Below are 55,420 nucleotides of genomic sequence, written 5' to 3' on the forward strand. Positions count from 1 at the left end.
ACGAGCGCCGCTCCGGCGGCCGCCCAGGGCCAGGGTCCGGCTGCTGGGGCAGGCCCGGCTGCTGCGGGGGCTCCGTCCGGCGCGTCCGGCCAGGCGGGTGCTTGGCTGGCGGGCGCCGCTCCGGCGGCTGCCCCGGCCCAGGGCGGCGCGGGTGCCCCCGCCGCCTCCGGCGGCCAGGCCGGCGCGTGGCCGGCCGGTACCGGGGCGGCGACCGCCGCTCCCGCCCCCCAGGGTCAGGCCCCTGCCGCCCCCGGCTCGCAGCCCGGCGCCTGGCCGACGGCTGCCGCACCCGGCTCGGCTCCCGCTCCGCAGCCCTCCGCCCCCCAGGCCGGCGCCTGGCCCACGAGCGCCGCGCCCGGCGCACCCTCCGCCCCGGCGGCGGCAGCCGCCCCCGCCGCGCCCACGGGCGGGCCCGTGGGCGCCCCGCAGGGCGACGCCTCCCAGGCGCGTCAGCTCTGGCCCAACATCCTGGAGGCGGTCAAGAACCGCCGCCGCTTCACCTGGATCCTGCTCAGCCAGAACGCCCAGGTCGCCGGCTGCGACGGCATCACGCTCCAGGTCGGCTTCTCCAACGCCGGCGCGCGCGACAGCTTCGCCAACAGCGGCAGCGAGGACGTTCTGCGGCAGGCCCTCGGCGATCTCGGTCTCCAGTGGAAGACCGAGCTCATCGTCGACCCCTCCGGCGGCGCCAACCCGCCCGGCGGCGGCTCCACCGGCTTCGGCGGCGGCTACAGCGGTGGTGGTGGCGGCTACGGCGGCGCCCCCGCCGCCCCCTCGGCCCCCGCCTACGCCCGCCCCCAGGCGGCCCCCACGGCCCAGGCCCCCGCCCCGGCCGCGCCTCCGCAGCAGGCCGCATCCCCCGCCCAGGCCACCCCGGCACCCTCGGCCGCCGCCCCGGCATCCCCCTCCGGCCCCGCACAGCGGTACGGCGCCGCCGCCGAGCCCGAGGCCCCGCCCGTCGCCCCCGAGGACGACATCCCCGCCGAGGACGACCCGGATCTCGACGACACCGCCCTGACCGGCCACGACCTGATCGTGCGCGAGCTCGGAGCGACCGTCATCGAGGAAATCGCCAACGAATAGCCGGCCGACAGCCGGCGAAGCGCCAACCGGCAGCCAACGAACAGCCGACGAACAGCCGACGAAATAGCCAACAGGCGGGCACGAAACCGCAGGTCAGGGGCGCGCGCAGCGCAAATCGCCCGCGCGCGCCCCTTCTCCTTCCTGCGGCGTAGGGCGTACCGCCCGGTGAGCACGTAGGCTCGGGCTACCGAAGCATGAAGCGTTCGGAACGCTTCGGAATGCCTCGGAACGCATTGAGTCGTCGAGAGCCAGGAGCGAAACCTTGTTCCCCGGTGGTCAGCCCAACATGCAGCAGCTGCTCCAGCAGGCCCAGAAGATGCAGCAGGACCTCGCCAAGGCTCAGGAGGAGCTGGCGCGCACCCTCGTCGACGGCACGGCCGGCGGCGGCCTGGTGAAGGCCACCGTCACCGGTGCCGGCGAGCTCCAGAACCTGGTCATCGACCCCAAGGCCGTCGACCCGGAGGACACCGAGACCCTCGCGGACCTCGTTGTGGCCGCCGTGCGTGACGCCAACGAGACCGCCCAGAAGATGCAGCAGCAGAAGCTCGGCCCCCTTGCCCAGGGCCTGGGCGGCGGCGGCATCCCGGGTCTCCCGTTCTGACCCTCACCGCTCGAACCGCTCGAACCGCTAAAACCGCTCAAACCGAAGAAACTGAAGACGAAGGAGAACCCGATCCGTGTATGAAGGCGTGGTCCAGGACCTCATCGACGAGCTGGGCAGGCTGCCCGGCGTCGGTCCCAAGAGCGCGCAGCGGATCGCCTTCCACATCCTTCAGGCCGAGCCCGCCGACGTCCGCCGGCTCGCCCACGCCCTGACCGAGGTGAAGGCCAAGGTCCGCTTCTGCGCGGTCTGCGGCAACGTCGCGCAGGAGGAGCGCTGCCGGGTCTGCCAGGACCCGCGCCGCGACCTCGCGGTCATCTGCGTCGTGGAAGAGCCCAAGGACGTCGTCGCCATCGAGCGGACGCGTGAGTTCCGCGGCCGCTACCACGTGCTCGGCGGGGCGATCAGCCCCATCGAGGGCGTCGGCCCGGACGACCTGCGGATCCGCGAGCTGCTGGCGCGGCTCGCGGACGGCACGGTCACCGAGCTGATCCTGGCCACCGACCCCAACCTCGAGGGCGAGGCCACCGCCACGTACCTCGCGCGCATGGTGAAGCCCATGGGGCTGAAGGTCACCCGGCTGGCCAGCGGTCTGCCCGTGGGTGGGGACCTTGAATACGCCGACGAGGTCACGCTCGGCCGTGCCTTCGAAGGGAGAAGACTTCTCGATGTCTGACGCAACGCTGCACGACGCCAAGCGCGATCCCGGCGACTTCGCCGTCTCGATCTCGGACTCGATCGAGAGTTTCATCGTGGCCGTCACCGAGGTCTCCCGAGGCGACGAGCCCGACAGCGCCGTGCCCTTCCTCCTCCTGGAGATCTCCCAGCTCCTCCTCACCGGCGGCCGCCTCGGCGCCCACGAGGACTTCGTCCCCGACGAGCGCTACGAGCCCGACGTCGGCCCCGAGCCGGACGTCGACGAGCTCCGCGAGCGGTTCGCCACCATGCTCGACCCGGTCGACGTCTACTCCGAGGTCTTCGACCCCTACGTCCCGCGCAGCGCGCCCGTCGCCTCCCGGATCTCGGACGACCTCGCCGACATCATCACCGACCTCCGCCACGGCATGGCCCACTACCGTGACGGCCGCGTCAGCGAGGCCCTGTGGTGGTGGCAGTTCTCCTACCTCTCCAACTGGGGCCCCACCGCCTCCGCCTGCCTGCGCGCCCTCCAGTCGCTCGTCGCGCACGTCCGCCTCGACCAGCCGCTGGCCGAGCTCGACGGCCTCGACACGGACGCCATCGACCCCGAGGAGCAGCTCGCCGAGGAAGCCGGCCGCGTCATGGCCGCCGAGATCGGCGGCCCGATGACCATGCGGGCCCGGAGCGTCCCCCGCGACGTCTGAGGCGACGTCCCGGGCGTCCCGGGCAGGCGCTCGAGGGCGTTACGCCGCCCGGCAGTTGAGCACGGCCCCGCCGAAGCGGTTGTCGGTGCTGCAGGTGTTCAGGCCCGCGCCGCCGTCGACGGTGCCGTGCGGGCCGACGACCAGGGCCGTGCCGCCCGGTCCCCGGATGATGTCGTCGCCGTCACCGCCCACGACGGAGGCGGGGTTGACCTGCCCGATCTCCGGCACCTCGATGACATCGGCGCCCGGACCCCCGTCGATGCTTCCGGCGTTCGTCTCGGTTCCACCGAAGGCGCCGGTGCGAATGGTGTCGTCGCCCTCGCCGCCCCAGATCTGGAGCTGGTGGCCGTACCCGCGGCCCTCCACCCTGTCGACGGTGATCGAGTCGTTGCCCTTGCCGCCGTCCACGGTGCCGTCCGCGCTTTCGATGACGATGGTGTCGTTGCCGTCACCTCCCTTGACGACGGAGCGGTCGAACCGCCCGCTCTTGTCGAGTTCCGTGACACGTATCGTGTCGTGGCCCGCGCCACCGCTGATCGTGCTGTTGACGGCGACAGAGCCGGTCTCGATGACGTCGTTGCCGTCACCGCCGCTGACCGTTCCCAGGATGACGCCGCCGGTCGAGATGGTGTCGTCGCCCGCCCCTCCGTCGACCGTGCCCCTGACGTTCTCGTCGCCGTACTTGTCGCCCTTACCGGTGACGGTGATCTCGTCGTCGCCGTCACCGCCGTTCACGCTGCCGGACAGGACCTGGTGGACGGTGATGATGTCGTCGCCGCCCAGGCCGTTGACCGTGCCGCGGACGATGCCGGTCCCGGCGCCGGTGAGGGGGATCTCGATGATGTCCGCCTTGTCGGTGCCGTTGAGAGTCGTGCCGGCGGGGATCCCCTGCGCGCAGACGATGCGCTCGCCGCCGCCGGACAGCGGGTAGCGGACGCAGCCGGGCGGATCGGCGGGGTCGGCGGTGGCGGCGGGAGCGGCGGGGGCCGCGTGCGCCGCGTGCGCGGGTGACGCCGACAGGGCGGCGGTCACGGCGAGGGCGAGGGTGGCTGAGAGCCTTCTGAGGTTCACGGTCCTCACACCGTCCCGCAGTTGGTGACGGTGCCGCCGGCCCGGTTGTCGGTGCGGCAGAGGTTGTCGCCACGCCCGCCGTCGACGGTCCCGTACTGGCCGACGACGACCGAGGTACCGCCCGGCCCCTGGATGACGTCATCGTCGTCGTCCCCGGAGACCATGGCACTCCTGCCCTGCCCGACGGACGGCACCTCGATGAGGTCGGCCCCGGCACCCCCACGGACGAGACCGGGGAGTTCCCCGTCGTCGACGCCGATCGCCCCGAGGCGGATGACGTCGGCGCCCTCGTCGCCGTCGACGGTGACGGTTCTGATGAGGCGGCCCGTCAGGCGGCCGATCCCGTTCACGATGATCTCGTCCGCACCCGGGCCGCCGTGGAGCGGGCCGCTGAGCGACCCGACCGTGATGGTGTCGTTGCCCGGCCCGCCGTCGAGGCGGCTCGACTTGTCGTACGCGGGTACGACGTAGGCGGCGAGCTGGAGGGTGTCGTTTCCTTCGCCGCCGTCGATCACGGCGCTGTGCACGCCGCCGGTGGTGATTCTGTCGTCCCCGGCCCCACCGTCGATGAGCCCCCGGAACGACACGCCTCCAGTGGTGATGGTGTCGTCGCCCGCGCCGCCGTGGATGGGGCCCTCGACGCTGAACCTGTCCTGGTCGGTCACGGTGATCCGGTCGTCGCCGTCACCGCCGTCGATGGAGCCACGGATCTCGAAGCTGCCGCCGCTCGCGCGGATCCTGTCGACGGTGATGACGTCGTCCCCACCGAGGCCGTTGACAGCGCCGTTCAGATGCGCGTCGCCGCCGCTGACCTCGATGATGTCCGCCTTGTCGGTGCCGTTGAGGGACGTACCGGCGGGGACGCCCTGGACGCACACGATGTGAACTCCGCCGTCCGGTAAGGCGCTCCGGGTGCAGCCGGGCGGGTCGGCGGGCGTGGCGCTCGCGGCCGAGGCCATTCCGGCCCCGGCCCCGGCCACGAACGCGAGGCCCGCGACGAGCGAACCGACGGCTCTGCGTACATGACGTACATGTCTGGAAGGCATTGCGCCAGGCTTGCCGTGCTTCACGGACCTCACAAGCGGGGAATCGGACCTGCCGGATCCATCACGTTGTGCAGCGTCTTCGGGTCCACGAACGGCGCCGCTCGCGTCGGACGCGAGTACCAGAGCAACGGCCACGTGTTCCCCGTCAACGCGGGTACCCCGATGTACGCGATCGTGCGCGTCCCGCTGAACCACTGGACGCCCACGGGCCACGGGTAGTTCTTCGCCGTGCCCGGCGGCAGCAGGAAGTACGTCCAGCGGAACCCCTTCGCCTCGCACACCACCGGCCCGGGGTCGGGCGCGGCGCGTTCGATGAGCTGCAGGGCGAACTCTTCACCCTGCACGCCCTGGGCGCGCACGGCGTCGAAGTGCACGCCGCAGCGCCACAGGTGGTGTCCTGCCAGCGGAACCCACTCTGGACGGAAGGCAATTGTTGAGGTTGGTGGGTGAGTTTCGTCTTTCACGGCGAACACGATGGGTGATCGTGCCTAGCCTGACCAGTGACTGGAGGTGGACCCCCGGTTCGGTACGCGACTGCGGGGGAATGCCGGGAGGGAGAAGCATGTCGGACGGCAGGCAAGCCCGGTCCAAGTCGGCGACGATGCGGATGTTCGGAGCGGTGCTGCAAGCGGTGCGCAGGCGCGCGGGCGTGAGCAGGGAACGACTCGCCGAGGCGGCGAAGTACTCGGTGGACATGATCTGTTCGGTTGAACAGGGACGGCGAAAGCCGTCGTTCCAGCTCATCGACGCGGCGGAGGAGCTGTGCGATGGGGGAGGGCTGCTACGGGAGGCGGCGAAGCACATCGTGCAGAGCAAGTTCCCGGACTGGTTCGAGGAGTACGCGAAGTACGAGGCGGAGTGTGCCCAGCTTGGGGTCTACGAGAACCACGTCATCCCCGGTCTGTTCCAGACCGAGGACTATGCGCGGGCGGTGTTCCGCAGCAGCAGGCCGATCCTCGACGAGGAGCAGATCGAGGAGCGGGTTGCAGCTCGGCTGGAGCGACAGCGGCTGCTGGACCGGAGCCCGATCCCGGTGATCAGCGCGGTGATCGAGCAGGTCGTTCTGGAACGGCCGATCGGCGGCAAGGAAGTCATGGGCGGGCAGCTCCGGCACCTGTTGCAGGTTGCCGAACGACGCAACGTCGACCTCCAGATCATGCCGACGAAGCGTGAGACTCACGCCGGGCTGGATGGGTCAATGCGACTGGTGGAGACGCGGGACGAGCAGCGGCTGGTCTACTTCGAGGGGCCGATGGGCAGCGTGCTGCACTCGGGCTCCAAGGAGGTGTCTGCCCTGAACATGCGCTATGCGATCCTGCGATCGCAGGCGCTCACCCCCGAGGACTCGGTGAGCGTGATTGAGGAGATGCTGGGAGAGCTGTGAACAACGAACCCCGAATATCGGGCCACGAAGATCTGGACTGGTTCAAGTCCAGCTACAGCGGCGGCGATGGCGGCGACTGCGTCGAGGTGGCGACCTGCCCCGACACCGTCCACGTCCGGGACTCGAAGCTTGAGCTCCGAGCTCCGAGACTCGACGTCACCCCCGCCGCATGGGCGGAATTCACGGGTTTCATCGCCCGGGCTTGAGACCCGAGCTCCGAGAGCCGAGACCCGAGCGCTGCTTTAGAGGAATGGGTGGTGGGAGATATCTCCCACCCACCCTCCCAAGTCGCGCATACCACAAGTGTGGTGACTTGACGTGATCCGGTTGCGACGCGGAGTGCGGACGCCCTAGCGTCCCTAACAACAGACGACCCCGGCCGGTGCAGCGAACACCGATCCGGGGCCTGACCTGCTAGATCGAATAAATACCCAAAGGATTCGATCCATGGCTGTTGCCAACTCTAGTGCCGCCCTGCCCACCCCCGCACACCCGATGGCCAATCCGGGCTACGGAAAGCGCGTCGCGCCCGACCAGGCGCCGCGCACGGCGAACGACTTCGCACATCTGCCCAGGCGCGAGGCGTCGATCGCCGCGTTCATCGACCAGCTGCCCGAAGGGGCGGCGATGGACGCGAAGACGCTGGCGAAGGTCCTCCCGGACTACGGCCAGCAGGCGTGCCGCTCGGCGCTGCGGTACCTGCGCGAGGCGGGTCACCTGCTCGTTCGTCCCGTCGTCGAGGCCACGGAGGCGGGAAAGCGCTGGGTGACGCGTACGTTCTTCTCGCGCACCGCGCGCCCCACCTCGTGGTGGGAACGGCTGCTACGAGGCGACGTCCCGTCCGTCGAGCGCCCGGAACCGGAGCCGGATCGGGTGCCGGAAGAACCCCGCCGCTCGCGCGCGTACCGCGCCCTCGCTTCTCTCGGTCGTATCGACCCCAGACTGACGCTTTCCGCTGCCGAGTGCGCGGAACTCGAACCCCTCGCCGCGCGGTGGCTGGCGCTCGACACGACCCCCGAACAGATGACGGCGGCCCTGACGGCCGGCCTGCCGCATCCGATCAACAGACCTGCCGGGCTCATGCGCGAACGACTGGAGCGAAAAATGCCCCCCGTGCCCGCGAGATTCACCCGTCCCCCCACCCCCGACCGCCCCGGCGAGGCCCTGCCCCCCCGACGAAGTCGCCCGCCACGCCAACAGGCTCCGCGCCGCCGCCGGCATCGCCCGTAACGCCGATGGGAAGCGCACATGACAGCGCGAGCGGTCGGCCGGCCCCAGATGCTCGTGGAGGAGTTCGAGGAGCTCGCTCACGCGGCGCCGGAGACCGTGTGGCTTGAGTTCGTGAGCGGAAAGCTGGAGGTCAAGCCGCCGTCGGATGGCAATCGCAGCACGATCGTGATGTGGCTGCTGGAGCAGTGCCTGCGGCAGCGGCCGGAACTTGCGCTCTACCCGTACAGGGGGCTGAAGGCGGAGACGAATCGGGACGGCCGGGTGCGCCCGGACGGTTCTCTCGCGCCCGATGGCCACTTTGTCGGACACGGGGAGTGGTCGGACCCTGAGGGCGTTCTGATGACCGTCGAAGTCACCTCGAACGACCCGTACACGGACTATCGCGACCGTGTGGAGAAGCTCAGGGCGTACGCGGCCACGGGGATCCCGGTGTACCTCCTCGTGGACCGGGGCCGGCGCGCGGTCACCGTGCACACAGAGCCGGAGAAGGGCGAGTACCGCAGCGTCACTACGCGCCCATTCGGGGCGAGGATCGGGATCCCCGACCCCGTCCGCATCGTCCTCGACACCGAGGAGCTGAAGGAATTCGCGGACTGACCTCCGGGGACCGGAAATCTCACCATGTGGGACCCCCGTGGCCGATTCCGACCTCTCGTTAGACTCGGACCCGACCGCATTACGTATAGCTGCGAGGAGCGCACGTGGGCCTTGTCGTGCAGAAGTACGGAGGCTCCTCCGTTGCCGATGCCGAAGGCATCAAGCGGGTCGCCAAGCGAATCGTGGAAGCCAAGAAGAACGGCCACCAGGTGGTCGTCGTGGTTTCCGCGATGGGCGACACGACGGACGAGTTGATCGATCTCGCTGAGCAGGTGTCGCCGATGCCTGCCGGGCGTGAGTTCGACATGCTGCTGACGGCCGGAGAGCGGATCTCCATGGCGCTGCTGGCGATGGCGATCAAAAACCTCGGCCATGAGGCGCAGTCCTTCACGGGCAGCCAGGCCGGTGTGATCACGGACGGGGCCCACAACAAGGCGCGCATCATCGATGTCACGCCGGGCCGGATCCAGCAGTCCGTCGACGCGGGCAACATCGCGATCGTGGCGGGCTTCCAGGGTGTGTCCGCGGACAAGAAGGACATCACGACCCTGGGTCGTGGCGGCAGTGACACGACGGCCGTCGCGCTGGCGGCCGCGCTGGACGCCGAGGTGTGCGAGATCTACACGGATGTCGACGGTGTGTTCACCGCCGACCCGCGGGTGGTGAAGAAGGCCCGCAAGATCGACTGGATCTCGTTCGAGGACATGCTGGAGCTCGCGAGCTCCGGTTCCAAGGTGCTGCTGCACCGCTGCGTCGAGTACGCACGTCGTTACAACATCCCGATCCACGTCCGGTCGTCCTTCTCGGGGCTGCCCGGCACCTGGGTCAGCAACGAACCGCAAGGGGACCAGCCGATGGAGCAGGCGATCATCTCGGGCGTCGCACACGACACCTCCGAGGCGAAGGTCACGGTCGTCGGGGTGCCGGACAAGCCGGGCGAGGCCGCGGCGATCTTCCGCGCGATCGCGGACGCCGACATCAACATCGACATGGTCGTGCAGAACGTCTCCGCCGCGACGACGGGCCTGACGGACATCTCCTTCACCCTCCCGAAGACCGAGGGCCGCAAGGCCGTCGAGGCGCTGGAGAAGACGAAGGCCGGCGTGGGCTTCGACTCGCTGCGCTACGACGACCAGATCGCGAAGATCTCGCTGGTCGGCGCGGGGATGAAGACGAACCCGGGGGTCACGGCGACGTTCTTCGAGGCCCTGTCCAACGCCGGGGTGAACATCGAGCTGATCTCGACGTCGGAGATCCGCATCTCGGTCGTCACGCGCGCCGACGACGTGCAGGACGCCGTGCGCGCCGTGCACACGGCGTTCGGCCTGGACAGCGAGAGCGACGAGGCCGTCGTCTACGGAGGCACCGGCCGATGACGGCCGCCGCCGTTCCCGGTGCCGCCGTGCGCGGCGCCGGGGCCGGCCGGGCCGGTCGGCCCACGCTCGCCGTCGTCGGTGCCACGGGCGCCGTCGGCGGCGTGATGCTGGAGATCCTTTCGCAGCATGCGGACATATGGGGTGAGATCCGGCTGATCGCGTCCCCGCGCTCGGCCGGCCGGAAGCTGGCCGTCCGGGGCGAGGAGACCGAGGTCGTCGCGCTGAGCGAGGAGGCGTTCGAGGGCGTCGCCGTCGCGATGTTCGACGTTCCGGCCGAGGTCTCGGCACGCTGGGCGCCGATCGCGGTGTCCAAGGGCGCGGTCGTGGTGGACAACTCCGCCGCTTTCCGGATGGACCCGGACGTACCCCTGGTCGTACCCGAGGTCAACGCCCACGCCGCCCGGATGCGGCCGCGCGGGATCGTCGCCAACCCCGGCTGCGCCACGCTGGCGATGATCGCCGCGGTGGGCGCGCTGCACTCCGCGTTCGGGCTGGACGAGCTGATCGTCTCCACGTACGAGGCGGCCTCCGGCGCGGGCCGGGCCGGGGCGGAGGCGCTCCGGGCGCAGCTCGCGGCCGTGGCCGGTACGGAACTGGGGACGCACCCCGGCGACCTGCGCCGCGCGGTGGGGGAGGGCACGAGCCCGTTCCCGGCGCCGGTGGCGCTGAACGTGGTGCCGTGGGTGGGGACGGATGGCAGTACCGCTGCGGCTGCCGCCGCCGCTGTCGCTGCCGATGACCGGGCCGGCTGGTCCTCCGCCGAACTGGCGATACGCGACCAGAGCCGCAAGATCCTGGGACTGCCGGGGCTGCGGGTGAGCGCGACCTGCGTCCGCGTACCCGTGATCACGACCCACTCGCTGAGCGTCCACGCGCGCTTCGAGAACGAGGTGACCGTGGAGCGGGCGCACGAGGTGCTGGCCAACGCTCCGGGCGTGGTGCTGTGCGACAGCCCCGCGGAAGGGGAATACCCCACTCCGGCGGACGCCGTCGGCACGGATCCGGCGTGGGTCGGGAGGGTACGGCGGTCACTGGACGACCCGAGGGCGCTCGAGTTCTTCGTCTGCGCGGACAATCTGCGCAAGGGGGCCGCTCTGAACACCGCGCAGATCGCGGAATGCGTGGCGGCCGAGCTTACTGCTCCGTAATACTTGGTGGACGGCTGGGGAATGTGTGAAGGTCCTGTGATCAACTCGTTGGTCCAGACCTCTTGAACTGGGCAGATGCTGTGTTCGAGGATTTCGCTCCCCGCCCGCCGCAACCGCGCCCTGGGCGGGGGTCGTCTTTGTCGCCGTCCTTAGCGACGGCGCCGGGGCACGGGGTATGAACCGGGGCATTGAGGAAGAGCTGGTACGCATGAGGGCACATGGCGCTTCGTCATGCGGCGCGTCGTCCGACGCGTCCCATGGCGCTTCGTCGATCGCCATGCCTGGCGCGTACAACCCTGACGGGGGGAAGCGTGTCCAACAGGCGTGGCAGAGGTCATCAGCATCGCAACGGTACCGAGGCGCGGCAGCGCAGCGGTGCGTCCGCGTTCCGGAGCGCCGGGCGGTATGCCGGTGATCGCTCCCTGGTCGGCCGCCCGTCCCGGGCAGCTTCCGCCGCAGGTCCCCGCACAGTCCTCGACGACGTCCGCGCAGCCCGCCCCCGGCCCCGCCTCGGTCGCGCAGCTCGCACCCATCACGCCGATCTCCTCGGCGCTCTCCCCGCAGGCGTCACCGCAGCCGTCCACACGGCCGACGCCGCGCCCGGGGGACGCTGACGAGGCGATGGCTGAGGGCACCACAGTCGACCATCTCACCGAGACCTACCGGGCCCACTACCGGTCGCTGCTCGGCCTCGCCGCCCTGCTCCTCGACGACACCGCCTCCTGCGAGGACGTGGTGCAGGAAGCGTTCATCCGGGTCCACTCGGCGCGCAACCGCGTCCGCGACCCGGAGAAGACCCTCGCCTACCTGCGGCAGACTGTCGTCAATCTCTCCCGCTCCGCGCTCCGGCGCCGCATCCTCGGGCTGAAGCTGCTGTCCAAGCCGATGCCCGACATGGCGAGCGCCGAGGAAGGCGCGTACGAACAACTGGAGCGGGATCAATTGATCAAAGCGATGCGAGGACTGCAGCGCCGCCAGCGCGAGGTCCTCGTCCTGCGCTACTTCGCCGACATGACCGAGGCCCAGGTCGCCGAGACCCTCGGCCTCTCCCTGGGCTCGGTCAAGGCGTACGGCTCGCGGGGCATCGCGGCACTCCGGATCGCCATGGAGGCACCGGTATGAGCCACCAGCACTTCCCGCACTCCCCGGAAGGGCGTGATAAGCCGGAATCCTCCGGCCCGCGCGCGCACGACATGACACACGACAAGAACCACTCCGGCGACCGGCCCCAGGGGAACGACCCTCTCGGCTCGCTCGACTCCCTCGGCTCGTCTCTCGGTTCGCTCGACGAGCAGGCGCTGCGCCGGCTGCTGCACGGCGCCGTCGAGGACCTCGAGCCCTCGCCCGACGCGCTGGAGCACCTCCACCGTGCCGTACCCGCCCGGCGCACCCGGCGTCGGCAGGCCGTCGTCGGCGCCGCCGCGGCGGTGATCCTCGGCGCGACGGCCCTGCCCGCCCTCATCCACGTCGCCACGACCGCGGGCACCGCGGACGACCACGCCGCCAACGCCGCCAGCAGCCGCCAGCGCACCCACGAACTCACGGGCGGCCAGCGCGGCGCCGACGGCGACGAGGTGGAGCCGGAGCACAGCCACGGCTCCACCCGGCCGGACGAGCGGAAGAAGGACGAGGAGAAGAAGCGGGAGGAGGAGCGGAAGAAGGACGGCGGCAGCGCCACCGGCCCGACCGGCTCCATCGCCGGCACCGCCCCCGCCCCCGGGCCCACCCTCATCGCCGCCTCGCCCACCTGCGACCGCGACCAGCTCGGCAAGGGCACCAGCACCGTCGGCGCCGCCGACAAGAACGGCAAGATCTACGGCACGTTCCGCGTCGTCAACGTCTCCGGCACCGTCTGCTCCGTCGCCGGCTCCGGCGTCGTCGCCGCGCACGCCCAGGGCAGCGCGGACAGCACTCGGGTCACCGTCGTCGACCACACGTCGGGCGACGCCGCGCCCGCGCTGCCCGACCCCTCCGTCCAGCCCAGCCAGGTGATCCTCCAGCCGGGACAGGCGTACGAGATCAAGTTCGCGTGGGTCCCGGCGGCCGACGGCGGCCCCAGTGGCTGCGCCCGGCCGACGGCCCCCACGGCCACCCCGCAGACCACCGCCGCCACCGCGGCCCCCAGCGCGACCAAGACGGAGGAGAAGGTCCAGCCCCAGGACCCGGACCAGCCCAAGCCCCCCGCCACAGTCGTCCTCAGCCACACCCCGGACGTGGGCGAGCCCAAGGCCGCCGACGCCACCCTCCCCGACGCCTGCGCGGGCACGATCTACCGCACGGGGCCGCTGGCGGCCCAGACCCCGCCGTCGGCTTGACCTTGGCCGATTAACCCCGGCGGATCGGCGCCGGGGCGGTGCCCGTACCGTGGTGGTGTGTATCGGTTCCTGCTGACTCCCCGCTGGTGGTGGATCAACGTCTTCGCCGTGCTGGCCATCCCCTTCTGCCTGTTCATGGGGAGCTGGCAGCTCAGCCGCTTCGAGACGCGTGTCGACTCGCACCGCGAGCAGCAGACCCAGGCCGACGACGCCCGGGCGGCCGCCTCCGCGCCCCTGCGCGAACTGCTGCCCGTGAGCACCGAGACCTCCGGACGACAGGCCACCGCCACCGGCCGCTACGACACCGGGCACCAGCTGCTCGTACCCGACCGGGACCTCGACGAGCGCAAGGGCTTCTACGTCCTGACCCTGCTGCGCACCGACGGCGGGAAGGCCCTGCCGGTCGTCCGGGGCTGGCTGCCCGGCGCCGCCGACGCGTCCGCCGATGCCGCCAAGGTGCCCGCCCCGCCGTCCGGCGAGGTCACCGTGACCGGTGCGCTCCAGTCCTCGGAGAGCCCGACGTCCAAGGGCGTCCACTCCTCCGGAGGGCTGCCCCAGGGCCAGGTCGGCGTGATCAGCGCCGCCTCGCTGGTGAACCTGGTGCCGTACGAGGTGTACGACGCGTGGATCACCCTGCGCGAGGCGCCCGCCCCACTGACCGCCGTACCCCCGGCCGCCCCCCCGAACAGTGGCCTGGACCTCAAGGCCTTCCAGAACCTCGGCTACACCGGTGAGTGGTTCGTCTTCGCCGGCTTCGTCGCCTTCATGTGGTTCCGGCTTTTCCGCCGCGAGGCCGAGGCCGCCCGGGACCTGGCGCTGGGCATCACCCCCGAGGACCAGGACGGCCCGAAGCCGGACGGCCCGAACCCGGCTGGCCCGAAGCCGGACGGCCCGAAGCCGGCTGGCTCGAAGCCGGACGGCCCAGATGACGCTCGGCGAAAGCGATCTCCAGCCGAAGCTGCTTGATCCGCTCCTCCGTCACCAGCGAGCCGTGCCCCGCGTCGTAGCGGTAGACCTCGTGCGGGTGGCCGCGCAGCTTCAGCCGCTCGACGTAGTTCTCCACCTGACGTATCGGGCAGCGGGGATCGTTCATCCCGGCGGAGATGTAGACAGGGGCGCGCACGTCGTCGACGTACGTCAGCGGTGACGACGCGGCGTAGCGCTCCGGCACCTCCTCGGGCGTGCCGCCGAGCAGGGTGCGGTCCAGGGCCTTCAGGGCCTCCATCTCGTCGTGGTAGGCCGTCACATAGTCGGCGACCGGCACGGCGGCCAGGCCCAGCGCCCAGGACTCGGGCTGGGTGCCCAGGCCCAGCAGCGTCAGATAGCCGCCCCAGGACCCGCCGGCCAGCACCAGCCGCTCGGGGTCGGCGAGCCCCGAGGCCACGGCCCACTCGCGGACGGCGGCGATGTCCTCCAGCTCGATCAGCCCGACGCGGTGCTTGAGGGCGTCCGTCCAAGCCCGCCCGTAACCCGTGGAGCCCCGGTAGTTGACCCGGACGACCGCGAACCCGTGGTCCACCCAGGCGGCGGTCGCGGCCGCGAAGGCGTCGCTGTCGTGCCAGGTGGGGCCGCCGTGGATGTCGAAGACCGTCGGGAACGGGCCCTCGCCCGCAGGCTGCTGCACCAGCGCGTGGACCCTGCCGCCCGGCCCCTCGACCCAGGCGTCGGTGACCGGCACCGAGTCCGGGGCGTGGGTGATGCCGTGCGCCGCCGCCGGCGGCTCCAGCACCACATGCCCGGCCGTCGACCGCACGACCGGCGGCTTGGCGGCCGAGGACCACAGGAACTCCACCGTCCCGTCCGGGCGCGGCAGCGCCCCGGACACCGTGCCCGGCGGGGTGTCGAGCCGGGTCAGCCCGCCGCTGCCCAGCTCGTACCGCCACAGCTCGCTGCGCGCCTGGTAGCCGTGGACGATGAGCAGCGCGGAGCCGTCGGGGTACCAGCCGGCCTCGAGGTCGCCGGGCAGGTCGATGTCGAGCGGGGTCTCCTCACCCGTGACCGCGTCCCACAGCATGGGCTCCCAGCGGCCGCGCCGCTGGTGGCCGACGAGCAGCCGCGAATCCCCGTCGACGGGCGCGAAGCCCATCACGGACAGGCCCAGTTCCTCGGTGCCGCCACGGGTGTCGTCGAGCTCGCCGACGGCCGTGCCGTCGACGCGCACGACGCGGACGGCGGAGTGCATGGCGTCACCGTGCTCGGTGTGTTCTATGGCGATGAGCGTGCCGTCGTGGGACAGATCACCGACGGCCGCGGACTGCTGGTGCCGGTAAATCTCCACGGCGTCGTGGCCGGGCCTTATGACGTGGACGGACGAGCCCGTCTTGTCCGTGGAACGGCCGATGACGGCCGTCCCGTCCCGCCCGAGCGCCAGCCCGTCCGGGTACGACGGCTCCAGGCCGGGCGCGGCGGGCTCGTCGGGCCCACCGTGGAAGGGCTGGCGGACCCAGACGCCGAACTCGTCCCCGTCGGTGTCGGAGAACCACCAGATCCACTCCCCGTCCGGGGACAGCACTCCGCCCGTCGTCCCATTGGGCCGGTCCGTGACCTGGCGCTGCGTGCCCGTGGCCCGGTCCCAGGCGTACAGCTCGAAGGTCCCCGTGGCGCTGGAGGTGAACAGCGACCGGTCCGGGGCGTCCTCGGCCCACCTCGGCAGCCCCGTACGCGGCGCCCGGAAGCGCTTCTCCCAGTCCGGCATGGCGGCGATGGAGGCGATGGGCATCTCGGCCGCACCGCCTCGCAGGGACCCGTTGCTCTCAGTCATGCCCCCCATTCTGCGCCGCCGAGCCGACAACGCGTCGGAGAGCGTCCGAGCCTGTGGATAACTTGGCCGCCGAGCTGCTGACGACCGCTCTGCGACCCCTGGTTACAGCGCTATTGGGGACGTCACACCCGAATTCAACGCGAGCACCGCTGTCACGACCGACGCGAGCGTGACGGGAGCCGTTCACCTGCGCGGCTCGCATGGGTCGCCGGTGAGCGAAGGAGCGCCTGGGAAGCGGCGCTGGAGATACGGCGGGCGATGTGTCCTACATCACCTGCCCGGCCTTGGATGTGCCGCTGAGGGGTCGCCGGTAGCGGGATCCCGGAGATTCCGCTTTCCAAGATCTACTCCCCGCTCACCCCCCAGGCGCTCCAGCAAACGACTCAGGCCCGGTCTTCTCTGCGAGAAGACCGGGCCTGAGCTGGTTATTCACCTGTCGGGGTGGCGGGATTTGAACCCACGACCTCTTCGTCCCGAACGAAGCGCGCTGCCAAGCTGCGCTACACCCCGATGTGCGACCGGCTCCCGTTTTTTGCGGGCTCCGGAGCAACGAGGACTACTTTAGCCGACTGGAGCCCGTAGGTGAAATCCGGTTCCCGAGGCCGCGCTGGTGGGGGCGGACGCGGTCGAGGAGGACGAGGGCGAGGGCCAGGCCGTAGAAGGCGAGACCGAAGACGACGGCGTTGCCGAGGATGCCGACGTAGCCGTGGAGATCGACGTCCAGGAAGGGGTACGGGTAGCGGCCCTCGGTGCCCGGGTCGAGGAGGGCGCCGCGGATCAGGGCGAAGGGGAGGTAGAGGAAGGGGTAGGCCAGCCACTGGCCGGCGTGGCGGAGGAGGAAGCCGCCGGGGGCCGTGAGGACGAGCCAGTCGAGGGCGGCCGCGAGGGGGGTCGCGGTGTGGAGGAGCTGGTTGGCGATCGATTCCAGGGGCGTGCGCTGGCTGGTCATGGCGAAGCCGCTGGCGTCGTTCGACAGCACGAAGTGGAAGACCAGACCCGTGATGGAGATGTAGAGCAGCGCGCCGCCCGTGATCCGCGGGGAGAGGGCCGGGCGGCCCGTCCAGGCGCGGTGGGCGGACCAGGCGCAGGCGATCGCCAGCAGGATGTTGGACTGGATCGTGAAGTAGCTGAAGAGCCGGCCCAGGTCGCCGGAGTCGATCGTGTCCAGGGCGACGCCGGTGAGTGCCGCCAGGGCGATGAGCGCGCGGAAGGCCGCCGCGACGGGGCGGCGGCCTGCCGGGGCCGCCGCGGACGCCGGGACGGCCTCCGCGGCGGGCCTTGCATCGGCCTCCGTGTCGGGCAGGCCGGTCCGCGCGGTGGTGGGGGAAGTCGGGTCGGTCATCCCCCCACCGTACGTGCGGCCTCCGGAAGGCCCCTGGTCAGTCGCGGGGGACGAGGGTGAGCAGCGTGGCCTCGGGCGGGCAGGCGAAGCGGACCGGGGTGTAGCGGTTGGTGCCGCAGCCGGCGGAGACGTGGAGGTACGACTGGTGGCCGCCCGCGCGGTGGGTGGACAGGCCCTTCACCCGGTCGGGGTCGATGTCGCAGTTGGTGACCAGCGCGCCGTAGAAGGGGATGCACAGCTGGCCGCCGTGGGTGTGCCCGGCGAGGATCAGCGGGTAGCGGTCGGCCGTGAAGGCGTCCAGGACGCGCAGGTAGGGGGCGTGGACGACGCCCATGGAGAAGTCGGCGTCCTCCTGCGGGCCACCGGCCACCCGGTCGTAGCGGTCCCGCTTGATGTGCGGGTCGTCGAGGCCGGTGAGGGCGATCTCCATCCCGTCGATCTTGAGGGAGCCCCGGGTGTTGGTGAGGTTGACCCAGCCCGCCGTGTCGAAGGCGTCGCGCAGCTCCTCCCACGGGTTGTGGATCGCGCCGACGATCGGGGCGTTGCCGTTGAGGCCGTGCCGCCCGCTGGCCCGCTCGAAGAGGTAGCGGGCGGGGTTGCGCAGCTTCGGGCCGTAGTAGTCGTTGGAGCCGAAGACGTACGCGCCGGGGAAGTTCATCAGCGGGCCGAGCGCGTCGAGGGTCTCGGGCACGCCCTGCGGGTCGGAGAGGTTGTCCCCGGTGTTGATCACGAAGTCGGGGCGCAGTCCGGCGAGCGACTGGAGCCAGCGCTGCTTCTTGCGCTGGCCGCCGACCATGTGGATGTCGGACACCTGGAGGACCCGCAGCGGTCGCATGCCCTGCGGGAGGACGGGCACGGTGACCCGTCGCAGCCGGAAGGAACGGACTTCGAAGCCGGCGGCGTAGGCGAGGCCCGCCGCGCCGACCGCCGTGATTCCCAGGGGTACTCCGTATCGCGCACGCATGTCGTCCATCGTCGCAGACGGCCGGGGGTGCGTCGGCCATGGTCCCGGGCGGGCAAGGGAGTTCATGGGAGAGGTCAAGAGGCCAAAAGGGGCCCAACGCCGCGCAGTCGGGCGGACGGCCGGTCGGCCGGTCGGCCCGGCGTCGGCCGCCCCGTTCGCGCCCGGCGGTTAATACGGGGCACGTGAGCGGGCGGGATGCGAAGATTGCGGCATGACCACGCTGAAGTCCAAGCTCCACGACGACCTCACGGCCGCCATCAAGGCGCGCGACGAGCTGACCTCCTCCACCCTCCGTCTCACCCTGTCCGCCGTCGCCTACGAGGAGACCGCCGGCAAGACGGCCCGTGAGCTCTCCGACGACGAGGTGCTGAAGGTCATCGTGCGCGAGGCGAAGAAGCGCCGCGAGGCCGCCGAGGCCTTCGACAAGGGTGGCCGCGCCGACTCCGCCGAGCGTGAGCGCGCCGAGGGCGAGGTGCTCGCCCGGTACCTGCCGCAGCAGCTGTCGGACGAGGAGCTCACCGCGATCGTCGCGGACGCCGTGGCCGAGGCGAAGGCGGCCGGTGCCGAGGGTCCGCAGGCCATGGGCGCCGTGATGAAGATCGTGAAGCCGAAGGTGGGCGACCGCGCCGAGGGCGGCCGTGTCGCCGCCGCGGTGAAGAGCCTGCTCGTCGGCTGATCCAGCCTGCGCGCACAGCCCGCTTACGTAAACGCGTACGTAAAAGGGGGCGCCCCGACCGTCACGGTCGGGGCGCCCCCTTTTCGCTGTCTACCGCCGGCTACTGCTGCTGCCCGCCGGCCGGGTCGGCGATCACGCCCTGGGCCGCCCCGCCGGGTGCCGTCGGCGTGTCCGGCTTGCCGTCGCCGGTGGTGTCACCGGGCTGGCCGCCCGGCTGCCCGCCCGTCTGGGCACCCGGCTCGGTGCCGGGCTTGCCCCCCGCACCGGGCTTGCCGCCGCCGGGCTTGCCCGGCTTGCGGCCGCCGCGGCCGTTGCCGCGCTTGTCGTCACCGCCGGAGCCACCGGTGCCGGCGGTGGAGCCACCCCCGGAGCCCTTGTCGGTGCCCGGCATCGGGACGGTGCCGAAGGTCGGCGCGTCCTTGCCCTCGAGCGCGCCGGTCATGGCGTCACGCCAGATGGGGCCGGGAGTGTCGGCACCGTAGACCTTGTCGTGGTAGACGCCGCCGATGGTGATGTTCTCCATCTCGACGCCCTTGGCGCCGGGGCCGCCGACCCAGACGGCGCCGGCCATGTTCGGGGTGTAGCCGACGAACCAGGCGGCCCGGCGCTCGTCCGTCGTACCCGTCTTGCCCGCGCTGTCCCGGCCGCTGAGGCCGGCTTCCTTACCGGTGCCGTCCTCGACCACTCCCTGAAGGAGGGTGTTGACGGTGTCGGCGGTCTGCTCGGACATCGCGCGCGAGCACTTCGTCTTGGGCACCCGCAGGTTCTTGCCGTCGGGGCCGGTGGCCGACTCGACGATGACGGGGGTGCAGTACGTGCCGTGGTTGGCGAAGGTCGCGTACGCGGAGGCCATGGTGAGGGGGGAGAGGCCCTCGGTGCCGAGCGCGATTGACGGGACCTGCTCGAACTTGCCGCCGCCGGCGGGCTTGATGCCCATCTTGTCCGCCATCTTGATCACCGGGCAGACACCGGTGTCCTCGATCATCTGGATGAAGTAGGTGTTGACCGACTTGGCGGTCGCCTCCTTCATCCCGTACGGGCCGGCCTCGCTGCGGTTCTCGTTCTGGACCATCTCGCCGCCGCTGTTCTTCCACGTCTTGCCGCACGTCTCGACCTCGTCCGGGTACGGCATCCGGAACGGCGAGGAGTACGTCTTGTACGGCGAGATCCCCTGCTCGAGCGCGGCGGCCGCGAGGATCGGCTTGAAGGTCGAGCCCACCTGGAAGCCGTAGTTCGAGCCGCCCATGGCCTTGTCGGCGGAGAGGTTGATCTGCGTCATGTGGTCGCCGAAGCCGTACGGGCGCGACTGGCCCATGCCGAGGATCTTGCCCGTGCCGGGCTGGACGATCGACACGGCGGTGGCCACCGAGTCGCTCTGGTAGACGTGATCGGTGATCGACTTCTGCACGGACTTCTGCGTCTGCGGGTCGAGCGTGGTGCGGATGACCAGGCCGCCCTCGTTCCAGCGCTTGGCCCGGGCCTCCTTCGTCTTGCCGAAGACCGGGTCGTTGAGGAACGTCTCACGGACGTAGTCGCAGAAGAAGCCCGCGCCGTTGACGGCGGTGATGCAACCGCTCTTGGGCCGGCTGACCTTCAGCTCCAGCGGCTTGGCCTGCTCGGCGGCCGCCTGCGCCGGGGTGATGTGCTTCAGCTCGGCCATGCGCTGGAGGACGGTGTTCCGCCGCTTGGTCGCCTCCTTGGGCGCGTAGACCGGGTCGTAGCGGCTGGGCGACTGGACGGTGCCGGCCAGCAGCGCGGACTCGCCCAGGGTGAGGTCCTTGGCGTGCTTGCTGAAGTAGCGCTGGGAGGCGGCCTCGACCCCGTAGGCCTGCTGCCCGAAGAAGGTGATGTTCAGATAGTTGTTGAGGATGCGGTCCTTGCCGAGTTCCTTCTCGACCTGGATGGCGAACTTCAGCTCCTTGACCTTGCGGCCGATCGTCTGCTGGGTGGCCACGGCGACCTTCTCGGGGTCGTCGCCCGCCTCCTCGACGAAGACGTTCTTGACGTACTGCTGGGTGAGGGTCGAGGCACCCTCGGAGACGCCGCCGGACTGGGCGTTCTTGTTGGCCGCGCGGAGCACGCCCTTGAGGTCGATCGCGCCGTGCTGGTAGTAGCGCGCGTCCTCGATGTCGACGATCGCCTGACGCATGTAGGGCGAGATGTCGTTCAGCGGCACCACGGTGCGGTCGCGGGAGTAGACCTTCGCTATCTCGCCGCCCTCGGCGTCGAGGATGGTGGTGCGCTGGCTCAGCGGCGGCGTCTTGAGGTTGGCGGGGATCTCGTCGAACCCCTCGACCGTGCCCTTGGCCACCAGGCCGAAAGCGCCGATGCCCGGTAGGGCCAGACCTGCCAGCACCACGCCCGAAAGCACGCTGACACTGAGGAACTTCGCGGCCTGTCGGGCCCTGGAGGGGCCCTCGTCCGAGCGCTTCATAGCCATGGGGGGAAGCCTACGTTCTCATTCGGCGGACAGACGCAGGTGTGTTCGCCTACGCTGTTTCACGCCAGTCACGGCGATGCTCCCCCGCATCACCTGCACTCTCACTCTTGTGAGTGATGAGAGGTGCCCGTATTGCCGCTCATGTCCCTCATTGTCGGTCGAGGGGTGGGTGGATCACCCCTCTATGGAGGGAATGGTCCGTGATGTCGTCGGCTCACTCCGTTGGGTGATCTGCCGCATACGCATAGTCCGTTCGGGCCATTCAAGATTGGGCCCGAAGGGGGTGTTGCCCCCTGTCCGCCTTCCGTAACGTCCTCAACTGGCAACGGTGAATATGCCGCTGCCGCCGTGGGGGAGCCTCGATTCGGGAGAGGACGGCGCCAGCATGGGCTGGGTAACCGACTGGAGTGCGCAGGCCGCCTGCCGCACGACCGATCCGGATGAACTATTCGTTCAGGGCGCAGCGCAGAACAGGGCGAAGGCGGTCTGCACCGGCTGCCCGGTGCGCACCGAGTGCCTGGCCGACGCGCTGGACAACCGCGTCGAGTTCGGTGTCTGGGGAGGCATGACCGAGCGCGAGCGGCGCGCCCTGCTGCGGCGACGCCCCACGGTCACGTCGTGGCGCAGGCTCCTGGAGACCGCTCGAACGGAGTACGAGCGCGGCGCCGGCATCCTGCCGCTGGGCGAGCCCGAGTACGACGAGTACGCGGCCGTCGGCTAGCGGGCGCACGCACCGCCGTAGGCCGACGGGGCCGGCAGCCCAGCGTCCGGCCTGGACGTCCGACGGGGTGCCCCTACGCCCACCACACGCGGAGCGGTCCGCCGCGGAGCGGTGATGGCCGTACGACGGTGACGGTCCGACGGCGACGGTACGACCGCCCGCGTGCGGACGGCCTTCGACGCGGCGCCGCACGGCCCCGACGTCGCGCCCCCTCAGCCCGACGCGGACGCGCCCTCGTCGGCGCCCCCGGCACCCTCCACGGCAGCATCGCCGGTACCTTCGTCGGTACTTTCCGCGCCGCCGTCCACCTGGCTGTCCGGCCGGCCGTTCCGCCGGCCATCCGTCTGACCGATCGTCTGAACGCTCGCATGGCCGCCCGTCTGGTCCGCGAGGCGGTCGCCGATCGCCCGCAGTCCCGCCAGGTCGTGGACATCGCCGGGCAGCGCGGCGACCTCGGCAACCGGGACCTCGGGATGCAGCGCGGTGAAGCGGTCGCGCGTGCGCCGCTCGCGGGCGAGCACCTGCATGCGCTCGGCGTGCAGCCGCAGCAGCCCGGCGGCGATCCGTGCCGGGGACGCCGCGGACGACGACGCCGCGGACATGGCGGAATCCGTAGGGGAACCCGAATCCGCGGCGGGGTCGGTTTCCCCTGCGGGGCGCGGCACCGATGCCGAGGCCGCCGACGCGGAGGTCGCCGGTGCTGAGGTCACCGGCGCGGAGGCCACCGAGGCGCTCGTTCCTGCGGACGCGGCGGGCTGGGGGAAGCCGCTCTCGGGAGAGGACGTGTCCGTGGGAGTGAGGGTGCCAGGGTCGCCGGCGGTACGTGAGCCAGCCTGCCCGCTGCCACGATCCACAATGCCGTCGCCGTCAAGATTTTCTGCGTATTCCGGAGCCCCTCCCGAGGGCCCTCCCACCGGGTCGCCACCCGCGTCCGCCGATCCGTTCGCGAGCGCCTCCGCCGCGGCGAGGGCGCGCTCCGCGGAGAGCCCCGCCGCCCCGCTGCCGTGCACCCGGTTGAGCACCAGCCCGGCCAGCGGCATCCGCTCCGCCGCCAGCCGCTCGACGAAGTAGGCGGCTTCCCGCAGCGCGTCCCGCTCCGGCGCGGCGACGACCAGGAAGGCCGTACCCGGCGCTTGCAGCAGCCGGTACGTGGCATCAGCACGGGTACGGAATCCGCCGAACATGGTGTCCATCGCGGCGACGAAGGTCTGTACGTCCCGCAGGAGTTGGGCGCCCATCAGTTTGTTCAGGGGGCCGCTCATCACCGACATGCCCACGCCCAGGAACTTCATCCCGGCCCGGCCGCCGATCTTCGCCGGCGCCATCAGCACCTTGATGAACTTGCCGTCCAGGAACGAGCCGAGCCGGCCCGGCGCGTCCAGGAAGTCCAGCGCCGAACGGCTCGGCGGGGTGTCGACGACGATGAGGTCCCACTCGTCCCGGGCGCGGAGCTGGCCGAGCTTCTCCATGGCCATGTACTCCTGCGTGCCCGCGAAGCCGGCCGACAGGGACTGGTAGAAGGGGTTCTCCAGGATCGCCCGCGCGCGGTCCCCGTCGGCGTGCGCCTCGACTATCTCGTCGAAGGTCCGCTTCATGTCGAGCATCATGGCGTGGAGTTCGCCGCCGGCGGAGCCGTCGATCCCGGGCACCCGGCGGGGGACGTTGTCGAGCTCGTCGATCCCCATCGACTGCGCCAGCCGACGGGCCGGGTCGATGGTGAGGACGACGACCCTCCGGCCGCGCTCGGCCGCGCGCAGGCCCAGGGCCGCCGCGGTCGTGGTCTTGCCGACGCCCCCGGAGCCACAGCACACCACGATGCGGGTGCGCGGGTCGTCCAGGATCGGGTCCATTCCGAGCGGCTCCGCCGCCGGTTCCACGCTCACCCGCCCACTCCCTGTCGCTCGCTCGCCTCTCCCCGCGCGAACTGCTTCCTCAGCTCGCGCGCTATGCGGTACAGCCCCGCCAGGTCCACCCCGTCGCCGAGCAGCTCGAGTTCGTACGTGGGCAGGTCCAGCCGTGCCACGTCCGCACGCCCCCGGTGCTCCAGGGCCAGCCGCTCGGTGTGCTCGCGCGCCTGCCGCAGCAGGGGGTCGACGAGCGGTTCGGCGAGCCCCGCGCGCTGTGCGCCACCGGAGCCCGTGCGCTCCAAGGCGTACGCGAGGGCGCGCGCGACCTCCGGGCGGCTGCCGTTGGCGGCGGCCTCCACGGCCGTCTCGTCGAGGATCTCGGGCCGCACCATGTTGATCACCACGCCGCCGACCGGCAGCCCCGCCGCCCGCAGTTCCGCGATGCCGTCCGCGGTCTCCTGGACCGGCATCTCCTCCAGCAGCGTCACGAAGTGCACCGCCGTCTCCGGCGACTTGAGGACCCGCATCACGGCCTGCGCCTGATTGTGGATCGGCCCGATCCGGGCCAGTCCGGCGACCTCGTCGTTGACGTTGAGGAAGCGCGTGACCCGCCCGGTGGGCGGCGCGTCCATGACCACGTAGTCGTAGACGAAGCGGCCCGTGCGGTCCTTGCGGCGCACCGCCTCGCACGCCTTGCCGGTGAGCAGGACGTCCCGCAGACCCGGCGCGATGGTCGTCGCGAAGTCGATCGCGCCGATCTTCTTCAGCGCCCGGCCGGCGCTGCCGAGCTTGTAGAACATCTGGAGGTAGTCGAGGAGCGCCCGTTCGGCGTCGATGGCGAGCGCGTACACCTCGCCCCCGCCCGGCGCGACGGCGATCTTCCGTTCCTCGTAGGGCAGCGCCTCCGCCTCGAAGAGCTGCGCGATGCCCTGTCTGCCTTCGACCTCGACCAGCAGCGCCCGCTTCCCCTCGGCCGCGAGGGCGAGTGCGAGGGCCGCGGCCACCGTGGTCTTGCCGGTACCGCCCTTGCCGCTGACGACATGGAGCCTGCTCATGATGCGGAGCCTAACCAGTCGCCGCGCGGGCTACGCACGAGGCCGTCGGTATCAGGCGTTACGGAGGTCGCCGGTATCAGGCATTACAGTCGGGCCCATGACCAAGAAGTGGGAATACGCCACCGTGCCGCTGCTCGTGCACGCGACCAAGCAGATTCTGGACACCTGGGGCGAGGACGGCTGGGAGCTGGTCCAGGTCGTGCCGGGGCCGAACAACCCCGAGCAGCTCGTGGCCTACCTCAAGCGGGAGAAGGCGTGAGCACGGTCGAGGCCCGGATCGCCGAGCTCGGGCTGACCCTGCCCGACGTCGTGCCGCCGCTGGCCACGTACCAGCCGGCCGTGCGCAGCGGCTCCTACGTCCACACCGCGGGCCAGCTGACGATGGTCGACGGGGCGATCCCCGTCACCGGCAAGGTCGGTGCCGAGGTCAGCCCGGAGCAGGCCAAGGAGCTGGCGGCGCGCTGCGCGCTCAACGGCCTGGCCGCCGTGAAGTCCGTCATCGGCGACCTGGACAAGATCGTCCGCGTGGTCAAGGTGGTCGGCTTCGTGGCGTCCGCGCCGGACTTCACCGGCCAGCCGGGCGTCCTCAACGGCGCCAGCGAGCTGCTGGGCGAGATCCTGGGCGAGAAGGGCGTGCACGCCCGTTCGGCCGTGGGCGTGGCGGTGCTGCCGCTGGACGCCCCCGTCGAGGTCGAGTTCCTCGTCGAGGTCCGGGACTGAGCCGAGGTCCGGGACTGGGGCGAGGTCCGGGTCTGAGCCGGGGTTCGGGGCTGATCGTCCCTCTCGAACATCCGGGCGTGAGCGCATAGCATCCGGCCATGTCGACTTCGAACGGCCAGTGGTACCCGCCGGAGTGGCCGGACCGGATCAGAGCGCTCACCCGGGGCGAGCTCCGGCCCGTGGCGCCGCGCCGTGCCGCCACCGTCCTGTTGCTGCGTGCCGGGGAGGGCGGCCTCGCCGTTCACATGCTGCGCCGACGCGCCTCCATGGCATTCGCCGGAGGCGCGTACGCGTATCCGGGGGGCTCCGTCGACCCGCGCGACGAGCGCGACGTGCCGTGGGCCGGTCCGGCCCGCGAGGAGTGGGCCCGGCGACTGGGGACTGACGCCGCCGGGGCGCAGGCCATCGTCTGCGCCGCCGTCCGCGAGACCTTCGAGGAAGCGGGCGTGCTGCTGGCGGGCCCCACCCCGGACACGGTCGTCGCGGACACCACGGGGGACGACTGGGAGGCCGACCGGGCGGCGCTGGTCACCCGTGAGCTGTCGTTCGCCGCGCTCCTGGAACGGCGCGGCCTGGTCCTGCGCAGCGATCTGCTGGGGGCGTGGGCGCACTGGATCACCCCGGAGTTCGAACCGCGTCGCTACGACACGTGGTTCTTCGTCGCCGCGCTGCCCGAGGGGCAGCGCACCCGCAACGCCTCCACGGAGGCCGACCGCACCGTCTGGACGGCACCCGCCGAGGCTGCGGCCGGCTACGACAGGGGCGAGCTGATGATGATGCCGCCGACCATCTCCACGCTGCGTTCGCTGAGCCCCTATGGCACCGTCGACGAGGTGCTGGCCGCCTCGGGTGACCGGGATCTCACGCCCGTACTGGCGCGGGCGCGGCTCGTCGGGGAAGAGATCGTGCTGAGCTGGCCCGGCCACGACGAGTTCACCAAACACGTCGCCGCCAAACATGACACCGAGCACATCGCCCCTGGACCTTCGGGAGCCGACGCATGACGCACACGACCGATCTGCCCGGACACCCGCGCCCCGGCGCCATCGGCGGCCCCGCGACCGCCCGGGCGACCTGTGTGCTCGCGCCCAACCCGTCCGCGATGACGCTGGACGGCACCAACACCTGGATCCTCGCGGAGCCCGGTTCGGAGCTGGCCGTCGTGGTCGACCCGGGGCCGGCGGACGAGGCCCATCTGCGGAGGGTCGTCGACACCGCCGAGGCCGCGGGGCTGCGCGTCGCGCTGACGCTGCTGACGCACGGCCACGCCGACCACTCCGGCGGCGCGGCCCGGTTCGCGGAGCTGACGGGCACCAAGGTGCGGGCCCTGGACCCGGCGCTGCGGCTGGGCGGCGAGGGGCTCGGTGTGGGCGACGTCGTCACGACGGGCGGGCTGGAGCTGCACGTGATCTCCGCACCCGGCCACACGGCCGACTCCCTCTGCTTCCACCTGCCGGCGGACGACGCGGTCCTCACGGGCGACACGGTGCTGGGCCGGGGCACGACGATCGTCGCGCATCCGGACGGCCGTCTCGGCGACTACCTCGACTCGCTGCGGCGGCTGCGCGCGCTCGCCGTGGACGAGGGCGTGCGGACGGTGCTGCCGGGGCACGGCCCTGTCCTGGACGACGCCCAGGGCGTGGTCGAGTACTACCTCGCGCACCGGGCCAAGCGGCTGGCCCAGGTGGAGACGGCCGTCGAGAACGGCCACCGCACGGCGGAGGAGGTCGTCGCGGCGGTCTACGCGGACGTCGACCGCGCGCTGTGGCCGGCGGCCGAGCTCTCGGTGCGGGCGCAGCTGGACTACCTGGACGAGCACGGGCTGATCTGACGGGCCCGCCCGTAGGCGCCTGGAAACGACTGGGCCGGGCCGTGTGGGGTGCGCATCGCACCCCACACGGCCCGGCCCGTCTGTCGTGGGCTCCGCGTCAGCGGGAGCGCTTGGCGAGGCGCTCCACGTCCAGCAGGATCACGGCGCGGGCCTCCAGGCGGAGCCAGCCGCGGCCCGCGAAGTCCGCGAGGGCCTTGTTGACGGTCTCACGGGAGGCGCCGACCAGCTGGGCGAGCTCCTCCTGGGTGAGGTCGTGCACGACGTGGATGCCCTCTTCGGACTGGACGCCGAAGCGGCGCGACAGGTCGAGCAGGGCCTTGGCGACGCGGCCGGGGACGTCGGAGAAGACGAGGTCCGACATCGAGTCGTTGGTGCGGCGCAGTCGGCGGGCGACGGCGCGCAGCAGGGCGGTGGCGACCTCGGGCCGGGCGTTGAGCCAGGGCTGGAGGTCGCCGTGGCCGAGACCGAGCAGCTTGACCTCGGTGAGCGCGGTCGCGGTGGCGGTGCGCGGGCCCGGGTCGAAGAGGGACAGTTCGCCGATCAGCTCGCCGGGGCCGAGGACCGCCAGCATGTTCTCGCGGCCGTCGGGCGAGGTGCGGTGGAGCTTCACCTTGCCCTCGGTCACCACGTAGAGGCGGTCGCCGGGGTCCCCTTCGTGGAACAGGGCGTCGCCCCTCGCGAGGGTGACCTCGCCCATGGAGGCGCGCAGCTCAGCGGCCTGCTCGTCATCGAGCGCCGCGAAGAGCGGGGCGCGCCGCAGAACGTCGTCCACGAGTTCTCTCCTTGTCGACATGCACAGAGGACCGTGGTCCCCATGATGCCCGTCGGTAAAACTGTGTGATCAAACACAAGTGTGGCGCATCGTCGCCCGGAGCCCTACGGCAGGGGTCCGATTGGGCTGTGGTTTTCCTGCGGTCGGGGCGGATGTCAGTGCTGGGCTTTAGTCTGGCCGGGTGTCCAATACGCCGGTGAGAGCACAGGGCAGGGGGGCCGGAAGGGTGAGCGCGGCCCGTGATTCCGCTGTGGGCGAACGCCCCGCCGCGAAGAAGGCGAAATCCGCAAAAACGAACAAATCTCCGGTGGAGAAGTCGGTGGGGAAGCCGGTGGAGAAACCGGCGGCCGCGAAGGCCGAGTCGCGGACCGCGCTGGTGCGCCGCGCCCGCCGGATCAACCGTGAGCTCGCCGAGGTCTATTCGTACGCCCATCCCGAGCTGGACTTCGAGAATCCGTTCCAGCTCCTGGTCGCCACGGTCCTCTCCGCCCAGACCACCGACCTGAGGGTCAACCAGACCACGCCCGCGCTCTTCGCCGCCTACCCCACACCGGAGGACATGGCGGCCGCCGACCCCGAGACGCTGGAGCAGCTGATCCGGCCGACCGGCTTCTTCCGGGCCAAGGCCAAGTCCCTGATAGGCCTCTCCACCGCCCTTCGCGACCGCTTCGGCGGCGAGGTGCCCGGCCGGCTGGAGGATCTGGTCACGCTGCCCGGCGTCGGCCGCAAGACCGCCAACGTCGTCCTGGGCAACGCCTTCGGAGTGCCCGGCGTCACCGTCGACACCCACTTCGGCCGCCTCGTCCGCCGCTGGAAGTGGACGGACGCGGAGGATCCGGAGAAGGTCGAGGCGGATGTCTGCGCGCTCTTCCCGAAGAGCGAGTGGACGATGCTGTCGCATCGCGTGATCTTCCACGGCCGCCGCGTCTGCCACTCCCGCAAGCCCGCCTGCGGCGCCTGCCCGATCGCCCCGCTCTGCCCGTCGTACGGAGAGGGCGAGACGGACCCGGAGAAGGCGAAGAAGCTGCTCAAGTACGAGATGGGCGGGCGGCCGGGCCAGCGCCTCAAGCCCCCGGCGGACTATCCGGGCCTGCCCGCGAGCCCCCTGGGAGCCGAGTGACCGAGCGCACGCCGCACAACCGCATGGCACGGGACCGCGCCCCGCAGGACCGGGGCGCGGCAGACGAACACCGGGGGAGACGGATGGCGAGCACGTACGGCGCGGGCACGGGGGAGACCGGGATCGCGGGGGCCTCGGCGGTCACCGTCACCGCGCGGGGGCTGCCCGAGTGGCTGGAGCCGGTGGAGCGCGCCGCGCGCACCGTGGAGCCGCGGCAGCTCAGCCGGTTCCTCCCGCCGGAGACGGGCGGGCGGCAGTCCGCCGTGCTCATCCTCTTCGGCGAGGGCGCGCGGGGCCCCGAGCTGCTGCTCCTGGAGCGGGCCGGCGGCTTGCGCTCGCACGCCGGGCAGCTGTCGTTCCCCGGCGGCGCCCTCGACCCCGAGGACGGCGATCCGGACGGTGACGGTCCGGTGCGGGCCGCGCTGCGTGAGGCCGAGGAGGAGACCGGGCTCGACCCGTCCGGGGTGCAGGTCTTCGGCGTGCTGCCCCGGCTCTACATCCCGGTGAGCGGCTTCGTCGTCACGCCCGTCCTGGGCTGGTGGCGCGAGCCCAGCCCCGTCGCGCCGGTCTCCCCGCTGGAGACCGCTCACGTCTTCACCGTCCCCGTCTCCCACCTCACCGACCCCGAGCACCGCGCCATGGCCGTCCACCCCAGCGGCCACCGCGGCCCCGCCTTCCAGGTGGGCACCGCCCTGGTGTGGGGCTTCACGGCCGGAGTGATCGACCGGATCCTCCACTACGCGGGCTGGGAGCGGCCCTGGGACCGCGATCGGGAGGTCCCGCTGGACCGCCACTCCTGACGGGCATGAGACGGTGGCCCCTCCGCCGGCCACGACGACATCCATACGAGGCATCAATGCGAGGCATCCTTCGGTGAACGTGCTGGACATCGTGCTGCTGGTGGCCGCCGTGTGGTTCGCGGTCATCGGCTACCGCCAGGGGTTCGTCGTCGGCGTGCTCTCGGTGATCGGCTTCCTCGGCGGCGGTCTGGCCGCCGTCTACGCGCTGCCCGTGATCTGGGACAGCGCCACCGACGACGCCGAGCCGGGCACGATCGCGGCCGTCGCGGCCGTCGCCATCGTCATCCTCTGCGCCTCCGTGGGCCAGGCCGCCACCACCCACCTCGGCAACAAGCTGCGCCGCCACATCACCTGGTCCCCGGCCCGCGCGCTGGATGCCACCGGCGGCGCCGTCGTCAACGTCGCCGCCATGCTGCTGGTCGCCTGGCTGATCGGCTCCGCCCTCGCCGGTACGACGCTGCCCACGCTGGGCCGGGAGGTCCGCGGCTCCAAGGTGCTGCTGGGCGTCGCCCGGGTGGTGCCCCCGCAGACCAACACCTGGTTCGCGGACTTCAGCACGGTCCTCGCGCAGAACGGCTTCCCGCAGGTCTTCGCGCCGTTCTCCGCCGAGCCCATCACCTCCGTGCCCGCGCCCGACCCCGGGCTCGCGGGCGGCCCCGTCGCCACCGAGGCCCAGCGCAGCATCGTCAAGGTCGTGGGCAACGCGCCCAGCTGCGGCAAGGTCCTGGAGGGCACCGGCTTCGTCTTCGCGCCGCACCGGGTCATGACCAACGCCCATGTGGTGGGCGGGGTCGACGAGCCCACCGTGCAGGTCGGCGGCAAGGGCCGCCTCCACGACGCGCGCGTGGTCCTCTACGACTGGAAGCGCGACATCGCCGTCCTCGACGTGCCCTCGCTGGAGGCCCCCGAGCTGTCCTTCGCCCAGGGCGACGCGGAGACGGGCAAGAGCGCCATCGTCGCGGGCTTCCCGGAGAACGGTTCGTACGACGTGCGCGCCGCCCGCGTCCGCAGCCGGGTTCAGGCCAACGGGCCCGACATCTACCATCGCGGCAGCGTCCGCCGCGACGTCTACTCCCTCTACGCCACCGTCCGGCAGGGCAACTCCGGCGGCCCGCTGCTCACGCCGGACGGCGAGGTCTACGGAGTGGTCTTCGCCAAGTCCCTCGACGACGCCGACACCGGCTACGCGCTGACCGCGGACGAGGTCCACCAGGACGTCGTGGACGGCCGTACGGCGGCAGGCAGGGTCAACACCCAGTCCTGCGCCCTCTGACCCACCCGGGCCGTCACAGCGCGGTACGCGGGCGCGCAAGGGCGCGCTGGGGCGTGCGAGGGCGCGTCGGGCGCGGTGTCGGTGGCGCGCGGAGGCGCTCCGGCAGCGCTTCGGGTGGTCCCTGGGGTGGTTCTCTGCGTACGTGCGGGTGCTCGGGTGACGGGGCCGCTAGCGGCTGCGGGGGTGCCGCAGCCTCGCCGACATCCAGCGCGCACGCCGGCGGATGATGCGTGGAATGCCCATCCTGGGGTCGGGCCCGGCCTGTGGCCCGTGCCTGCCCGGCTCGAGTGCCTCCGTGACCACGAGCGCGGCATCGCCGTCGGCGCCGCGCTCCTGCGTCACATCGGTCACGTCCGTCACGTCACGGTAGTCGTGCGTCCAGCCCATACCGGAAGCTCTGCCCGGGCCCAAAGGTCGGTAATCGCCCTTGGGTCCGGCAATTGGCCTATGCGCGAGGCAAGTGGCCGTTCGGTGGACGGATGTTTTAGCGATCCGGTTCGGAGTCCTTCAGCCAGCCGATGAGCTCGGCCGAGAACGCCGCCGGATCCTCCTCGTGCGGGAAGTGGCCCAGCCCGTCGAAGAGCCGCCAGCGGTAGGGGGCCTCCACATACTCGCCGGAGCCCGCCGCGCTGCGCGTCCGCATCACCGGATCGAGGGACCCGTGCAGATGCAGCGTCGGCACCCGGACGGGCCGCTTCATCCGGCGGTTGAACTGCAGGCCGTCGGGGCGGGCCATGGACCGCACCATCCACCGGTACGGCTCGATCGAGCAGTGCGCCGTGGAGGGGATCGACATCGCCCGGCGGTAGGTCTCGACGGTCTCGTCGTCCGGCAGCCGGGGCCCCGACCACTCCCGGATCAGCCGCCCCACCAGCGCCGCGTCGTCCGCGAGCAGCCTCCGCTCGGGCAGCCAGGGCCGCTGGAAGCCCCAGATGTGGGAGCTCGCCGCGGTCTGCCGGGGATCGGCGAGCATCGCCGACCGCCAGCGGCGCGGGTGCGGCATCGAGGAGACCGCGAGCCGGCGCACCAGCTTGGGCCGCATCACGGCCGCGGTCCAGGCCAGATACCCGCCCAGGTCGTGGCCGACGAGGGCGGCGTCCGGCTCGCCGAGGGAGCGGACCACCCCCGTGATGTCGAGGGCGAGGTTCGCGGGGTCGTAGCCCCGGGGCGTGCGGTCGCTGCCGCCGACACCGCGCAGGTCCATCGCCACCGCACGGAACCCGGCCTCCGCGAGGGCCGGCAGCTGATGCCGCCACGTCCACCAGAACTGCGGAAAGCCGTGCAACAGCAGCACCAGCGGCCCCTCGCCCATCTCGGCGATATGGAACCGGGCCCCGTTCGCCGCGACGTCCCGGTGGGTCCACGGACCCTCCGCCCGGACGACCGCGGCGGGCGAGGCCGCCGTTGCCGGGGCCGCGGGCGTCGCGGGCCGGCCGGGTTCGGGGGACGCGGGCGCTGCGGAGGTATCGGGCACCGTCATACGGTCGAGCGTGTCACAGATGCGTCCGTCTGGCTCGTGTCGGCCAGAGGACGCGGGTGCGGCTTGACAGTGCCCAGCACGGCCGCGGTCTCCTTCGCCGAGGCGATGGTCTTCTCCGGCTTCTTGATCTTCTTGAACTTGGCCACGGCCAGCAGCCCGAGCACCGCCGCGATGACCAGGTACGCGCCACCGGTGATCAGGAACGACCAGGCGAGCCCGAGCCCGAGGTTGTGGATGCCGTAGGCCGCCGCGAAGCTGAGGACCGGCAGCGAGAAGAGCGCCAGGACACCGGCAGCGGCGATGGCGCCGCCGCCGATACCGAGCCGCCGGGCGTCCTGCCGCAGTTCGGCCTTGGCCAGTGCGATCTCGTCGTGCACCAGCGCGGACAGCTCGGTGGTGGCCTGTGCCACCAGCTGTCCGAGGCTGCGGTTCGCGCCGTCGTCGGCTGCGCTCATCGCCTGCTCCCTCATCGTCATCGGCTTCGTCCTCCGCGGGGCTCCGGTCCGGCTGGTCCGGGCCATACAAGGAGCGCACCGCGGATGTAAAGACTCTCAGATCATGCCGGACCGTCGTCGCTGGTGGTGCGCCCTGCCGCGACTTCCGCCAGCTTGCGGTGCGCGGCCGCCTTGGCCTCGTACTTCGCGGCCATGCGCAGGTGGTAGTCGGGATTGTCCTGCTCGTAGATGTCCGGGACGCCGTCCTCGTCCTCGTCGCGGTCCTCTTCCTCGCAGAGCCTCTTGTACTTGTTGTCGCGCAGTTTGAGGAGAGTGCCGGAGAGGACGGCGGCTATCAGCGAACCGACGAGCACGGCCGCCTTGACCTCGCTGGTGAGGACCGCGTCGCCGCTGAAGGCGAGCTCGCCGATCAGCAGGGACACCGTGAAGCCGATCCCGGCCAGGGAGGCCACGGCCAGCACGTCGGGCCACTTGAGGTCCGGATTGAGCTCGGCCCTGGTGAAACGCGCCGCCGCCCAGGTGCCGCCGAAGACGCCGACGGCCTTGCCGACGACCAGGCCGAGGACCACGCCCAGCGTCTCGGGCCGGGAGAAGACGTCGGACAGCGCCCCGCCGGAGACCGCGACGCCCGCCGAGAACAGCGCGAACAGCGGCACGGCCAGCCCCGCCGACAGCGGGCGCACCAGGTGCTCGATGTGCTCGCCGGGGGAGTGCTCCTCGCCGTCGCGGCGGGTGCAGCGCAGCATCAGGCCCATGGCGACGCCGGCGATGGTCGCGTGGACGCCGCTGTTGTACATCAGCGCCCAGTTGACGACCGCGAGCGGGACGTAGATGTACCAGCCGCGTACGCCCTTGCGCAGCAGCACCCAGAAGACGGCCAGGCCCACGACGGCGAAGCCGAGGGCGGCGAAGTTCAGCTTCGACGTGAAGAAGACCGCGATGATGAGGATCGCGAAGAGGTCGTCGACGACGGCGAGGGTGAGCAGGAAGGCGCGCAGGGCGGACGGCAGCGCGGTGCCGATGACCGCGAGCACGGCCAGGGCGAAGGCGATGTCGGTGGCGGTGGGCACGGCCCAGCCGCCCAGGGAGCCACCGCCGGCCGAGGCGGTCAGGGCGTAGACGATCGCGGGCATGGCCATGCCGCACAGCGCCGCGACGACGGGCAGGATCGCCGCTTTGGGGTCGCGCAGTTCGCCCGCGACGAGCTCGCGCTTGAGCTCGATGCCGGCGACGAAGAAGAAGACCGCGAGCAGTCCGTCGGCAGCCCAGTGCTGGACGGACAGGTTCAGCCCGAGGCTGCCGGGGCCGAGGTGGAAGGAGCGGACGGTCTCATAGCTCTCCCGCACCGGGGTGTTCGCCCAGATCAGCGCGGCGACGGCGGCGACGAGCAGCAGGACGCCGCCCACGGTCTCGGTGCGCAGCGCGTCCGCGAGATAGTTCCGTTCGGGCAGGGAGAGCCTGCCGAGGAAGACGGAACGCTGGTTCTTGGACGCGGCCACGGTGGTGGACCTCCTGGGGTCGGTCTGACGGTCTGAAAACACCCGCATACACGTGTGCTGTGTTGCCGACCAGACTTCCCGGCGCGCCCTAGATTCTTGTCGCAATATTGATGCGACAAGTACTTACCTTAGCCGGAAAGAGTGAAGGGCACCCGATGTGCTGTCGGGCGCCCTTCCCCCGCAGGGCTTTGACCTGCGGTTACGCGGAGTTTTTTCGCGCTCAGTCCTCGCTGGGGGTGGCGGGGAGCTTGGCCTGGATGAGGTCCATGACCGAGGAGTCGGTCAGGGTGGTCACATCACCGAGAGTGCGGTTCTCGGCCACGTCGCGGAGCAGGCGGCGCATGATCTTGCCCGAGCGGGTCTTGGGCAGTTCGGCCACGGGCAGGATCCGCTTGGGCTTGGCGATCGGGCCGAGCTGCTTGGCCACGTGGGCGCGCAGTTCCTCGGTGAGGCCCTCGGCCTCGGCGTCCACGCCGCTGCGCAGGATGACGAAGGCGCAGATGGCCTGGGTGGTCTGCGGGTCGGTGGCGCCGACGACGGCGGCCTCGGCGACCTTGGGGTGGGAGACGAGGGCGGATTCCACCTCGGTGGTGGAGATGTTGTGGCCGGAGACGAGCATGACGTCGTCGACGCGGCCGAGGAGCCAGATGTCGCCGTCCTCGTCCTTCTTGGCGCCGTCGCCCGCGAAGTAGCGGCCCTCGAAGCGGGACCAGTAGGTGTCGAGGTAGCGCTGGTCGTCGCCCCAGATGGTGCGGAGCATGGACGGCCAGGGCTCGGTGAGGATGAGGTAGCCGCCGTGGCCGTTGGGCACCTCGTTGCCGTCGTCGTCGACGACGGTGGCGGAGATGCCGGGGAGCGGGACCTGGGCCGAGCCCGGCTTGGTCTCGGTCACGCCGGGCAGCGGGCTGATCATCATGGTGCCGGTCTCGGTCTGCCACCAGGTGTCGACGACGGGGGTGGTGTCGGCGCCGATGTGCTTGCGGTACCAGACCCACGCCTCGGGGTTGATGGGCTCGCCGACCGAGCCCAGGATCCGCAGGCTGGAGAGGTCGAACTTGGCGGGGATGTCGTCGCCCCACTTCATGGCGGCGCGAATGGCGGTGGGGGCGGTGTAGAGGATCGTGACGCCGTACTTCTGGACGATCTCCCACCAGCGGCCCTGGTGCGGGCTGTCGGGGGTGCCCTCGTAGAGCACCTCGGTGGCGCCGTTGCTCAGCGGGCCGTAGACGATGTACGAGTGGCCGGTGACCCAGCCGACGTCGGCGGTGCACCAGAAGACATCGGTCTCGGGCTTGAGGTCGAAGACGGCGTGGTGGGTGTAGGACGCCTGGGTGAGGTAGCCACCGGTGGTGTGGAGGATGCCCTTGGGCTTACCCGTGGTGCCGGAGGTGTAGAGGATGAAGAGCGGGTGCTCCGCGTCGAACGCCTCGGGGGTGTGCTGGTCGGACTGGCGCTCGACCAGCTCGTGCCACCACACGTCGCGGCCCTCGGTCCAGTCGATGCCCTCCTGGCCGGTGCGGCGGACGACGAGGACGCTGCGGACGTTCTCGGTGCCGGGGCGGGTGAGGGCCTCGTCCACCGCGGGCTTGAGCGCGGAGGGCTTGCCGCGCCGGTAGCCGCCGTCGGCGGTGATGACGACGCGGGCGTCGGCGTCGTTGATCCGGGTGGCGAGGGCGTCGGCGGAGAAGCCGCCGAACACCAGCGAGTGCGGGGCGCCGATGCGGGCGCAGGCCAGCATCGAGACGACCGCTTCGGGGATCATCGGCAGGTAGATGGCGACGCGGTCACCCGCCTGGACGCCCAGCTCCAGCAGGGCGTTGGCGGCGCGGGAGACCTCGCGCTGCAGCTCGGCGTAGGTGATCGAGCGGCTGTCGCCGGGCTCTCCCTCGAAGTGCAGCGCGACACGGTCGCCCAGGCCGTTCTCCACATGGCGGTCGACGCAGTTGTACGCCACGTTGAGCTTGCCGTCGGCGAACCACTTGGCGAAGGGCGGATTCGACCAGTCGAGGGTCTCGGTCGGCTCGGTCGCCCAGCTCAGGCGGCGGGCCTGCTCGGCCCAGAAGCCCAGCCGGTCAGCCTTCGCCCGCTCGTACGCCTCGGCGGTCACATTGGCCTCGGCGGCCAGACCGGCGGGCGGTGCGAAGCGGCGCTCCTCCTTCAGAAGGTTGGCCAGGCTTTCGTTGCTCACGACATCTCCCTTTCCCAGGGGGCTCGTTACGTCCCGGCCATAGCTCATCAGGCCGGGACGCACCCTGACAAGGGGTGTGGACAAAAAGTGGTTTAGACCTTATGGAAAGTTGATGTGCCGAGGTCAGAGGGGGTGGTGCGGCCTCCGGGGCGCGCCGGGGGCGGTGGACCGGAGTGCCGGGAGGCGGCGTCGGGCGAGGCTTTGGGCGGAGGCTTTGAGCCGGGCGGGACGGACGCCGGGGCGGGCTCGTTCATACGGCGTCCAGGACGGCGGGCCGTACGGCGGAGAAGGTGCGCGAACGCCGGTCCAGGACATAGGCCTGGGCCTCGCCCACATGGAAGTACATCCCCTGGAGTTGCAGCGATCCTTCGGCCACCCGGCGGGCGACACAGGCGTGAGCCATCAGATGGTCGAGCTGCTGCAGGATGTTGACGAGCGCCAGCCGCTCGACGTCATCCGTGACGGGCCGGTCGGCCAGCGCCACCTCCCCGCGCCCCAGCCGGCCGATCCGCTGCATACGGGCGAGGCTGGGCCGGCCGTGCCGCAGCCAGCGGGTGAGCGGCGTCTGGCCGGAGACGAGGCCGAGGCCGGCTGGGGAGGCGGACAGATCCAGCAGGGCCTGCATCGCACCGCATCCCGAGTGCCCGCAGACGGTGATGCTGCCGACCTTGAGCACCTCCACGGCGTACTCCACGGCGGCACCGACCGAGTCGCAGCTTCCGTCGTCGCCGGGCGGGGGCAGCAGATTGCCGACATTGCGCACGGTGAACAGATCGCCTGGGCCGCTTGAGGTGATCATGCTGGTCACCAGCCGGGAGTCGGCGCAGGTGAGGAACAGCTGGCTGGGGCGCTGTCCTTCACGGGCGAGCCTGGCCAGCTCGTCGCGGACCAGCGGGGCGGTGTCGCGCTGGAAGGTGCTCACCCCGCCGAGGAGTCGCCCGGTCTCGCAGGGCTCGGCCTCCTCATCGGCGCAGGCTTCGGGGTCGTGATGACGCCAGGGGGTCCAGGGGCGGTGGGCGGTGGAACCGGTGGGGTCCGTGACGGGCCTGCCGCCGCCCCGGAGGGTGCGTACGACCCGGGGCAGGGAGAGCAGCGCGGCGATCACCATGCCCACCAGGGCGCCCTGAAGCACTCCCAGCAGCAGCACCGACCCGAGCGTGGCCACGTACATGGGGAACTCCCTGTGTCGCGACAACTGCTTGACCTGGGCGAGATCCGCCGCCCTCAGCCCGGCTGCGATGGCGAGGGTGGCCACGGCGGACAGCGGGACCAGCTCCGGCACCGCCGCCGGCAGCCCCGCGCACAGCAGCACACAGACGGCGCACACCGCCGCTCCCGCGTGGGAGCCGAGCCATGCGGAGCCGGAGGGCTCCGCGTCCCGAGGGCGCAGCCACTCCTGGACGGGCACCGGCAGCAGGGATCGCAGCGACTGCGCGCTCGCGGCGAGCGTGAGCGTCAGGACGGCCGCGAAGACGCCGAGCACCGGGCCGTCCGGCAGGCCGGGCAGCACTCGTGACTCCCAGGGAGCGAAGGAGATCCGGGGGGTGTTCAGGGAGAGGCTCGCGCCCATGGCCAGGGCGAGCGCGGCGAACGGAGCGGGGACGAGCCGCAGCAGCCGCCCCGCCCCGCCGGGCAGCCGGGGCCAGGCCGCCAGCACCACCGCTGTGACGGCAGCGGCCCAGAGCGCGGCGGGCCGCGGGCGCGTCAACTCCGCGACGAGGGCCCGGAGCCCGGCCAGGGCGGAGGACTGAGGGTCGGCGCCCAGTACGACGGGCGCCTGGCCGAGGACGATCGTCGCTCCCACGCCGGCGAGCATCCCGCGCGCGACCGCTGGGCTGAACGCCGACGCCATACGGGCTACCCGTGGGGCGCCGAGGGCGAGTTGCGCCAGCCCGGCGAGCGCGATGACCCCGCAGGTGACCTGCCAGCCCTGGCGCTGGACCAGCTCCGCGCTCACCAGCACCAGACAGGCGGCCGTGCCCCCGGCCCGGGCCGGGGCGGCGCCGAACACCGCTCCGGCGATTCCGGCGACGGCCGCCGCGATCAGGCAGGCATGGAGGGGGACGCTCGCCGCCAGGGCGATCCCCAGGGAGAGGGGAACGGCGGCCAGGGTGACGGCGGCGGAGGCGGGGAGATCCCGGGACCAGGCGGACCGGCTCCGCCCGCTGGGCTCGCGGGGACCGTCCTGGTGGAGCGCCGGGGAGGGTGGGGTCTGCTGGATCTGCTGAGGGGGCATCGTCGGTCCCGTCTTCATCGTCGGGGCGGCGCGGTCGCGCTGGATGCGCGGCCGTGGTCACGGCGGGCAGCGGCGGGAGCGGCTGCGACGAACAGGCGTCCATCAACTCTCGGTAAACGGATCGTAATGCAGAGTAAAGGGCTGGCGAGGGAATGCCCGGACCCTTCCCCTGAATGAGCGAATAAGTATTTTTAAATGCCTGCCTCCTTTGTTCAGTTTTGACCCCATGCGATGGTGGCGTCGCTTGAACGCCTGCCCGCCCCGCCGGACAGGCGAATCGAACGGCGAGGTGGCTCATGGCTGCTGCATGGAGAATCGCGCTCGGCGGCCTGACGGCCCTGGCGCTGGCCTCGGGGGCCGCGACACCCGACGCCCCCGCCGGCGGGCGGCGGGCGCCGGCCCGCCCGCACCCGGCCGGTCGGCCGGTCCGGCTGATCGGCGACGGCTCCACCGCCGAGACCGGCCCTCAGCCCGCCCAGCCCGTCCCGCGCCGCCTCCACCCCGGTGAACGACCGCCGCAGTTCGTCGTCTTCTCGTGGGACGGCGCGGGCGAGGACGAGCAGAAGCTGTTCTCCCACTTCCGTGCCGTCGGCAGGAAGTACCACGCGACCATGACCTACTTCCTCAGCGGCGTCTACATGCTCCCCACCACCAAGAGGAAGCTCTACGATCCGCCCCGGCACCCCGCCGGCGCCTCCGACATCGGTTTCAACGACGTCGAAGGCGTGCGGCACACCGTGGCGCAGATGCGCGCCGCCTGGCTTGAAGGCAACGAGATCGGCACCCACTTCAACGGCCACTTCTGCGGCGCCCACGATGGCGTCGGCACCTGGAGCAGCAAGGAGTGGATGAGCGAGATCCGGCAGGCGGAGTCGTTCGTCGGGCACTGGCGGACCAACGCCGGGCTCAGGTCGGAGCCACCCCTTCCGTTCGACTACGGCAAGGAGTTGGTCGGCGGGCGGGCGCCCTGCCTGGAGGGTCAGCGCAACCTCATCCCGGCGGCCAAGGCCATGGGCTTCCGCTACGACGCGAGCTCCATCGGCGGACGGCAGGTCTGGCCCCGGAAGATCCGCGGCATCTGGGACTTCCCCCTGCAGGACATCCCCGTTCCGGGTCGCGACTTCGAGACGCTGTCGATGGACTACAACTTCCTCGCCAACCAGTCAGGTACGACCGCGGGCGACCCCGACCGGCGGGAGGTGTGGGGCAGGCAGATGCGCGACGGCCTGATGGCCGGCTTCCGGCGGGCGTACCGGGGCAACCGTGCCCCGTTGTTCGTCGGCGACCACTTCGAGTCCTGGAACGGCGGCACGTACATGCGCGCCGTCGAGAGCGTCATCAAAAAGGTCTGCCCGAAGGAGGGCGTGCGCTGTGTCTCCTTCAAACAGCTGGCGGACTGGCTGGACGCCCAGGACCCCCGGCTGCTCGCGGACCTGCGCGAGCTGGAGATCGGCGAGGCGCCGAAGAACGGCTGGGCGCGGTTCCCCGGCGCCGCCGTCAGACGGGCTGCGCGGTAGCCAGCAGCGCCTCGTCCAGCACGAACGCGGGATCGACCTGCGCGGCGAGATCGGCGCCCGTCTTGGCGTTGCCCCAGCTCTCCGCGTTCTTGAGGTGGAAGTGGACCATCTGGCGGGTGTAGCGCCGCCAGTCGCGCCGCTCGTAGGAGGCGTCCGCGGTCTCGCGCAGGACGCGCAGAGCCTGCCGGTTGACCTCTTCCAGCAGCTCGAAGCGGGGCGGTCGGCCCTTCTCCATGGCCCGCACCCAGTCGGAGTGACCGACCGTCGTGAGCAGGTCCTCACCCACCTCGGCACGCAGGAAGTCGAGGTCGTCCTGCCCCTGCACCTTGTTGCCCACGACCTTCAGCGCGACGCCGAAGTCCCGCGCGTACTCCTTGTACTGGCGGTAGACGGACACGCCCTTGCGGGTGGGCTCGGCGACGAGGAAGGTCATGTCGAAACGGGTGAACATCCCGGAGGCGAAGGAGTCGCTGCCCGCCGTCATGTCGACGACCACGTACTCGCCCGGCCCGTCCACGAGGTGGTTCAGGCACAGCTCCACCGCGCCGACCTTCGAGTGGTAGCAGGCGACGCCCAGGTCGGAATCGGTGAAGGGGCCGGTGACCATCAGCCGGACGGACGCGTCGTCGTCCAGCGTCACCCTACGGGCGCACGCCTCGTAGACCGGATTGTCCTCGGTGACGCGCAGCAGCCGCGAGCCGTTGCCCGGCGGGGTCGTCTTGATCATGGTCTCCGCCGAGGCGATGCGCGGGTTGTCGCCGCGCAGATAGTCCTTGATCAAGGGAAGTCGTGCCCCCATCGCGGGCAGCGTGGCGGTATCCACCTCGTCGAGCCCGAGCGCCGCGCCCAGGTGCTGGTTGATGTCCGCGTCCACGGCGATGAGGGGGGCGCGGTCGGCGGCGAGGTGGCGGATGAACAGGGAGGAGAGCGTGGTCTTGCCGCTGCCGCCCTTCCCCACGAAAGCGATCTTCATGTTCACCAAGAGTAGGTGCAAGGGTGCGCTAAGTGAGAACCGTGAGTGAAGAGGACCACTCTTTCGGGGGGTGTAGACCCGAAGTGCGTAGTGTCTTACCCATGAGTACGACAGCCGATCCGCTTGCCGCCCTGGGCTCGCTCCCGGGCGTTGCCGACTCCGTGGACTCTGTACGCAAGGCGGTGGACCGGGTGTACGGGCACCGGGTGATGCGCCGCCGGAGCACTGAGATCACCGCCGAGGCGGCGCTGCGCGCCGCGCGGGGCTCGGCCGCGCTGTCCGGCGCGGACTGGGCCCTCGAAGAGGTGCGCCGCCGGTCCGACTTCGGCGGTGAGGGGGAGCCGCGCACGGTGGGCGCGGCGCTGCGGCTGACCGCCGAGGCGGGTCAACTGCTGAGCGTCTGGCGCCAGTCCCCGCTGCGGGTCCTGGCCCGGCTCCACCTGGTGGCCGCCGGCGGCGACCGGCCCGACGCCTCGGTCGGACGGCCCCGGCTGGCCGGTGAGCCGGTGGTGGAGCCGCTGGTCGAGCTGCCGCTGCCGGGCGCGGACGAGGTCGCGGGGCGGCTGGAGGGGCTGGCGGGCCTGCTGATCGCGGGCAGCGCGGCCCCGGCGCTGGTGACGGCGGCCGTGGTCCATGGTGAACTGCTCGCCCTGCGGCCGTTCGGCTCGCACAACGGCCTGGTCGCGCGGGCGGCCGAGCGCATCGTGCTGGTGGGCAGCGGACTGGACCCCAAGGCGATCTGCCCGGCCGAGGTGGGCCACGCCGAGCAGGGCCGGGAGGCCTATGCGGCCGCGCTCGAGGGCTATGTCTCGGGGACCCCGGAGGGTCTGGCGGCCTGGATCGCGCACTGCGGCCGTGCCGTCGAGCTGGGAGTGCGGGAGAGCACGGCGGTGTGCGAGGCGCTTCAGCGCGGCGCCGCCTGACCGGCGGCCTCCGGGCTGGCCGCGGCCGCCCTCCGGTTCGCCCCATCACCCTTGTGGCGAACATGGGTTGCGGCGGTACCTGTACTGCTCCGGTACCGCCGCTGGCACGTCCGCCGGGTTACCATGCGTGCACGAAATTTGCCCATCAGGCCGGGGACTTCGCCCGCTACCTGGTGCGGCTGGCCCGTAATCGACGGGTCGGCGTCGCGTGGGTGCCCGGCTTTCATGCTCGGTCCGTGGGGCCTTGGTGCGTGAGGGGCGTCCTCCCGGATGTCCCTGGTCTCGCGGGCCGTTAAGTCCTTTCTACTCCTGTCGCCGCAGAAGCGGAAGCGCAAGCCACTGTTCTTTTGCTTTTAGCTTCAAAAGCGGGCAAGGCGGACATGGTCGCGGCGGCGATTGGCGAACCACATCAGCCCCGCCGTGGCCGCCGCCGCGCCGATCGCGGCGGCCATGAACAGCGCCGGACGCGAGGGCATGGGCAGTGCGGAAATGCGCTGCTTCAGGCGCACGGGCCGGTTGAAGGAGAGGATCGGCCAGTCGCGGGACACCGCTTCGCGGCGCAACGCCCGGTCGGGATTGACGGCATGAGGGTGGCCGACCGCCTCCAGCATCGGAATGTCGGTGATCGAATCGCTGTATGCGTAGCAGCGGCTGAGGTCGTATCCCTCCGAGGCGGCCAGCTCGCGCACGGCCTCGGCTTTGGTGGGGCCGTAGGCGTAGTACTCGATTTCCCCCGTGAAGGCGCCGTCCTCGACGACCATCCGGGTGGCGACGACCCGGTCCGCGCCCAGCAGCGCGCCGATCGGCTCGACGACCTCGGCGCCCGAGGTGCTCACGATCACCACATCCCGTCCGGCGGTGTGGTGTTCCTCGATGAGCGAGGCGGCCTCGTCGTAAATGATCGGGTCGATGAGCTCGTGGAGGGTCTCGGCCACGAGCTCGCGGACCTGCTGGACATTCCAGCCCCTGCAGAGGGCGGAGAGATACTGACGCATCCGCTCCATCTGGTCGTGGTCGGCTCCGCCGGCCAGGAAGACGAACTGCGCATAGGCGGTACGCAACACGGCGCGCCTGTTGATCAAGCCGCCTTGGTAGAAGGACTTGCTGAAGGTGAGCGTGCTCGACTTCGCAATGACCGTCTTGTCCAGATCAAAGAACGCGGCTGTCCGAGGCAAGGAGTGGTTTTCCACGCCGCCGAGCATAGGGGCCCTCCATTCGGCGTAAGCTGAGGCGTGTGGGTTTGCCTGAGAAGGCTCTCGGGTACACCATGGAAGTCACGGATCGTTCGCGACCGTGTCTAACCCGGCCCGACTCCTCCCCCCCGAGTCGGCCGTGGGGACGACCCCCGCTCTCCCCCCCGGCGGGGGTCGTCGCATGTCCGGATGCGTTTCGCTCGTCGCCATCGGGCCTCCCTCCTCCTCGCCCGCCCCGTCGGGCGCGTGACCTCCCCCCTTCATACCTGTTACGCAGCGTAATCGCCATGCTGCTCTCCGGAAGTCACCGGTATAGGTGAGCGGGATATTCACAACCGTTGAGTTGTCCACAGTTTTTGACCAAGATCCACACGATTTCCCGGTTCGCTGCACGGTGATTCCCCGCGAGTTCCGCGATGTTCGCGGAGACGAGAGCGTGGAGTGAGAGGGGAGAGACCGTGAACGGATCCAGCACGTCCGATCGGCCCGCTTCCGGGGACGGCAAGCAGCGGCGCCCGCTGATCGTCACGGAGGACGAGGCGCTGCTCGACGATCTGCTGAGGCTGTGCGCCGCGGCGGGCGCCGTGCCCGAGGTCGTCCACGGCCCGGCCGCCCGGGGAGCCGGCTGGGACGCCGCGCCCCTGGTCCTGGTGGGCGACGACAGCGCCGCCGGACTCGGCGCCGCCGCCCGCGGCGAGGGCGTGGTGCTCGTCGGCCGGGATCCCGACGACCTCGGTGTCTGGCGCAGGGCCATCGCGATCGGCGCCCGCCAGGTGGCCCTGCTGCCCGAAGGGGAGGGCTGGCTCGTCGACCGGATCGCCGACGCCGTCGAGGGAGTGGGCCGTCCGGCGCTGACGGTGGGTGTCGTCGGCGGTCGAGGCGGCGCGGGGGCCAGCACCTTGGCCTGCGCCCTGGCCGTGGGGGCGGCTCGCGCCGGGCGGCGCACCATGCTCATCGACGGCGATCCGCTGGGCGGCGGCCTCGACGTCCTGCTGGGCGGGGAGAGGGCCGAGGGGCTGCGTTGGCCCGCCTTCGCCGACTCACGGGGACGAGTGGCCGGACAGGCGCTGGAGGAAGCCCTGCCCGAACTGCACTCCCTGCGCGTCCTGAGCTGGGACCGGGGCGACTGCACAGCCGTCCCGCCCGAGGCGATGCGCGCCGTCCTCGCCGCCGCCCGGCGGCGCGGCGGCGTCGTGGTCGTGGATCTGCCGCGCAGGCTGGACGAGCCCGCCGTCGAAGCCCTCGACCAGCTCGACCTGGGATTGTTGGTGGTCCCCGCCGAACTGCGGGCCGTCGCCGCCGCCCACCGGGTGGCCTCGACACTGGGCATGCTGCTGAGGGATCTGCGGGCCGTCGTGCGCGGCCCGTTCGGTTCCGGCTTGGAGGCGGACGAGATCGCCCGCCTCCTGGGGATCCCCCTCGCGGGTGAACTTCCCCTGGAGCCCGGTCTGTCGGACGCGCTCGACGCCGGCCGCCCGCCGGGCGGCGCCGAGCGGGGGCCGCTGGCCCGCTTCAGCGCGGAATTCTGGGCCAGGGCGCTCCCCGAGGCCGAGGGGGTGCCGGCATGAGCCTCGCGTTGCTGGACGCCGTACGGCTACGGCTGGCGGAGAGCGGGGCAGAGCCGACCCCCGCCCGGGTCGCCGAGGCGCTGCGCCGGGAAGGACGGCTCCTGGGCGACGCCGAAGTCCTCGGCGTGGCGGCCCGATTGCGCTCCGAGCTGGTGGGCACGGGCCCGCTGGAGCCCCTGCTGGCGGCGCCCGACGTCACCGACGTCCTGGTCACCGCCCCCGACCGCGTCTGGGTCGACCGGGGCGCGGGCCTGGAGCGCACCGACGTGACCTTCCCCGACGCGGCGGCGGTCCGCGGACTCGCACAGCGCCTCGCCGCCATCGCCGGACGCCGGCTCGACGACGCCCGGCCCTGGGTGGACGCCCGACTTCCGGACGGCACGCGTCTGCACGCCGTCCTGCCGCCCGTGGCCGTCGGCTCCACGTGCCTCTCGCTGCGCGTCGTCCGGCCGCGCGCCTTCGCCCTGGCGGAGCTTGTGGCAGCGCGGGCGCTGCCGCCTGGCGGGGAGCGGCTGTTGCGCGCCGTCCTCGACGCCCGGCTCTCCTTCGTCATCAGCGGCGGCACGGGCTCGGGCAAGACCACTTTGCTGTCCACCCTGCTGGGGCTGGTCGCGCCCGACGAGCGGATCGTCCTCGCCGAGGACTCCGCCGAACTGCGCCCGGACCATCCGCATGTGGTGCGGCTGGAGACCCGCCCCGCCAACCAGGAGGGCACCGGCCTCGTCACCTTGCGGGATCTGGTGCGCCAGGCGCTGCGGATGCGCCCGGACCGGCTGGTCGTCGGCGAGGTGCGCGGCCCCGAGGTCACCGACCTGCTGGCCGCTCTCAATACGGGACACGAAGGGGGCTGTGGCACGGTCCACGCCAACGCCGCCGCCGACGTGCCCGCCCGGTTGGAGGCGCTGGGCTCGACGGCCGGGCTGGACCGGGCGGCGCTGCACAGCCAGCTCGCGGCCGCCCTGTCGGTGGTGATCCATATGGTCCGCGACCACGGCGGGCGCAGGAGGGTCGCGGAAGTCCATGTGCTCGAACGGGATTCCGCCGGTCTGGTGACGACCGTACCGGCGGCGGTGTGGGGCGAGGACGGCTTCGAGCGGGCGCGAGGCTGGGACCGGCTGGCCGGGCTGTGCGGACGCGCCGGGAGTGCGCCATGAGCGGGTGGCCGTCCGGGGCGCAGGTTTCCTCGGTCTCCTCGATCTCCTCCGGATGTGCCGCGCTGTTGCTCTTCGTCCTGGCGCTCTGCGCCGTCGCCGCGCTGCGGGCACGGCCTGGGCCGGGTGTGCGGCGGGCCCGGCTGCTCCTGGCCGGAGGTGGAACGGTCGGCGGTGGGCCAGCCGGTGGTGGGCAGGGCTCCGCCGCCGTGCCCGGCCGGATCGGTGAGTGGGCCGGACGCTTGCGGCGGGCGGCGCGGGAGAGACGCGAATTGCTCTGCCTGCCTGTGGGCTGCGCGGTGGCGGCGCTGGGGAAGTCGGTGCTGCCGCTGATCGCGGGGGCACTGGCCGTGCCGCTCGTACGGCGGTGGCTCGCGGCGCGGGAGCGGCAGCGCGAGCGGGAGCTCCGGGAGTCCGCCGTGATCGACATGTGCGGGACCGTCGCGGGCGAACTCAGGGCGGGGCGTCAGCCCGGTGCGGCGGTGTCCGGGCTGAGGGACGCGGGGCTGGGCCCGGGATGGCCCGCCGTGCCGGCGGCGGCCAGGTTCGGCGGGGATGTACCGGACGCGCTGCGCAAGGCGGGGCGACGGCCGGGCGCCGAGGGACTCCAGGGGGTGGCCGCCTGCTGGCGGGTCGCGGTCGACGGCGGTGCCGGTCTGGCCGCGGGCCTGGAACGGGTCGCGGCGGCTCTGGGCGCCGAGCGGGACCAGCGGGAGGACCTACGGGCCCAGTTGGCGGGCACCCGGTCCACCGCCGTGATGCTGGCGCTGCTTCCCGTCCTCGCATTGCTGATGGGGGCCGCGCTGGGGGCCGAGCCGCTGCGGGTGCTGCTGCACACCCCGACCGGGCTCGGGTGCCTGGTGCTCGGCGGACTGCTGGAGGGCGCGGGGATCGCGTGGACCCGGCGGATCGTCCGGGTCGCGGAAGGGCCGGGGAAGACGAACGGGGCGAACGGGAGGGAGCGGGAGAGATGAACGGGGGTGTTGTCCACAGCCTGTGGGCGGTGGCGCTCGCCGCGATCGCGACGGTGTGCGTGGCGGCGCTGGGGAGCGGGGCGCGTGGAAGACGCTCGGCGCGCGGCCGGCTGGTCTCCCTGCTCGGTGGCCAAGGCCACGCGGGAGTCGATATGGCGGGAGGCGAGGCGGTGGGAAGCGAGGGCAGGCTGCCGAGGCGGACGCGGCGCGCGGTGCGTGGCCTGGACGGGCGGGCGGCCGCGGTGGTGGGGATCGCCGGGCTCGTTCTCGTCTGGCTGGTCGCGGGCGTCACCGGGTGCGTGGCGGGAGCCGCCGCGGCCTGGGGCGTCTGGCGATGGCGGCGGAAGGCCGAGGGCGCCGAGGGAGAGGTGCGGGCCGAGGAAGTGGGACGGCAGCTGCCCTTGGCTGCCGATCTGCTGGCCGCGTGTCTGGCCGCCGGGGCCGGGCCCAGGGAGGCCGCGGAGGCGGTCGGAGGCTCGCTGGGCGGCCCGGTCGGGGCCCGGCTGGCCCAAGCGGCGGCGGAAGTACGGCTCGGCGGTGATCCGGGCACCGCCTGGGGGCGGCTGGGCAGCCTGCCCGGGGCCGCCCCGCTGGCCGGCTGCCTGGAACGGGCCCAGGCCACCGGAGTCCCGGCGGTGGAGCCCATGGCACGGCTGGCGGCACGGCTGCGCGCGGCCCAAGGGCGGACGGCGGCGATGAGGGCTCGACGCGCGGGAGTCCAGGCGACGGCGCCGCTGGGGCTCTGCTTCCTGCCCGCGTTTCTGACGGTCGGGGTGGTGCCGGTCGTGGTCGGGCTGGCCGAGGGGCTCATGCGCGGGAGCTGAACGAGGCCCGCCGCAGAAGCGGACAAGGAAAGTGACGGTGCGACGGATGAGGCCGCGCACCGCACGCATCACACATCACAACGCGCATCACACGCGCACCACACATCAGCATTACAGGAGATGGGGGAATCGGTCATGGCAGTGGCGGCGATGAAGGTCACGTCGTGGTGGGCGGCGCGCCGGGCCCGGGTGACGGGTGCCGGTGAGGCCGGGATGACGACGGCGGAGTACGCGGTGGGCACGCTCGCGGCGTGTGCGCTGGCGGCTGTTCTGTACAAGGTGGTCACGAGCGGGCCCGTCAGCGCAGCCCTTCAGCAACTGATCGTGAAGGCGCTCCATGCGACGTTCTGACGGGACGTCCGGAGCTCGCTCCGACGGTGGCTATGTGACGGCCGAGGCCGCGGTGGCGTTGCCGGTGCTGGTGCTCTTCGCCCTGGCCCTGCTCTGGGGGCTGATGGCCGCGTCCGCGCAGATCCAGTGCGTGGACGCGGCCCGGGTGGGGGCGCGGGCGGCGGCCCGGCAGGATCCGCCTCCGGCGGCCGTCGCCGCGGCCCGGTCCGCGGCTCCGCCCGGGGCCCGCATCGGGCTGACACGGGAGGGCGATCTCGTCCGGGTGCGGGTCGAGGCCCGGGCTGCCGGGCCGGGGCCGCTGGCGGTACGGCTGAGCGGGGAGGCGGTGGCCCTTGCGGAGGAAACGGTGGGATGACGCGGGTCTGGCCTCGGTGTGGGTGGCGGCCGTCGCGATGGCGTCCTGCGTCATCTTCGCGGCGCTGCTGGCCATGGGACAGGTGGTGATGGCCCGTCACCGGGCTGGCGGGGCGGCGGATCTGGCGGCGCTCGCCGCCGCCGACCACGCCCTCCAGGGGGAGGCCGTGGCGTGCGGCCTCGCCAGGAAGGTCGCCTCGGCTCAGGGCGCGAGGGTGGTGGGCTGCGGGGTGAAGGGCGAGTTCGCGGAGGTGGCGGCGGAGGCGCGGGCCGGGCCGTACGCGCTGAGGGTACGGGCTCGCGCGGGGCCGCCGGAGGCGGCGTATGCCCCGTGAGACATCGCCGACCGTGACCACCTGCGATCGCCCGCAACCGCCCGCAGCCCGGACGCGATGAACGACCCGCTCCGCCGCTCAGTCCGCTCCGCAGTTCACTCCGTGTCCGCCGGATCGTTCGGGCCGTGCAGGCCGGTCGGATCGTTCGAGCCGTGCAGGCCGGTCGGGTCGTGCGGGCCCTGCAAGCCGGTCGGGCTGTCCGGGCCGTCCCGGCCGTCCGAGTCGCCTGGGTCGTCCCGGCCGTCCGGATCGTCCGGGCCGTCCGGGCCGTCCGGGGCGTCGGAGAGGAGGCGGGTGAGGAGGCGGATGGCGGCTTTCTTGTCCAGGGGGTCGTTGCCGTTACCGCATTTGGGGGACTGGATGCAGGAAGGGCAGCCGGTGGCGCACTCGCAGGCGGCGATCGCCTCGCGGGTGGCGCCGAGCCAGCGGGCGGCGGTGTGGAAGGCGCGCTCGGCGAAGCCGGCGCCGCCGGGGTGGCCGTCGTAGACGAAGACGGTCGGCAGGAGGGTGTCGGGGTGGAGGGGGACGGAGACGCCCCCGATGTCCCAGCGGTCGCACGTGGCGAAGAGAGGGAGCATGCCGATGGAAGCGTGTTCGGCGGCGTGGAGGGCGCCGCCGAGGGCCTCGGGGGAGACCCGGGCGTCGTCGAGCTGGTCCTCGGTGACGGTCCACCACACGGCGCGGGTGCGCAGGGTGCGGGGCGGCAGGTCGAGTTTGGTCTCGCCCATGACCTCGCCGGTGATGAGCCTGCGACGGAGGAAGGAGACGACCTGGTTGGTGACCTCGACGGAGCCGAAGCACAGCCGCGCGTCCCCCCAGGGGACCTCGGTGGTGGTCTCCAGGATGGAGACGGTCGTGGTGTCGCGGGCCGTCGTGGAGTAGGGCGGGTCGGCCTGTTCGACCAGGGCGACGGAGTCCTCCATGTCGAGGTGGCGCACGAGATAGCTGCGGCCCTGGTGGAGGTGGACGGCGCCCTCGTGGACGGTGGTGTGGGCGGCGGACCGGTCGACGGTGCCCAGCAGCCGTCCCGTGCCCTCCTCGACGATCTGGACGGGGCGGCCGCCCCCGCCCCGGATGTCGGTGAGGTCGGCGGCGCGCTCGCGGCGGGTCCAGTGCCAGGCGGTGCCCCGGCGGCGGAGCAGCTTGCGGGCCTCCAGCTGGGAGATCACGACCATGGCCTCGGGCCCGAAGAGCGACAGGTCGGATTCGGTGAGGGGCAGCTCCTCGGCGGCCGCGCACAGGTGGGGCGCGAGGACGTAGGGGTTGTCCGGGTCGAGGACGGTGGATTCCACGGGCTGCTGGAAGAGGGCCTCGGGGTGGTGGACGAGATAGGTGTCCAGCGGGTCGTCGCGGGCGATCAGGACGGCGAGCGCGCCCCGCCGGGTGCGGCCGGCGCGGCCGGCCTGCTGCCACAGGGAGGCGCGGGTGCCGGGGTAGCCGGAGAGGAGGACGGCGTCGAGGCCGGCGACGTCGACGCCCAGTTCCAGGGCGGAGGTGGCGGCGAGGCCGAGCAGTTCGCCGGTGTGGAGGGAGCGCTCCAGGGCGCGGCGCTCCTCGGGGAGGTAGCCGCCGCGGTAGGCGGCGACGCGGGAGGGGAGGGAACGGTCGACGGCGGCCAGCCGCTCCTGGGCGATGAGGGCGACCAGCTCGGCGCCGCGCCGGGAGCGGACGAAGGCGACGGTGCGCACGCCCTGGACGGCGAGGTCGGTGAGGAGGTCGGCGGTCTCGGCGGTGGCGGTGCGGCGGACGGGGGCGCCCCGCTCGCCGTGGAGCTCGGTGAGCGGGGGCTCCCAGAGGGCGAAGACCACTTCGCCGCGCGGGGAGGCGTCCTCGGTGACCTCCGCGACGGGCAGGCCGGTGAGCCGGCCGGCGGCGGTGCCGGGCTCGGAGGCCGTGGCGGAGGCGAGGAGGAAGACGGGATCGGAGCCGTAGCGGGCGCACAGGCGGCGCAGCCGGCGGAGCACCTGGGCGACGTGGGAGCCGAAGACGCCCCGGTAGGCGTGGCACTCGTCGATGACGACATAGCGCAGGGCGCGCAGGAAGGAGGCCCATCGGGGGTGGGCGGGCAGGATCGAGCGGTGGAGCATGTCCGGGTTGGTCAGCGCGTAATTGGCGTACTGGCGCACCCACTCGCGTTCCTCGAAGGGGGTGTCCCCGTCGTAGACGGCGGGCCGGACGCCCTTGCCCAGGGGTTCGGCGAGGGCGCGTACGGCGCGGCGCTGGTCGGCGGCGAGGGCCTTGGTGGGGGCGAGGTAGAGGGCGGTCGCGCCTCGCCCGTTGGGGGCCTCGGAGCCGTCCAGCAGGGCGCTGAGGACGGGGGCCAGGTAGGCGAGGGACTTGCCCGAGGCGGTGCCGGTGGCCACCACGGCCGACTCGCCGCGCAGCGCGTGCTCGGCGACGCGCGCCTGATGGGCCCAGGGGCGTTCGATTCCGGCGGCCCGGATGGCGTCGATCACTTCCGGCCGGATCTTCTCCGGCCAGGGGGCATGACGTCCGGGACGAGGGGGCAAGTGCTCCGTATGAGTGATGCGTGCGGCCCGGCCCGGCCCGGCGGCGAGTCGGTCGAGGACTGTCCGGGGAGCGGGGTGCACGCCCGCCTCCGGCGGGAGTTGATCGTTGGCCATCGACACCGAGTGTGTCACCGGCTTGACGGACAATGGCGCCAAGGCGTCGTGCGCGCCTGCCGGTAAGTGATTGAATGCCATCGCGGCTGCCGATCCATGGGGGGCGACCGCTCGATGCAAGGTGCTGGAGGATCCGTGGACCTGTCCCTGTCGACCGAGACCGTAGGCGACCGTACGGTTGTCCGGGTCGGTGGCGAGATTGATGTGTACACCGCGCCCAAGCTGCGTGAGCAGCTGGTCGAGCTTGTCAACGACGGCAGCTATCACCTCGTCGTCGACATGGAGGGCGTCGACTTCCTCGACTCCACCGGGCTCGGCGTCCTGGTCGGCGGGCTGAAGCGCGTGCGCGCCCATGAGGGCTCGCTGCGGCTCGTCTGCAACCAGGAGCGCATCCTGAAGATTTTCCGTATCACCGGCCTGACCAAGGTGTTCCCGATCCACACCTCGGTCGAGGACGCGGTGCAGGCGACCGACTGACGGTCGCCTGACGGCCGGGTGGCGGTCGGTCGGCGCCGGATGGCTGCCGCCCGTCCGACGCACGGCCGCGGCGCCGCACGCGTACGGCCGCACAGCCACATAGCCGCGCCGGGGGTGACGGGCTCACGGGTCCGGCCCCTCCGCGAGTTCGCCCTGTGTTCCGGCAGTGGGGACGAGGGCACGTACCACCGAGGGGGATGGCATGGCCACCGTCGAACTGCTCTTCAGCGCCCTTCCCGAGCACGTCCGCACGGCCAGGCTCGTGGCCGCCGCGGTGGCGCGCCGGGCGGGGGTCGACGAGGCCGTGCTGGACGAGGTCCGGCTGGCCGTCGGTGAGGCGTGCTCGCGTGCCGTGAGCCTCCACCGCAGCCATGAGATCGCCGGCCCGGTGAAGGTGGTGCTGACGGAGGACGAGAAGAAGTTCTCCATCGAGGTCGCCGACGACGCCCCTCACCCCGGTGTCATGGCCGCGACGGCCGCCGCCGCGTCCGGTTCCGCCGCCCCCCTGGCCCCCGCTGGTTCCCCGGCGTCCTCCGCTTCCGTCCCCGCGACGCCGGAGGAGAGCGAGGACGACATGGGGCTCGCCGTGATCAGCGGCCTGGTCGACGACGTCGAGGTGACGGCGAGCGAGACGGGCGGCCTGATCCGGATGAGCTGGCCGACGACACCGTCGGCCGTCACGCCGTAGCCGGGCGGCCGCCTTCCGCTGTAGGGCGGGCCTGGCGCCTGTCGTAACCGTGCGTCGCCACCCGGGCCTGGCGCCCCGCCCATGCCCTCATGGCGCCCCGTCCAGGGCCTCGTGACGCCCCGTCCATGGCCTCGTGGTGCCCCGCTCATGGCTCCATGGCTCCAGCCCAGGGCCCTTTCGGCGCTCTCGCGCGCTGTCGTGTCATCACCGGTCGATCAATGAATGATCGTTTCTCCTCGTGAATGATCGATTCTTCGAAAGATCCCCCGAAGCCCGGACGATCAATTCTTGATCTTCACCATTCCGTCGTGCGGACGGACTTCGCGGGAAGTCTCATTCCGTTTGCCGCGCTCTGTTTTGATCTCGCCATGCTCCCTACAATCCGTCCATCTTGAGCTCAGGACGCCTGAGCGTGGCGGCTGTTCCCATTCCTCGTGCCACGGACCGGCCGCGCGCCCATGTGCCAAACGTCTAAGGAGGACGAATGGCGGGGCATTTCACCCCTGAACAGGTGGACTTCACTCAACGACTCGCGGTCGAGCTCACCGACGGCGATCGCAACCTCGTCACGGTGATCGCGGTGGTGGCGGCCGCGGCGCTCGTGGTGGCCGTGGTGCTGGTGCGTCAGGTGCTGGCGGCCGGTGAGGGTACCGACAGCATGAAGAGAATCGCCGCGGCGGTGCAGGAGGGCGCGAACGCCTATCTCGCCCGGCAGTTGCGTACCCTCGGCGTCTTCGCCGTGATCGTGTTCTTCCTGCTGATGCTGCTGCCGGCCGACAACTGGTCGCAGCGCATGGGCCGTTCGCTCTTCTTCCTGGTCGGTGCCGTGTTCTCGGCGGCCACCGGCTACATCGGCATGTGGCTCGCGGTGCGCAGCAATGTGCGGGTGGCGGCCGCGGCGCGGGAGGCGACCCCCGCGGAGGGCGAGCCGGAGAAGGACCTGACGGCCGTCGCCCACAAGGCGATGAAGATCGCTTTCCGCACGGGCGGCGTCGTCGGCATGTGCACGGTCGGGCTCGGCCTGCTGGGCGCGTCCTGTGTGGTGCTGGTCTACGCGGCCGACGCGCCCAAGGTGCTGGAGGGCTTCGGCTTCGGCGCGGCGCTGCTGGCCATGTTCATGAGGGTCGGCGGCGGCATCTTCACCAAGGCCGCCGACGTGGGCGCCGACCTGGTCGGCAAGGTCGAGCAGGGCATCCCCGAGGACGATCCCCGCAACGCGGCCACCATCGCCGACAACGTGGGCGACAACGTCGGCGACTGCGCGGGCATGGCGGCCGACCTCTTCGAGTCGTACGCCGTGACGCTCGTCGCCGCGCTGATCCTCGGCAAGGCCGCCTTCGGCGACTCGGGCCTGGCCTTTCCGCTGCTCGTGCCCGCCATCGGTGTGGTCACCGCGATGATCGGCATCTTCGCGGTGGCGCCGCGCCGCAGCGACCGGAGCGGGATGACCGCGATCAACCGGGGGTTCTTCATCTCGGCCGTCATCTCGCTGGTGCTGGTGGCGGTGGCCGTGTTCGCCTATCTGCCGGCCGGCTACGCGGACTTGAAGGGCGTCGGCGACGCCGCCATCCGGGGCCACGGCGGCGACCCGCGCGTCCTCGCCCTGGTGGCCGTGGCCATCGGCATCGTCCTCGCGGCCCTGATCCAGCAGCTCACGGGCTACTTCACCGAGACCGGCCGGCGCCCCGTGCGGGACATCGGCAAGACGTCCCTGACCGGCCCGGCGACCGTCGTCCTCGCGGGGATCTCCGTCGGCCTGGAGTCGGCCGTCTACTCGGCCGTGTTGATCGCGCTCGGGGTGTACGGGGCGTTCCTGCTCGGCGGCACCTCGATCATGCTGGCGCTGTTCGCGGTGGCCCTCGCGGGCACCGGGCTGCTCACGACCGTCGGCGTCATCGTGGCGATGGACACCTTCGGGCCGGTCTCCGACAACGCCCAGGGCATCGCCGAGATGTCCGGTGACGTCGAGGGCGCGGGCGCGCGGGTGCTCACCGACCTCGACGCCGTGGGCAACACCACCAAGGCGATCACCAAGGGCATCGCCATCGCGACGGCCGTCCTCGCCGCGTCCGCGCTGTTCGGCTCGTACCGCGA

The 55,420-nt window shown here is 71.9% G+C and carries 51 protein-coding genes, 1 tRNA gene and 2 pseudogenes (1 of these 54 cut by a window edge); 34 read left to right on the plus strand and 20 right to left on the minus strand.

Annotated elements, in window-relative coordinates; genetic code table 11:
• The 4 genes and pseudogenes from ACX9I7_RS23220 to ACX9I7_RS23235 form a co-directional block, all read left to right on the plus strand.
• Window positions 1-1,083: pseudogene (locus ACX9I7_RS23220) on the plus strand (DNA polymerase III subunit gamma and tau); the annotation flags it as partial.
• 286 nt (window positions 1,084-1,369) lie between these two features.
• Entirely contained in the window at window positions 1,370-1,684 is a 315-nt protein-coding gene (locus ACX9I7_RS23225) for a YbaB/EbfC family nucleoid-associated protein (protein ID WP_373298213.1), read from the plus strand.
• A 76-nt stretch (window positions 1,685-1,760) separates the two neighbouring features.
• Complete coding sequence (recR, locus tag ACX9I7_RS23230) at window positions 1,761-2,360, plus strand: recombination mediator RecR (RefSeq protein ID WP_126915205.1); 600 nt, start codon at window positions 1,761-1,763, stop codon at window positions 2,358-2,360.
• The gene (locus tag ACX9I7_RS23235) at window positions 2,353-3,027 is read left to right on the plus strand and encodes a DUF5063 domain-containing protein (RefSeq protein ID WP_358632099.1); all 675 of its coding nucleotides are present in this window, start codon (window positions 2,353-2,355) and stop codon (window positions 3,025-3,027) included. Before recR ends, ACX9I7_RS23235 begins: the two co-directional genes overlap by 8 nt.
• Window positions 3,028-3,066: 39 nt before the next feature.
• Here the strand turns inward: ACX9I7_RS23235 and ACX9I7_RS23240 are convergent, their stop codons facing one another.
• Genes ACX9I7_RS23240 through ACX9I7_RS23250 form a run of 3 tightly spaced genes read right to left on the minus strand, consistent with a single transcriptional unit; the run spans window position 3,067 to window position 5,617 of the window.
• The gene (locus ACX9I7_RS23240) at window positions 3,067-4,098 is read right to left on the minus strand and encodes a calcium-binding protein (RefSeq protein ID WP_459388387.1); all 1,032 of its coding nucleotides are present in this window, start codon (window positions 4,096-4,098) and stop codon (window positions 3,067-3,069) included.
• A gap of 5 nt (window positions 4,099-4,103) precedes the next feature.
• The gene (locus ACX9I7_RS23245; RefSeq protein ID WP_459388388.1) at window positions 4,104-5,144 is read right to left on the minus strand and encodes a calcium-binding protein; all 1,041 of its coding nucleotides are present in this window, start codon (window positions 5,142-5,144) and stop codon (window positions 4,104-4,106) included.
• Between the two features lie 29 nt (window positions 5,145-5,173).
• Window positions 5,174-5,617 carry a hypothetical protein gene (locus ACX9I7_RS23250; RefSeq protein WP_240667382.1) on the minus strand — a complete coding sequence of 148 codons (444 nt, stop codon included), beginning with the start codon at window positions 5,615-5,617 and terminating at the stop codon, window positions 5,174-5,176.
• Window positions 5,618-5,706: 89 nt separating this feature from the next.
• Here ACX9I7_RS23250 and ACX9I7_RS23255 point away from each other — a divergent pair, with 89 nt between their 5' ends.
• The 9 genes and pseudogenes from ACX9I7_RS23255 to ACX9I7_RS23295 all read left to right on the plus strand — a co-directional run.
• On the plus strand, window positions 5,707-6,528 hold the full coding sequence (locus ACX9I7_RS23255; protein WP_387573424.1) for a helix-turn-helix domain-containing protein: 822 nt from the start codon (window positions 5,707-5,709) through the stop codon (window positions 6,526-6,528).
• On the plus strand, window positions 6,525-6,734 hold the full coding sequence (locus ACX9I7_RS23260; protein WP_387573426.1) for a DUF397 domain-containing protein: 210 nt from the start codon (window positions 6,525-6,527) through the stop codon (window positions 6,732-6,734). Before ACX9I7_RS23255 ends, ACX9I7_RS23260 begins: the two co-directional genes overlap by 4 nt.
• A 241-nt stretch (window positions 6,735-6,975) precedes the next feature.
• Window positions 6,976-7,758 carry a hypothetical protein gene (locus ACX9I7_RS23265; protein ID WP_459388389.1) on the plus strand — a complete coding sequence of 261 codons (783 nt, stop codon included), beginning with the start codon at window positions 6,976-6,978 and terminating at the stop codon, window positions 7,756-7,758.
• Between the two features lie 18 nt (window positions 7,759-7,776).
• Window positions 7,777-8,355, plus strand: coding sequence for a Uma2 family endonuclease (locus tag ACX9I7_RS23270; protein ID WP_387573430.1), 579 nt, complete (start codon window positions 7,777-7,779; stop codon window positions 8,353-8,355).
• Window positions 8,356-8,459: 104 nt separating this feature from the next.
• Window positions 8,460-9,731 (plus strand): aspartate kinase, encoded by a 1,272-nt coding sequence (locus ACX9I7_RS23275; protein WP_387573432.1) that lies wholly within the window; start codon window positions 8,460-8,462, stop codon window positions 9,729-9,731.
• Window positions 9,728-10,879: an aspartate-semialdehyde dehydrogenase gene (locus ACX9I7_RS23280; RefSeq protein WP_459388390.1), complete on the plus strand. Its 1,152-nt coding sequence runs from the start codon at window positions 9,728-9,730 to the stop codon at window positions 10,877-10,879. The genes ACX9I7_RS23275 and ACX9I7_RS23280 overlap by 4 nt, the downstream gene beginning before the upstream one ends.
• 405 nt (window positions 10,880-11,284) lie before the next feature.
• Window positions 11,285-12,001, plus strand: coding sequence for a SigE family RNA polymerase sigma factor (locus ACX9I7_RS23285; protein ID WP_386731328.1), 717 nt, complete (start codon window positions 11,285-11,287; stop codon window positions 11,999-12,001).
• Window positions 11,998-13,194: a hypothetical protein gene (locus tag ACX9I7_RS23290; RefSeq protein WP_459388391.1), complete on the plus strand. Its 1,197-nt coding sequence runs from the start codon at window positions 11,998-12,000 to the stop codon at window positions 13,192-13,194. Before ACX9I7_RS23285 ends, ACX9I7_RS23290 begins: the two co-directional genes overlap by 4 nt.
• A gap of 57 nt (window positions 13,195-13,251) precedes the next feature.
• A pseudogene (locus tag ACX9I7_RS23295) lies at window positions 13,252-14,133 on the plus strand (SURF1 family protein); the annotation flags it as partial.
• Here the strand turns inward: ACX9I7_RS23295 and ACX9I7_RS23300 are convergent.
• The 4 genes from ACX9I7_RS23300 to ACX9I7_RS23315 form a co-directional block, all read right to left on the minus strand.
• Window positions 14,018-15,913 carry a S9 family peptidase gene (locus tag ACX9I7_RS23300; protein ID WP_459388412.1) on the minus strand — a complete coding sequence of 632 codons (1,896 nt, stop codon included), beginning with the start codon at window positions 15,911-15,913 and terminating at the stop codon, window positions 14,018-14,020. The pseudogene ACX9I7_RS23295 and the gene ACX9I7_RS23300 overlap by 116 nt on opposite strands.
• A gap of 478 nt (window positions 15,914-16,391) precedes the next feature.
• A tRNA-Pro gene (locus ACX9I7_RS23305) sits at window positions 16,392-16,465 on the minus strand.
• A 46-nt stretch (window positions 16,466-16,511) separates the two neighbouring features.
• Entirely contained in the window at window positions 16,512-17,297 is a 786-nt protein-coding gene (locus tag ACX9I7_RS23310) for a Pr6Pr family membrane protein (RefSeq protein WP_459388392.1), read from the minus strand.
• A gap of 37 nt (window positions 17,298-17,334) precedes the next feature.
• The gene (locus tag ACX9I7_RS23315) at window positions 17,335-18,261 is read right to left on the minus strand and encodes a metallophosphoesterase (protein ID WP_459388393.1); all 927 of its coding nucleotides are present in this window, start codon (window positions 18,259-18,261) and stop codon (window positions 17,335-17,337) included.
• 211 nt (window positions 18,262-18,472) lie between these two features.
• On the opposite strand from ACX9I7_RS23315, the gene ACX9I7_RS23320 reads away from it, so the two are divergent.
• Entirely contained in the window at window positions 18,473-18,937 is a 465-nt protein-coding gene (locus ACX9I7_RS23320; protein ID WP_358632129.1) for a GatB/YqeY domain-containing protein, read from the plus strand.
• Between the two features lie 100 nt (window positions 18,938-19,037).
• On the opposite strand, the gene ACX9I7_RS23325 is transcribed toward ACX9I7_RS23320, so the two are convergent.
• Complete coding sequence (locus tag ACX9I7_RS23325; RefSeq protein WP_459388394.1) at window positions 19,038-21,377, minus strand: transglycosylase domain-containing protein; 2,340 nt, start codon at window positions 21,375-21,377, stop codon at window positions 19,038-19,040.
• Between the two features lie 385 nt (window positions 21,378-21,762).
• Between ACX9I7_RS23325 and ACX9I7_RS23330 the strand changes: the two genes are divergently transcribed.
• Entirely contained in the window at window positions 21,763-22,098 is a 336-nt protein-coding gene (locus ACX9I7_RS23330) for a WhiB family transcriptional regulator (protein WP_189455966.1), read from the plus strand.
• A gap of 212 nt (window positions 22,099-22,310) precedes the next feature.
• Here the strand turns inward: ACX9I7_RS23330 and ACX9I7_RS23335 are convergent, their stop codons facing one another.
• Together ACX9I7_RS23335 and ACX9I7_RS23340 are read right to left on the minus strand one after the other, a co-directional pair.
• Window positions 22,311-23,948: an ArsA family ATPase gene (locus ACX9I7_RS23335; protein ID WP_459388413.1), complete on the minus strand. Its 1,638-nt coding sequence runs from the start codon at window positions 23,946-23,948 to the stop codon at window positions 22,311-22,313.
• A 29-nt stretch (window positions 23,949-23,977) separates the two neighbouring features.
• A complete protein-coding gene (locus ACX9I7_RS23340; protein WP_459388395.1) occupies window positions 23,978-25,000 on the minus strand; it encodes an ArsA family ATPase in 1,023 nt (340 codons plus the stop codon).
• 97 nt (window positions 25,001-25,097) lie between these two features.
• On the opposite strand from ACX9I7_RS23340, the gene ACX9I7_RS23345 reads away from it, so the two are divergent.
• The 4 genes from ACX9I7_RS23345 to ACX9I7_RS23360 all read left to right on the plus strand — a co-directional run bounded on the left by ACX9I7_RS23345 (window position 25,098) and on the right by ACX9I7_RS23360 (window position 27,551).
• Window positions 25,098-25,259 carry a DUF4177 domain-containing protein gene (locus ACX9I7_RS23345; RefSeq protein WP_232031662.1) on the plus strand — a complete coding sequence of 54 codons (162 nt, stop codon included), beginning with the start codon at window positions 25,098-25,100 and terminating at the stop codon, window positions 25,257-25,259.
• Window positions 25,256-25,720 (plus strand): RidA family protein, encoded by a 465-nt coding sequence (locus ACX9I7_RS23350; RefSeq protein ID WP_459388396.1) that lies wholly within the window; start codon window positions 25,256-25,258, stop codon window positions 25,718-25,720. Before ACX9I7_RS23345 ends, ACX9I7_RS23350 begins: the two co-directional genes overlap by 4 nt.
• Window positions 25,721-25,818: 98 nt before the next feature.
• Window positions 25,819-26,724 (plus strand): NUDIX hydrolase, encoded by a 906-nt coding sequence (locus ACX9I7_RS23355; protein ID WP_387573448.1) that lies wholly within the window; start codon window positions 25,819-25,821, stop codon window positions 26,722-26,724.
• Entirely contained in the window at window positions 26,721-27,551 is an 831-nt protein-coding gene (locus ACX9I7_RS23360; RefSeq protein WP_189455960.1) for an MBL fold metallo-hydrolase, read from the plus strand. Before ACX9I7_RS23355 ends, ACX9I7_RS23360 begins: the two co-directional genes overlap by 4 nt.
• 97 nt (window positions 27,552-27,648) lie before the next feature.
• Here the strand turns inward: ACX9I7_RS23360 and ACX9I7_RS23365 are convergent, their stop codons facing one another.
• On the minus strand, window positions 27,649-28,323 hold the full coding sequence (locus ACX9I7_RS23365) for a Crp/Fnr family transcriptional regulator (RefSeq protein ID WP_004939715.1): 675 nt from the start codon (window positions 28,321-28,323) through the stop codon (window positions 27,649-27,651).
• A gap of 307 nt (window positions 28,324-28,630) precedes the next feature.
• On the opposite strand from ACX9I7_RS23365, the gene nth reads away from it, so the two are divergent.
• The 3 genes from nth to ACX9I7_RS23380 all read left to right on the plus strand — a co-directional run bounded on the left by nth (window position 28,631) and on the right by ACX9I7_RS23380 (window position 31,516).
• Entirely contained in the window at window positions 28,631-29,443 is an 813-nt protein-coding gene (gene nth, locus ACX9I7_RS23370; protein ID WP_459388397.1) for an endonuclease III, read from the plus strand.
• An 83-nt stretch (window positions 29,444-29,526) separates the two neighbouring features.
• The gene (locus ACX9I7_RS23375) at window positions 29,527-30,243 is read left to right on the plus strand and encodes an NUDIX hydrolase (protein ID WP_459388398.1); all 717 of its coding nucleotides are present in this window, start codon (window positions 29,527-29,529) and stop codon (window positions 30,241-30,243) included.
• Between the two features lie 73 nt (window positions 30,244-30,316).
• Window positions 30,317-31,516 (plus strand): MarP family serine protease, encoded by a 1,200-nt coding sequence (locus tag ACX9I7_RS23380; RefSeq protein WP_387573454.1) that lies wholly within the window; start codon window positions 30,317-30,319, stop codon window positions 31,514-31,516.
• A 168-nt stretch (window positions 31,517-31,684) separates the two neighbouring features.
• Here the strand turns inward: ACX9I7_RS23380 and ACX9I7_RS23385 are convergent, their stop codons facing one another.
• The 6 genes from ACX9I7_RS23385 to ACX9I7_RS23410 form a co-directional block, all read right to left on the minus strand.
• The gene (locus tag ACX9I7_RS23385) at window positions 31,685-31,903 is read right to left on the minus strand and encodes a hypothetical protein (RefSeq protein WP_189455953.1); all 219 of its coding nucleotides are present in this window, start codon (window positions 31,901-31,903) and stop codon (window positions 31,685-31,687) included.
• Between the two features lie 97 nt (window positions 31,904-32,000).
• Window positions 32,001-32,996: an alpha/beta fold hydrolase gene (locus tag ACX9I7_RS23390; RefSeq protein ID WP_459388399.1), complete on the minus strand. Its 996-nt coding sequence runs from the start codon at window positions 32,994-32,996 to the stop codon at window positions 32,001-32,003.
• Complete coding sequence (locus ACX9I7_RS23395; RefSeq protein WP_189455949.1) at window positions 32,993-33,451, minus strand: phage holin family protein; 459 nt, start codon at window positions 33,449-33,451, stop codon at window positions 32,993-32,995. The genes ACX9I7_RS23390 and ACX9I7_RS23395 overlap by 4 nt, the downstream gene beginning before the upstream one ends.
• Before the next feature lie 101 nt (window positions 33,452-33,552).
• Window positions 33,553-34,998: a Na+/H+ antiporter NhaA gene (gene nhaA, locus ACX9I7_RS23400; RefSeq protein ID WP_387573459.1), complete on the minus strand. Its 1,446-nt coding sequence runs from the start codon at window positions 34,996-34,998 to the stop codon at window positions 33,553-33,555.
• A gap of 172 nt (window positions 34,999-35,170) precedes the next feature.
• Complete coding sequence (gene acs, locus ACX9I7_RS23405; RefSeq protein ID WP_126915256.1) at window positions 35,171-37,138, minus strand: acetate--CoA ligase; 1,968 nt, start codon at window positions 37,136-37,138, stop codon at window positions 35,171-35,173.
• Window positions 37,139-37,388: 250 nt separating this feature from the next.
• On the minus strand, window positions 37,389-39,374 hold the full coding sequence (locus ACX9I7_RS23410) for a carbonic anhydrase (protein ID WP_459388400.1): 1,986 nt from the start codon (window positions 39,372-39,374) through the stop codon (window positions 37,389-37,391).
• Window positions 39,375-39,670: 296 nt separating this feature from the next.
• Between ACX9I7_RS23410 and ACX9I7_RS23415 the strand changes: the two genes are divergently transcribed.
• Entirely contained in the window at window positions 39,671-40,891 is a 1,221-nt protein-coding gene (locus tag ACX9I7_RS23415; RefSeq protein WP_387573463.1) for a polysaccharide deacetylase family protein, read from the plus strand.
• On the opposite strand, the gene ACX9I7_RS23420 is transcribed toward ACX9I7_RS23415, so the two are convergent.
• Window positions 40,872-41,864 (minus strand): ATP-binding protein, encoded by a 993-nt coding sequence (locus tag ACX9I7_RS23420; RefSeq protein WP_358634130.1) that lies wholly within the window; start codon window positions 41,862-41,864, stop codon window positions 40,872-40,874. The genes ACX9I7_RS23415 and ACX9I7_RS23420 overlap by 20 nt on opposite strands.
• 101 nt (window positions 41,865-41,965) lie before the next feature.
• Here ACX9I7_RS23420 and ACX9I7_RS23425 point away from each other — a divergent pair, with 101 nt between their 5' ends.
• Window positions 41,966-42,787, plus strand: a complete 822-nt coding sequence (locus ACX9I7_RS23425) for a Fic family protein (RefSeq protein WP_358634126.1) — start codon at window positions 41,966-41,968, stop codon at window positions 42,785-42,787.
• Between the two features lie 359 nt (window positions 42,788-43,146).
• Here ACX9I7_RS23425 and ACX9I7_RS23430 read toward each other — a convergent pair whose 3' ends face one another.
• The gene (locus ACX9I7_RS23430) at window positions 43,147-43,989 is read right to left on the minus strand and encodes an HAD family hydrolase (protein WP_459388401.1); all 843 of its coding nucleotides are present in this window, start codon (window positions 43,987-43,989) and stop codon (window positions 43,147-43,149) included.
• A gap of 449 nt (window positions 43,990-44,438) precedes the next feature.
• On the opposite strand from ACX9I7_RS23430, the gene ssd reads away from it, so the two are divergent.
• The 7 genes from ssd to ACX9I7_RS23465 all read left to right on the plus strand — a co-directional run bounded on the left by ssd (window position 44,439) and on the right by ACX9I7_RS23465 (window position 49,537).
• Window positions 44,439-45,548, plus strand: a complete 1,110-nt coding sequence (gene ssd, locus ACX9I7_RS23435) for a septum site-determining protein Ssd (RefSeq protein ID WP_387573468.1) — start codon at window positions 44,439-44,441, stop codon at window positions 45,546-45,548.
• Entirely contained in the window at window positions 45,545-46,702 is a 1,158-nt protein-coding gene (locus tag ACX9I7_RS23440) for a TadA family conjugal transfer-associated ATPase (protein ID WP_386727915.1), read from the plus strand. Before ssd ends, ACX9I7_RS23440 begins: the two co-directional genes overlap by 4 nt.
• The gene (locus ACX9I7_RS23445) at window positions 46,699-47,673 is read left to right on the plus strand and encodes a type II secretion system F family protein (RefSeq protein WP_459388402.1); all 975 of its coding nucleotides are present in this window, start codon (window positions 46,699-46,701) and stop codon (window positions 47,671-47,673) included. Before ACX9I7_RS23440 ends, ACX9I7_RS23445 begins: the two co-directional genes overlap by 4 nt.
• Window positions 47,670-48,497 carry a type II secretion system F family protein gene (locus ACX9I7_RS23450; protein ID WP_459388403.1) on the plus strand — a complete coding sequence of 276 codons (828 nt, stop codon included), beginning with the start codon at window positions 47,670-47,672 and terminating at the stop codon, window positions 48,495-48,497. The genes ACX9I7_RS23445 and ACX9I7_RS23450 overlap by 4 nt, the downstream gene beginning before the upstream one ends.
• A gap of 135 nt (window positions 48,498-48,632) precedes the next feature.
• On the plus strand, window positions 48,633-48,848 hold the full coding sequence (locus tag ACX9I7_RS23455; protein ID WP_373298207.1) for a DUF4244 domain-containing protein: 216 nt from the start codon (window positions 48,633-48,635) through the stop codon (window positions 48,846-48,848).
• Window positions 48,835-49,203, plus strand: coding sequence for a TadE family type IV pilus minor pilin (locus ACX9I7_RS23460; protein ID WP_459388404.1), 369 nt, complete (start codon window positions 48,835-48,837; stop codon window positions 49,201-49,203). Before ACX9I7_RS23455 ends, ACX9I7_RS23460 begins: the two co-directional genes overlap by 14 nt.
• Entirely contained in the window at window positions 49,181-49,537 is a 357-nt protein-coding gene (locus tag ACX9I7_RS23465) for an Rv3654c family TadE-like protein (protein ID WP_459388405.1), read from the plus strand. Before ACX9I7_RS23460 ends, ACX9I7_RS23465 begins: the two co-directional genes overlap by 23 nt.
• A gap of 95 nt (window positions 49,538-49,632) precedes the next feature.
• Here ACX9I7_RS23465 and ACX9I7_RS23470 read toward each other — a convergent pair whose 3' ends face one another.
• Window positions 49,633-52,242 carry a DEAD/DEAH box helicase gene (locus ACX9I7_RS23470; RefSeq protein ID WP_459388406.1) on the minus strand — a complete coding sequence of 870 codons (2,610 nt, stop codon included), beginning with the start codon at window positions 52,240-52,242 and terminating at the stop codon, window positions 49,633-49,635.
• A 54-nt stretch (window positions 52,243-52,296) separates the two neighbouring features.
• On the opposite strand from ACX9I7_RS23470, the gene bldG reads away from it, so the two are divergent.
• From bldG to ACX9I7_RS23485, 3 genes are all read left to right on the plus strand, one after another.
• Window positions 52,297-52,638 carry an anti-sigma factor antagonist BldG gene (gene bldG, locus ACX9I7_RS23475; RefSeq protein WP_030367299.1) on the plus strand — a complete coding sequence of 114 codons (342 nt, stop codon included), beginning with the start codon at window positions 52,297-52,299 and terminating at the stop codon, window positions 52,636-52,638.
• A 202-nt stretch (window positions 52,639-52,840) separates the two neighbouring features.
• Entirely contained in the window at window positions 52,841-53,326 is a 486-nt protein-coding gene (locus ACX9I7_RS23480; RefSeq protein WP_387573482.1) for an ATP-binding protein, read from the plus strand.
• Between the two features lie 484 nt (window positions 53,327-53,810).
• A protein-coding gene (locus ACX9I7_RS23485; protein ID WP_387573484.1) for a sodium-translocating pyrophosphatase crosses the window boundary here: on the plus strand, window positions 53,811-55,420 show its 5' portion. 781 nt of this gene lie beyond the right edge of the window; 1,610 of the gene's 2,391 nt are visible here — the first part of the coding sequence; its start codon is at window positions 53,811-53,813; its stop codon lies beyond the right edge, outside the window.

This window comes from Streptomyces sp. L500 (assembly GCF_054551825.1).

What these genes read in the sequence shown, in the direction of transcription:
- ACX9I7_RS23225 (WP_373298213.1), top strand. Translation starts at nt 1,370, where the DNA reads ATGCAGCAGCTGCTCCAGCAGGCCCAGAAGATGCAGCAGGACCTCGCC.
- ACX9I7_RS23235 (WP_358632099.1), top strand. Translation starts at nt 2,353, where the DNA reads ATGTCTGACGCAACGCTGCACGACGCCAAGCGCGATCCCGGCGACTTC.
- ACX9I7_RS23245 (WP_459388388.1), bottom strand. Translation starts at nt 5,144, where the DNA reads ATGCCTTCCAGACATGTACGTCATGTACGCAGAGCCGTCGGTTCGCTC.
- ACX9I7_RS23255 (WP_387573424.1), top strand. Translation starts at nt 5,707, where the DNA reads ATGTCGGACGGCAGGCAAGCCCGGTCCAAGTCGGCGACGATGCGGATG.
- ACX9I7_RS23265 (WP_459388389.1), top strand. Translation starts at nt 6,976, where the DNA reads ATGGCTGTTGCCAACTCTAGTGCCGCCCTGCCCACCCCCGCACACCCG.
- ACX9I7_RS23270 (WP_387573430.1), top strand. Translation starts at nt 7,777, where the DNA reads ATGACAGCGCGAGCGGTCGGCCGGCCCCAGATGCTCGTGGAGGAGTTC.
- ACX9I7_RS23280 (WP_459388390.1), top strand. Translation starts at nt 9,728, where the DNA reads ATGACGGCCGCCGCCGTTCCCGGTGCCGCCGTGCGCGGCGCCGGGGCC.
- ACX9I7_RS23285 (WP_386731328.1), top strand. Translation starts at nt 11,285, where the DNA reads ATGCCGGTGATCGCTCCCTGGTCGGCCGCCCGTCCCGGGCAGCTTCCG.
- ACX9I7_RS23290 (WP_459388391.1), top strand. Translation starts at nt 11,998, where the DNA reads ATGAGCCACCAGCACTTCCCGCACTCCCCGGAAGGGCGTGATAAGCCG.
- ACX9I7_RS23300 (WP_459388412.1), bottom strand. Translation starts at nt 15,913, where the DNA reads ATGCCCATCGCCTCCATCGCCGCCATGCCGGACTGGGAGAAGCGCTTC.
- ACX9I7_RS23310 (WP_459388392.1), bottom strand. Translation starts at nt 17,297, where the DNA reads ATGACCGACCCGACTTCCCCCACCACCGCGCGGACCGGCCTGCCCGAC.
- ACX9I7_RS23315 (WP_459388393.1), bottom strand. Translation starts at nt 18,261, where the DNA reads ATGCGTGCGCGATACGGAGTACCCCTGGGAATCACGGCGGTCGGCGCG.
- ACX9I7_RS23320 (WP_358632129.1), top strand. Translation starts at nt 18,473, where the DNA reads ATGACCACGCTGAAGTCCAAGCTCCACGACGACCTCACGGCCGCCATC.
- ACX9I7_RS23325 (WP_459388394.1), bottom strand. Translation starts at nt 21,377, where the DNA reads ATGGCTATGAAGCGCTCGGACGAGGGCCCCTCCAGGGCCCGACAGGCC.
- ACX9I7_RS23330 (WP_189455966.1), top strand. Translation starts at nt 21,763, where the DNA reads ATGGGCTGGGTAACCGACTGGAGTGCGCAGGCCGCCTGCCGCACGACC.
- ACX9I7_RS23335 (WP_459388413.1), bottom strand. Translation starts at nt 23,948, where the DNA reads ATGGACCCGATCCTGGACGACCCGCGCACCCGCATCGTGGTGTGCTGT.
- ACX9I7_RS23340 (WP_459388395.1), bottom strand. Translation starts at nt 25,000, where the DNA reads ATGAGCAGGCTCCATGTCGTCAGCGGCAAGGGCGGTACCGGCAAGACC.
- ACX9I7_RS23345 (WP_232031662.1), top strand. Translation starts at nt 25,098, where the DNA reads ATGACCAAGAAGTGGGAATACGCCACCGTGCCGCTGCTCGTGCACGCG.
- ACX9I7_RS23355 (WP_387573448.1), top strand. Translation starts at nt 25,819, where the DNA reads ATGTCGACTTCGAACGGCCAGTGGTACCCGCCGGAGTGGCCGGACCGG.
- ACX9I7_RS23360 (WP_189455960.1), top strand. Translation starts at nt 26,721, where the DNA reads ATGACGCACACGACCGATCTGCCCGGACACCCGCGCCCCGGCGCCATC.
- ACX9I7_RS23375 (WP_459388398.1), top strand. Translation starts at nt 29,527, where the DNA reads ATGGCGAGCACGTACGGCGCGGGCACGGGGGAGACCGGGATCGCGGGG.
- ACX9I7_RS23385 (WP_189455953.1), bottom strand. Translation starts at nt 31,903, where the DNA reads ATGGGCTGGACGCACGACTACCGTGACGTGACGGACGTGACCGATGTG.
- ACX9I7_RS23390 (WP_459388399.1), bottom strand. Translation starts at nt 32,996, where the DNA reads ATGACGGTGCCCGATACCTCCGCAGCGCCCGCGTCCCCCGAACCCGGC.
- ACX9I7_RS23395 (WP_189455949.1), bottom strand. Translation starts at nt 33,451, where the DNA reads ATGAGCGCAGCCGACGACGGCGCGAACCGCAGCCTCGGACAGCTGGTG.
- nhaA (WP_387573459.1), bottom strand. Translation starts at nt 34,998, where the DNA reads ATGCGGGTGTTTTCAGACCGTCAGACCGACCCCAGGAGGTCCACCACC.
- ACX9I7_RS23410 (WP_459388400.1), bottom strand. Translation starts at nt 39,374, where the DNA reads ATGCCCCCTCAGCAGATCCAGCAGACCCCACCCTCCCCGGCGCTCCAC.
- ACX9I7_RS23415 (WP_387573463.1), top strand. Translation starts at nt 39,671, where the DNA reads ATGGCTGCTGCATGGAGAATCGCGCTCGGCGGCCTGACGGCCCTGGCG.
- ACX9I7_RS23420 (WP_358634130.1), bottom strand. Translation starts at nt 41,864, where the DNA reads ATGAAGATCGCTTTCGTGGGGAAGGGCGGCAGCGGCAAGACCACGCTC.
- ACX9I7_RS23425 (WP_358634126.1), top strand. Translation starts at nt 41,966, where the DNA reads ATGAGTACGACAGCCGATCCGCTTGCCGCCCTGGGCTCGCTCCCGGGC.
- ACX9I7_RS23430 (WP_459388401.1), bottom strand. Translation starts at nt 43,989, where the DNA reads ATGCTCGGCGGCGTGGAAAACCACTCCTTGCCTCGGACAGCCGCGTTC.
- ACX9I7_RS23440 (WP_386727915.1), top strand. Translation starts at nt 45,545, where the DNA reads ATGAGCCTCGCGTTGCTGGACGCCGTACGGCTACGGCTGGCGGAGAGC.
- ACX9I7_RS23445 (WP_459388402.1), top strand. Translation starts at nt 46,699, where the DNA reads ATGAGCGGGTGGCCGTCCGGGGCGCAGGTTTCCTCGGTCTCCTCGATC.
- ACX9I7_RS23450 (WP_459388403.1), top strand. Translation starts at nt 47,670, where the DNA reads ATGAACGGGGGTGTTGTCCACAGCCTGTGGGCGGTGGCGCTCGCCGCG.
- ACX9I7_RS23455 (WP_373298207.1), top strand. Translation starts at nt 48,633, where the DNA reads ATGGCAGTGGCGGCGATGAAGGTCACGTCGTGGTGGGCGGCGCGCCGG.
- ACX9I7_RS23460 (WP_459388404.1), top strand. Translation starts at nt 48,835, where the DNA reads ATGCGACGTTCTGACGGGACGTCCGGAGCTCGCTCCGACGGTGGCTAT.
- ACX9I7_RS23470 (WP_459388406.1), bottom strand. Translation starts at nt 52,242, where the DNA reads ATGGCATTCAATCACTTACCGGCAGGCGCGCACGACGCCTTGGCGCCA.
- ACX9I7_RS23480 (WP_387573482.1), top strand. Translation starts at nt 52,841, where the DNA reads ATGGCCACCGTCGAACTGCTCTTCAGCGCCCTTCCCGAGCACGTCCGC.